This is a genomic window from Streptomyces sp. CA-181903 (assembly GCF_050937075.1).
Lineage (GTDB): Bacteria > Actinomycetota > Actinomycetes > Streptomycetales > Streptomycetaceae > Streptomyces.
Window position 1 is genome coordinate 2176927 of sequence record NZ_JBNJLY010000001.1, and the last position, 56636, is coordinate 2233562.

Here is a 56636-nt window from a genome sequence, read left to right on the forward strand (position 1 = left end):
ACGCCGAGATGTAGGAGAAGAGGGCGGCGAAGGCGAAGCCGCCGGAGAGCATGTAGCCGGTGAAGGCGCGGTCCGCGAGCAGGCCGCGCATCGCGCGCAGCGTCTCGCCCAGCCCGCCGGACTGCCGGCGGCCGGGCGGCAGGGTCTCGTCGAGGTAGCGGTACACGAGGAACGTCAGGGCGAGGCCGACCCCGGTGAGCACCACGAAGACGCCGCGCCAGTCCGTGAAGCGCAGCAGCTGGCCGCCGATGAGCGGCGCGACGACCGGGGCCACGCCCGAGATCAGCATCAGGGTGGAGAAGAAACGGGCCATGGCCACGCCGTCGTACAGGTCGCGCACCACGGCGCGCGCGATCACGATGCCCGCCGCGCCGGCCAGGCCCTGGACCAGGCGGAACGCGATGAGGAGGGGCGCGTTGGGGGCGACCGCGCAGAGGACGGTGGCGACGACGTAGAGCGCCATGCCGACGAGCAGCGGCCGGCGGCGGCCCCACTTGTCGCTCATCGGGCCGACGACGAGCTGCCCCAGCGCCATACCCATGAGGCAGCCGGTGAGGGTGAGCTGCACGGTGGCCGCGGGGCTGCTCAGGGAATCCGTCACCTCGGGGAGTGCCGGGAGGTACATGTCCATGGACAGCGGGGCCACGGCCGTGAGCCCGCCCAGAGCGAGGGTGACGAACAGCCGGTTCCGGCGGCCGGGCGGCGTTCCGGCCGGCGAGGATATGTGCTGGTCGGACGCGGTGTCCCCAGGCGCGTCGACCGCGGCGGGTGCGGGCTCCTTCATGCGTTACTCCATGGCTCGTACAGGTATCCGTCCATCGTGTCATGGACGCATCCCGTTCCCGTCCCTTACAAGGGCGCACGGCGGCGGGGAGCGCGCCTGCTCATGCGCCTCATACGCCTCCCTGAACGGCCGGTTCCGGGAGTAGCGTCCCGTCACGCTCGGCCCAAAGGCGGGCTTCGCGCGGCCTTCGTGCGGCCTTCATGCGGGCTTCGTGCGGGCTTCGTGCGGGCCTCACGCCGACTACGCGCCGGCCTCATGCCGGCGTCGCGTCGGCTTTATGCGGGCGCGCGGGCGCGCGCCGGGGGATGAAGCACGTAGGCACTCGCCGGGGGATGAAGCACGCAGGCACTCGCCGGGCCATACCGAGGGGGACGGACATGAGGGCCGGAGAGCCACCACACCTGCCCGATCCGCCGGGGACCCCGCTGTGGCGCCGGGTCTGGGCTTACTGGGTCACCGGCGGGCTGGCCGTCGTGCTCGGGTCACTCCTGCCCATCCTGCTCCAGGGGCACCTTCCGAATGACAAGGCGGACCCGCCGACGCCCCCGCCGGCGGCCGGCCCCGCGGGCGGCCCGAGGAGTGGTCCGACGAGTGACGCCCCCTGGACGCCCCCGGCTTCCGGCCCGCCGGCACCGGTCCCCGGGCCGGCGACCGCCCCTCCCCAGCCCGTCCCGCCCCAGCCCGTCCCGCCGCCGTACACGACGGCGCCGGCGACCCTGCGGGTCTCGGCCAGTGTCACCAGCGTCCTCTCCCAGGGGTCGGCCGGCGTCGGTCTCACCAAAGTGCAGGCGAACGTCACGTTCAACGGCCTGAAGGGCAGGATCGTCTCCATCAGGTGGCACACGTACAACGACCTGACCAAGCAGTCCCTGAGCCTCGACAGCGCCGTCCGGTCGCCGGTCCTCGACTGGGACGTCACCCACTGGCACCCGACCTTCGTCGTCGTCAACCCCGCCGTGCACTGGCAGCTCCAGGTGACGGCCTACGGGCCCGACGGCACCCAACTCGCCACGAACCACTCGAACTTCACGTTCTCCTCATGAGGCCATGGGCGGCCCGGGAGGCGCGGCGGGAGGCATGTGACGGGCCCGGGCCGAGTTTGGCGCGAATTGACCTCTGAGGGCACTTCCGTCGCACACTTCGGAAAAGAGTTCGATGCGCTGTGCAACCGACTTCGCTCTTTTCCCGTATTCCCCAGTGAAGCCCCGCCATCGGGTCATCGAGACCCAACGGGCCCATCAGGGAGGAATACGTCATGAACCGTGCCTACCGCTTCGCCATAGCCGGTGTCCTCGCCGCCGGTCTCGCCGCCGGAGGCGCTGCCACCGCCTTCGCCGCGCCCGCCCCCGCCCCCGCCCCGCGCCCGTCGCGTCCGTGGCCGCGCCCGCCCCGGCGGCCAAGCCCGCGCTCACCGCCCAGGCGAGCGTCAGCTCGATCGGCGCGTGGCAGGAGTTCCGTGTCAGCGGCAAGGCCACCGGCATCAAGGCGGGCACCACGGTCGTCCTCCAGCAGAAGCAGGGCGCCAAGTGGGTCTCCCTGCCCGCGAAGGTCACCGTCAACAAGAACTCCGCCTACTCCATGCGCGTCAAGCTCGGCATCAAGGGCAAGAACGCCCTGCGGGTGACGGGTGGCGGCGCGGTCTCCGAGCCGGTCTACGTCACCGTGCGCTGAGGCGGCACGCACACCGTTCCCCCCGAGGCCCTGTTCCGGCGGCCGGCCGGGCGGGGCCTCGGGGCGAGGGCGGTCCCGCGTATGTGACGGGAGTGTTAAGCGGCCCGGCGGGACCGGAATAACCGGCCGTCCCCGCCCGGTTGGGGTGGCCATGACGATCATCGACGGCACCGCCGCCTCCACCGGCTCCCCCGCCTCCGCCACCACCGAGGTCCTGCGCTACACCGCCTTCTCCGCCGACCCCGCGGGCGGCAACCCCGCCGGCGTCGTCCTGGACGCGTCCGGCCTCGACGACGCGGAGATGCTGCGGATCGCCGCCGAAGTCGGCTACAGCGAGACCGCGTTCCTCACCGCACCGCCCGAGGACGCCGCCGAGCCGGACCGGTCGTTCACCCTCCGCTTCTTCAGCCCGCTGGCCGAGGTCTCCTTCTGCGGTCACGCCACCGTCGCCACCTCCGTGGCCCTGGCCGAGCTGCGCGGCCCCGGGGACTTCGTCTTCACCACCCGGGCGGGAACCGTCCCGGTCTCCGTCGTGGAGCACGACGGCGCCCTGCGCGCCACCCTCACCTCCGTCGAGCCGCACACGGAGGAGGCCGCTCCGGAGGACGTCGCCGAGGCGCTGGCCGCCCTGGACTGGCCCGCCGCCGACCTCGACCCGGCCTTCCCGCCGCGCATCGCCTACGCCGGCGCCCGCCACCTCGTCCTCGGCGCGGCCACCCGGAAGCGGCTCGCCGAACTCGACTACGATTTCGACCGGTTGGCCGCGTTGATGCAGAAGATGGGCGTCACCACGGTGCCCCTGGTATGGCGCGAGAGCGAGTCCGTGTTCCACGTCCGCAACCCGTTCCCCGTCGGCGGCGTGGTGGAAGACCCCGCGACGGGCGCGGCGGCCGCCGCCCTGGGCGCGTACCTGCGCGACCGCGGCCTCGTCGGCGACGACGCGACGCTCGCCCTGCACCAGGGCGACGACCTCGGCCGCCCCGGCCGCCTGGAGGTCACCCTCCGGCCGGGCGACTCCCGCGTCCGGGTGTCGGGCACGGCGGCGCGGATCGCCTGACGCGGGCCGTTCGAGGCGGATCGGCCGGCGGGCCTACGAGGCCGAACCGGCCGACGGGTCTACGGACCTACGAGCCCGAACCGGCCGGCGGGCCTGCGGACCTACGGGCCCGGACCGGTCGGCGGGTCTACGGACCTACGAGCCCGAACCGGCCGGCCGGCGCCCGGCCTTGCTCGCCGGCGCCCTCGGCGCAGACCGGCCCCGGCCGCACCGCCGTACGCGGGCGAGACATACCACCGCCTGACCTGATCCGTTCCGGGTCCGGAAACCCGACGACGAGCAGGCGGGACGAGGGCCGGCCCACTCGACGGCCTCGGGCGTCCCACCGTTCACGAGGCAACGGCCGCCGTGGGCGCGGGGGGACGGCCCGGGCCGCCTGGCGGAGTCCGCCGGCGGCCTGGTCCGGTCGGCGCATCAGCCTCGCCCTTCGTCCGGGCGGCCGGTTCCGGCCCGCGTTCCCCGGCCGGTGGCCTGTCGGACGAGCGGCCGCCCGGCCGCGGGCGGCACGGAACGCGCAGGTCGGCCGCGATCAGGGCCGATCCGGGCCACCCGCCGGCCGGAGCCGCCCCGTCCGGGCCAGGAAGGCGACGAACGCGGCCATGACGATCCACCCGGGCCACCCGGTGAGCCCCATGTGCAGCGGATCGAGGGCGGCGTCCGGGTCGGCGAACTCCTTGACCATGCCCACGCTCAGGGAGCTGACGAAGGCGTGGGCGATGACGGCGGGCACCACCGAGCCGGAGCGCAGCCGCAGCCAGGTGAAGACCGGCAGGACCAGCGTGCAGCTCACCACCATCGCGGGCACGGACACGTACCAGGAGCGGCCGGGGTACTGGCCGCCCATGATCAACGTGGGCAGGTGCCACAGGGCGAAGGCGACGCCGGTCAGCAGGTACGCCCGGAGCGGGCGCGTCCGGTGGCCGTCCCGCAGCAGGCGCGGGAACAGGTAGCCCTGCCAGCCCAGTTCCTCGCCGAAGAACAGCGGCAAGGACACCACCATCCCCACCAGCCCGCCGGCCAGCCAGCCGGTCACGCTCCCGGCGTCCACGTCCCCTACGGGATAGCGTCCGGCGAGGGCCCCGAGGGCCAGGGCCGCCGCGGTGAGCCCTGCGGGCACGGCGGCGGCCGTCAGACACTCCCGCACCGCACGCCCCCACGGCCTCGGCCACCGCAGCGCCAGCGCCTCCCTCAGCCGCCCGCCCCCGCGCGCGTACCGTACGGCGACCACCGCGGCGAGCGCCGGCGCGAACATCGCGAAGGCGATGCACACTTCCGCCAGCGCGCCCGTACTCTCGCGCGCGTCACCCCGCCGGTACCCGGTCACCAGCAGCGGCAGCATGGCCAGCCACATGCCGGCGTACGCCACCCCGAGATACAGCCACAGGTCCCGCCGCCGCCTCACCGACGGCACCTTCCGCGCCCGCCCGAGCCCCACCGGCTCCGAACCCACCCGACCGAAAAGGGGCGTTCCCCCCGTCGAAATCCTCATGCCACCGACGCTACGAAGCGCCGCGCGCCCCCGTAATCCGGCCGACTACGCCTCGGAGGTGCAGTTTTCTGCACCTGCCCGGCAAGCCGGAAAGCGTTTCACCGGCGAACCGCTTCTCCGGCCCCCGTCCCGCCCGCCTCACCCGTCTCCCCGCCCCACCGTGACCACGATCTTGCCCACCTGCCCGTTGCCCTCCATGTGGCGGTGGGCGTCGGCGATGGCGTCCAGCGGGAAGGTGCGGTCGATCAGCGGGGAGAGGGCGCCGGAGCGGAGGCCCGACTCGATGAAGGCGGTCGCGCGCCGCTTGCGGTCGTCGTGGTCGAGGACGGCGGGCAGGGCGAAGCCGTAGACGGCGAGCGGCCAGTGCAGGGGCAGCGGGGTGGGGCGCCCGTCGAGCGAGCCGTAGACGATCAGCATGCCGTCCCGGGCCACCGCCCCGGCGAGGGCCGGGAGTTCGGGTCCGCCCACCGCGTCGAAGACCACACGCGCGCCCGCGCCGTCCGTCAGTTCGCCGGTGCGGGCGACGGGATCGTCCTCGTCCCGGCAGACCACCTGCGCGGCGCCCGCCTTGAGGAGCTGCTCCCTCTTGGCGGCGGTGCGGGTGACGGCGACCGGGACGGCGCCGACGAGGTTCGCCACCTGGATCGCCGCGATGCCGACGCTGCTGGAGGCGGCGGTGATCAGCGCCGTGTCACCCGGGCGCAGCCCTCCGATCTCCACCAGGGCCCCGTACGCGGTGAGGTACGACAGCCAGGTCGCGGCACCGGTGATCGCGTCCACCGACGGGTGCCGCCGGAACAGCGTGTCCGCCGGGACGTTGACGCGCTCCGCGTAGACGCCGTAGGCGGACATCGCGCCCGAGGCGGTGGCCAGTACGGTCACCAGGTCGCCGGCGGCGAACCCCTCGACCCCCGGGCCCACCTCCTCGACCACGCCCGCCGCCTCGGCACCGATCCGGGACGCGGGCAGGTCGGGCCCGTAGTAGTACGCCCCCGCCCGGAACAGGGCCTCCGACCGGTTGAGGCCCACCGCCTCCACCCGGACGCGGACCTCGCCCGGCCCCGGCGCGCCGAGTTCCACTTCCTCGATCCGCAGCACTTCAGGGCCGCCCACCTCGTCGAACAGCACCGTTCTGGCCTTCATCGCCCCACCCTTCGCCGCGCTCACAGCGCCTGGGAACTGACACCGCACGTTTTCCGTGCACCGTTCAGTTTTCACTCAGCGCACTGTAATGCAGCGCTGTAAAGTGTCAAGGGTGATCCCACAGACCCAGGGCAGACGGGCCCGGCTCCGCGCCCAGACCACGGCGGAGATCAAGGCCACGGCGCTCCGGCTGATGTCCGAGGGCGGCCCGGACGCCATCTCGCTGCGCGCCATCGCCCGCGAGATGGGCATGAGCGCCAGCGCCGTCTACAGCTACTTCGCCACCCGGGACGAACTGATCACCACGCTGATCAACGACGTCTACTCGGAGCTCGTCGACCGCGCGGAGGCCGCCCGCGACGCCTGCCCCGCCGACGACACCGCCGGCCGGATCCAGGCATGGTGGCGGGCGCTGCGCGACTGGGCGCTCGCCGAACCGGAGGGCTTCCGGCTCGTCTACGGCGATCCGGTGGCCGGGTACGTCGCGCCCACCGGCGGCCCCGCGCCCCGCCCCTCCGAGCGCGCCTGCCTGGGCCTCGTCGAACTCATCGCCGCCGCCTGGCCCCAGGCCGCCCCCCGACAGCCGCCCGGCGACCACACGTGGTCCGACTTCACACCGGAGCTCGCCGAGGAGATCCGCCGGCACCTGCCCGACGTGTCCCCCGGCGCGGTCGCGCTCGCCTTCCGTGTCTGGGGCCGGATGTACGGGCTGATCGGACTGGAGATCTACGGCCACCTTCGCCCGAGCGTGGCCGACCCCGGCGCGCTCTACGAGGCGGAACTGCACGACGTGATCGTGTCGCTGGGGCTCGTACCGCCGGGGGCTCGCTGAAACGGGACGGTGGCGGGGGAGGCCCGGCCGAGGACTCGTTCGACGAGACGGTGGCCTGGGGACCTTGGGGCCCTTCGGCCGGGGGCTCATTGAAGGAAACGGTGGTCGGGGACGTTCGGCCCGCCCCGTGACCGCCACGGCCGGCGCCGTCACGACCACCCCGCACCCCGCGACGACCGTCCAGGCCGGGCGCACGGCGGCGGTGAACGCGGGGGCGTCGTGCAGGGGTGCGCCGTGCAGGCCGCCGGCCAGGATCGCGCCGAGGACGGCCACGCCGAGGGCGAAGCCCGAGCGGCCGCAGGACGTGAAGAGGGCGGAGGCGAGGCCGGCGCGGTCCTCGGGCAGGCCCGAGACGGCCGTCGTGATGAGCAGCGGGGCGGCCAGGCCCAGGCCGAGCCCGAAGAGGACGTACTCCCCGAGGATCAGGGCGGTGGACGTGCTCCCGGCGAGGACCGCCGTCAGCGCCCCGGCGGCGGTGAGGGAGGCGCCCGCCGCGACGAGCAGCCGGGTCCGTTCGGCCTGGTCGGTGAACGTGTGGGAGATGATCGCCATCGAGACCGGCGTCAGCCCGGCGGCCCCGGCGCCCTGGAGCACGCGGAAGCCGACCAGCGCGCCCAGGGACGGCGCGACGGCGCACAGGGCCGAGGCGGCGGTGAACACCACGAGCCCCGCGCGGAGCACCCGCCGCCGGCCGGTCCGGTCGGCCGTCGAGCCCGCGGGCAGCATCAGGGCGGCCATGGCCAGGCTGTACGCGTCGACGGCCCACTGCATGCCCGCCACCGAGGAGCCGAGCTCCCGTTCCATCGCGGGGAGGGCGACGTTCAGGGCGGTCACATCGATGCCGATCATCAGCAGGGCGACGCAGCAGACCGTCAGGACGATGCTCCGACGGTCGCCGACCGGTGCCGAGAGGGGTGGCGCGGGCACGGCGGTGCCTCCTGGTCCGACGGGGACGGTGGTGCTGGTGCGGGGCCGGAGCCGTCCGGCGCGCTCCTTGGCCCTCCCTTCCCCAGCATCCGGCCGCGCGGCCCCGCCCGCCCCCGGGAGGGCGGGCGGGGCGCCGGGGGACGGCCCATCCTCCGAACGGGGGACGGCTCCCCCTCACCTCCCTCCCGTCCCTCCGGTTCCCCTCACGTCCCTCCCGTTCCCCTCACACCACTCCCCCTCCGCTCCTCACGCCGCTCCCGTCCCCCTACTCCCCTCCCCTCGCTCCCGGCACAGCGCGACGGCGACGGCCCCCGCCAGCGTCAGCCCACCCGCCGCGAGCGCGGCGCGGCTCAGGCCGAGCGCGGCCTCGTGGGCGGCCCCGCCGCCGTGCGGGACGGCCGCCATGACGGCGGCGATCAGGGCGACGCCCACCGACGAACCGAGGTACCGCGCCGCGTTGTTGGCGGCGGATCCGACGGCCACCCGGTCGGCCGGCACGCTCCGTACGGCAAGCCCGGCGAGCGCGGCGTTCACGACACCGCTGCCGACCCCGGCGACGACCAGACCGGGCAGGAACCGCCACCACGACGCGTGCTCGCCGATCCCCGCGAGGGCGAGTTCCCCCGCGCCGCAGACGGCCAGCCCGGCCGCGACCTGATGCCGGTCCGCCACCCGCCCCGCCAGCCGGCGGGCCTGCGGGGCGACGACGAACGACAGCCCGGACCAGACGCCCAGCAGGGCGGCGCTGCGCAACGGCCCCATGCCGAACAGGCTCTGGGCGGCCATCGGGACGTACGTCATGAGGCCGACCACACCGGCGCCGATCACCAGCGCGCCGACCGCCGAGGCGGCGAAGGCGGGCCGCCGCAGCAGGCCGAGGTCCAGCAGCGGTGCGGCGACGCGCCGTTCGACGACCGCGAACGCCGCCAGCAGCACCGCCGCGGCCACCAGGAGGACGACGACCCTCGGCCGGCCCCAGCCGCCGCGGCCCTCGACGAGCGCCCCGACGAGGAGCGCGACCCCGAGGCCGAGGGTCAGTACGCCGGCGGTGTCGAAGCCGCGGCGGTGTTCGTTCCGCGACTCCTCCAGGGAGACCGCGCCCCAGAGCGTGACCGCGGCCGAGAGGGCGGCGAGGGCGACGTAACCGGCGCGCCAGTCGAGGCACTTGACGAGCAGGGCGGCGAACACCGGTCCGACGGCGATGCCGCCACCCACCATGGCGCCCCACAGACCGGTGGCCCGCGCCCGCTCCGGGCCGGGCGGGAAGGCCCGGCCGACGAGGCCCAGCCCGGCGGCCAGCAGGGCGGCGCTGCCGGCGCCCTGGACGAGCCGGCCGCACACGAAGACGAGGGTGCCGGGCGCCGCCGCGCACACCGCGCTCGCCAGGACGAGCAGCAGGCCGCCGGCCGTGAACGTCCGTTTGCGGCCCCGGTCGTCGGCCAGGCCGCCCGCCGCCATCAGGCTGGCGGCGAGGCCGACGCCGATGGCGCCGAGGATCCACGTCCGCCCGGAGGGCCCCGAGCCGAGGTCGGCGGCGACGAGCCCGGCGGTGGGCAGGGTCGCGGTGAAGTTCATGAGGACGAGCAGGGTCGCCGCGCAGGAGACGGCGAGGGTCGAACGGGCCGAAGGCCGCGGGCGCGCGGCCGCTTCGGCGGGCTGGGCGGGTTCGGCCGGTCCTTCGGGTTCGACGGCCACCGTCATGACTACCCCCGGGGTCGGTCGGGCCGGCCGTGACAGGCCGGGCGCTGTGGTTCATTGATTGAACCACAAAGTTCAATGATTGAACTGCTAGCCTGAGGTGGTGGGATTGGGACGCGGGTACACGGATCAGGACTGCTCACTGGCGCGCGCCCTGGAGGTGGTCGGCGAGCGCTGGACGCTCCTCGTCCTCCGGGACTGCTTCTACGGGGTGCGGCGGTTCGCCGACTTCCACGCCCACCTCGGCGTACCGCGCGCCGTCCTCACCGACCGGCTCAAGACACTGACCTCGGTGGGCCTCCTCGAACGCCGCCCGCGCGCCACCGGCGTAGAGGTCGACTACGTCCTCACCGAACGCGGCGTCGACCTCTGGCCGACGGTCTACACCCTGGCGCAGTGGGGTGAGCGCTGGCTCACTCCGGACGGCGCGCGCCGCCTCTTCAGCCACGCCTCCTGCGGCACGGATGTCACTCCGGCCGGCCTCTGCCCCACCTGCGACACCGTCCCTCCCCCGGCCGACCTCGTCATCCGGCAGGGGCCGGGCGCCGATCCGACGCTGCGGGACGACCGGGTGAGCGAGGCGCTGCGGCGCAAGCCGCACCGGCTGCTGACGGACCTCTTCCCGGAGCAGCCGGAGGCGGCGGTCCGGGCGGGCGGGGCGGGCGGGGCGTCTTAGGTCACCGGCTCCGCTGTTTCTTCAGGCCCGCCAAAGCCCCCGCACAGGTCACAGACCCCGCGCTTCCCATGCTCCTCGCGCCTCTCAACTCCCGTCGAAACGGCGGACGAAACGCTTCTGCCAGGGCGTCTCGACGGCGCGCGGATCGTAGTGCCGCCGTACGTACGCCACCGCCTCCCCGGCCGGGACGCCGTCGAGTACGGCGAGGCAGGCCAGCGCCGTGCCCGTCCTTCCGCGCCCGCCGCCGCAGGCCAGCTCCACCCGTTCGGTCCCGGCCCGTTCCCATGCCGCCCGGAACACCGTCCGGGCCCGCTCAGGGTCGGCGGGCAGCCGGAAGTCGGGCCAGCGCAACCACTCCGCCTCCCAGGCCACTTCGGGCGGCCGCTCCCCCAGCAGATACACCGCGTACTCCGGAACCGGCCCGTCCGGCATGGGCCGTCGCAGCGCCCGTCCCCGCACCAGCCGCCCGGAGGGGAGGCGGAGGAGACCAGGGGTGCTCTCGGGCCAGGTGGGGTTCACGCGACCACCTTAAGCGGCGACACCCGCGCCGCCCGGCGGCCGACCGGCCCACCCTCCCGGACGACCGGCCCACCCTCCCTAACGACCGGTCCATCCTTCCGAACGACCTTCGGACCGACCGGAGTCGATCACAGGAAGGTCCGTTGTCAGTGGTGGGTGCCATGCTCTTCTCATGGACAACGACGTGCGGAGGGACGAGGGAACGGACGGCGCGGCAGCCCGCCGCCCGTCCCCCGCGTCCCAACGCGCGCCCGGCCAAGCAGCGTACGGAGAACGACCCGTGGACGATCTCGTGAACGACACCGTGAGCACCGCCCTCCCCGTCTTCCCCTACCACCCCGACCCCTGGCCACGGGCTCCGTCGCCCCCGACCCGCACACCGCCTGCGCGTGCTGCGGCCGCGTCCGCGGCCTTGTCTACGCGGGTCCGGTGTACACCGCGGCGGACGAGGACCTGCGCGGCCGGCTCTGCCCCTGGTGCATAGCGGACGGCAGCGCCGCCGAGCGGTACGACGCCTCCTTCTGCGGGGTCGTGGCGGGCGACGTGCCCGAGGCCGTCCTGACGGCCGTCGGGCGGCGCACCCCCGGCTTCTCGGCCTGGCAGGAATCGGTCTGGCTCTCGCACTGCGGGGACGCCGCCGCCTTCCTCGGCCCGGTGGGAAGCGCCGAGTTGGCCGCGTACCCGGAAGCGGTCGACGCCCTGCGCCGCGAGGCCGTCGCCTGGCAGTGGTCCGCCGACGAGATCGAGCGCTACCTCGGCTCGTTCGACCGGGAGGGCCAGCCGACCGCGTACCTCTTCCGCTGCCGGGTGTGCGACGCGCACCTGGCGTACTCCGACTTCACATAGACGGCGTGGGTGAAGGTGACCATGAACGGATCGACTGCCCGGCGCCCGCGCGCCCCCGGGCCCCTCCGGCTCCGCCCCTTCGGCCGGCTCGGCCTCGACGGCTCGCTCGGCTCACTCCGCCCGGTCGGCTCCATGCGCCCGGGTGGCCCACCGCGCCGACGCGGCCCGATCGGCCTCCTTCGCCGGATCGGCACCCTCCATCGGATCGGCCCGCTCGCCGCCCGTGTCCAGGGCTCGCGCCGTCCCCTCCGACCGCGCGAGCCCCGAAGTCCGCTGTCCCGCCTGTGCCGTGCGGCGGCCGGCCGGCTCCGCCACGCGGTCCGTTCCGCCCGGGACGCTGGGTGCGCCCGGTGCATCCGGTGCGGTGGGTCGACGGCACGACCGGCGATGGTTACGGCCGTCGCGAACGGACCGGTGACGCACGCGCCGCCGCACGGACCGATGACGCACGGACCGCCGCCGCATGGACCGATGACGCGTGTGCCGGCGACGCACGCGCCGGTGACACACCGGCCGCCGCGCCGGGAGCCGCCCCTGCCCCCGCGCCCGGCGCCGCTCCGGCAGGGGCCGGCCGGGCGCGCGTCGCTCGCGAGTCGCCCGCCGGCCCCTCCCCCGCCCGGCCGCCCGTGGTCACTCGCGGAGGACGATCCGGCCCAGCGGCGTCACGAGCAGCCCGAACCGGTCCGCGTGGATCAGCCGGCGGCCGACCGGCACCGCCGTGCCGCCGCCGGCGGGGGTCACCGTGCCCGTCGCCGTCGTGCTGTCCGTCGCGTAGACCTCGTGCTCCTCCACGACCAGCCGGTACTCCGAGAGCGGCAGCAGTTGCGGTGCCGGTGGCACCAGGTCGCCGGACCAGACGAACGTGGATCCCTTGGCGACGCAGGTGAGTTCGAGGACGGTGCCGGTGCCGGCCCAGTCGAGATCGCCGCTGCCGACGGCCCGCCGTTCCACGGAGGCGAGGACGCGGCGGCTCGCGGCCATCGCTGCCTGGCCGCTGCCGACCCGCTTGCCCAGGGCGTTCGGCGCGACCGGGCCGCTCAGCTCCAGCCGGACGGCGCCGGCGGACGTCATGGTGGCGGTGACCGTCCGGTCGGGCAGCAGTTGGAGGAAGTCCGCGGCCACGACCTTGGACAGATGCAGCGGGTCGACGGAGTAGGGCTGGTAGCGGGCCAGGGCCAGGCGCAGGTACGGGAAGTAGGCCGTGGCACCGGCGGCCGGTCCGAGGTCGACGTCGATGTCGCAGGTCCACAGCCGCAGTTCGGGGTCGTAGTCGGGGGTGAACGCGGCGACCGAGGCGGTGGCGGGCGCGCCGCCCACCGGTTCGGCGAGCACCCGCCCGTCGGCGGTGAGCGCGGCACCCGGGAAGTTCGCCGGGGCGAGCCGGGGCGGGGCCGTCGGGTCTTCCCAGACCGGGTCGGTGGCACAGCGGGTGGCGAGTTCGTCGGGAAGCGGGGTGCCGGTGCCCGGGCCGCCGGTGGCGGCGGGATCGAGGACGACGGCGAGGAGTTCGTCATCGCCCGACGAGAACCAGGGGCGGCGCAGGTGTACCCGGAAGCCGGCGTGCCGGCGGGTGCGGGTCACCCGGTGCCGTTCGTGGTCGACGGTCTGCTCCCAGCGGACGGTCGGGACGAGATGGCTGACGTCGGGCGGCTCGGGGCGGCGGCAGCTGGGGACGTGCCAGCCGCGGCCGTCGGGCCCCGCGCTCGCCGGGCCCTTGCGGGTGATCAGCGCGGGCTGGTCGGTGATGGCCGGGTGGAAGTACTCGCGGAACCGGGTGGTGGCGATGGGGGTGTAGGTGACGGCGCGGTGCAGGGTGTCGCGGAACTCGTGGCGGAGGCCGAAGAGGGAGCGGTCGTCCTCGATGCGTCCGAGGGTGAAGTGGCCGACTCGCGCGTGCCGTTCGGTGCGCTGGGGCGAGTCCTGGGCCACGTCGTCCGTCCACTCCTGCCAGCTCGCGTCGATGTCGACGCGCCCGGTGCTGCGGGCGTGGCTGTGGAGGCGCCCGGAGAACGGGGTGAAGGTCTGTCCCTCCTCGCGGGGGAAGGTGAGCGGGCCGAGCTCCGGTGCGGCGAGCGGCTTCTCCACGGCGTGGACGAGGGTGAGTTCGATCCAGGGGGTGATCATCCAGTTCTCGCCGTCGGCGGCCGCGGCGGTGAGCTCGTCCTTCTTCTCCTGCGGCAGCCCGGTGGCGGGGTCCGGGTCGTTCCACAGTCCGGAGGCGGTGAGCAGGTCCCAGGCGCGGAAGAGGGTGAGGTCGGCGGGGTCGAGGCGGCAGCTCATCCGGACGGTGGCGACGGTCGCCTTGGGCAGCCGGACGGTCAGTTCGCGCTCCAGGAGGCCGCTCCAGACGGGCGGCCCGTCCCCTTCGACGATCTTCAGGCGCAGCGGCCGGGCCTGCGGCCAGGGCCCGGGGAAGTCATAGGTGGCGTTGGGCGGCGCCCCCGGCAGGCCGCGCAGGGAGACGCCCCGGGCCGGGACGTCCGGCAGGTACGGCAGCAGGAGCTGCGCGCCGCGGTGGACGACGTACTCGCCGGGCCGGAGGCCCTGCCCTCTGGGGACGGGGAGTTCGGTCGGCGGTGCGGTGTCGTGGACGTCGTGTTTCGCAACCTTGATCTCGCCGAGGAGTTTGAGGTCGGTGGTGACGTCGGGGTTCTCGGGAAGGCTGACGACGGTGTCCAGGTAGCTGCCGGCCTCACGGGAGGCGGCGGCGAAGTAGCGGCGGCGGACCAGATCCGCCTTGTCGGGCCCGAACACGGTGTCGTACATGCCGTGCTGTTCGGCCGTCTGGAGCGGGGACTTGGGCGGGCTGACGTGCCGTTCGTCCCAGGCCCGGTAGCGGCGGTCGAGTCCGTCGACGGGCGACTGCGCGGGGTGGTCGGGGACCTGCGCGTTGCGCGCCGCCGCCCACGCGTCGGGCGGCACGGGCGTCCCGTCGTCCCGCACGGTGCTGCGGATGACCAGCCGCGGCTCCGACTCGCCCTCCAGGAAGGGCCACCGGGGCACGAGCACGGGCGGCGGCACGGGCTCCCAGCGCCGGTAGGTGACGGGCGCGGAGGCGGTGCCGTCGGGGGTGTCGGCGTCGGGGCCGGGGCCGTTGCCGGCGAGGTCGCAGAGCCGGGCGCGCAGCCGGTACGTCCGGCCGAACCGCAGGGCGGGCAGCGACCCCCGGACCGGGCGGAACGCGGTGTCCAGCGGGAAGACCGGCGACACCTCGGGCGCGGGCACCCGGGGCCGGTCGTCCGGTCCGAGGGTCCGGCCGGGCGGCGGCGCGGCCAGGCTCCAGCCGTGCCAGCCGCAGAGGGCCTGGTGCACGTAGAGCTGGTTGCCGTCCTTCTTGTCGTGGGTGACGGCGGTGGCCTTGACGTGCCCCTCGTCGGGGGCGACGGTCAGCGGCACGACGGGCTGCCCGGGGCGGCGGATCGCGTAGCGCCCGGTCCGCGCGCACAGCGGACGCCAGACGGTGACGGGCGCGGCGGCCCCTCCGTCGTCTCCCCCGGCCCCCGCCGGCTCCTCGACGACGCCCACGTCGACGCGGTAGCCGCGGACGAGGTCGGAGGCGTCGAGGACGGCGACGGCGGGCGTCTGGCCCGCCGGGCCGACGCCGGCCGTGTGCCGGGCGTCGGCCTCCATCCGGTCGGCGAGCTCCACGTCGCGGCCCTCCCGGATGACGGTGAGGCCGGCGCCGTGCAGGGCGGGCGGGGCCGTGCTGTCCGGGGCGACGGACGCCTTGGGGTCGGTCGCCGCGGCGAGCGTCTGGTCCACGATCCGGGAGAACTCCACGAACTTCATCGCGGCGCCGTCCACGTCCAGGTCGGTGACCAGGATCCCGTCCCCGCCCAGCCGCAGCATCCGCCGCCCGTACGGGCCGTCGTCCGGGGCGTACGGCTCGAAGCGGCTCCCGGCGACGTAGCGCAGCTCGGTCCAGGGCCGCAGGCCCTCGTCCTCGTTGAGCTGCTGCTGGTCCGCGGTGAACCGGACGCGCGCCTGCCAGCGGTCGGCGAGCCCCGGCGGCGGGGTGACCAGCAGGTCGACGGCGAGGCCGAAGCGGCGCAGGAGTTCGGGGTAGTCGGCGAGCAGGGCGCAAGCGGTGTGGAAGTCGACGTCGGGTGCCGTGGGCGGGGGCGGCGCGGGCACCTGGGGGCGGTCGTAGAAGCGGTACGCCTCCGCGAGGTTGTGGGCGGCGGCGTTGCCGCGGTAGGCGTCGCTGGTGCGGTCCATGTACCGGGGGCGAAACGGATTGGCGGCGACGGCCGCGGGCCCGCCCGTGCCGTGTTCGATCAGCTGGTCGAGGCCCGGATAGGAGGCGGCGACACCGCGGGCCAGCTCCATCAGCGGCGGCGGGAGCGGGGCGCGGAGGTCGCCGGTGGTGGGGTGGTCCCAGGTGGCGGGCGGCACGGCGGTGGCGCCCTCGCCGCTCGACGGGAAGGAGCTGTCGCCGGCGGGTGGGAGGGCTTCCGCACGGCCGGCCGGAACGGCTCCCCCGCCGCCGGGCGGGACGGCTTTCTCACGACCGGTGGGAAAGGCTCCCTCCCCGCCGGGCGGGACGGCTTCGTCACGGGTTTCCTCACGGCCGGACGGGATGGCCCCCTCACCCCCGGACGACGCGGCTCCCTGGCCGCCGGAGGACGGGAAGGCGCGGCGGAGGGCGGTGGCCGTGGCGACGGCCTCGTAGAGGGTGCCGATCCGGTCGTGGACGTCCCGGGCCGGATAGGAGCGCAGGGTGGGCGGCACGGCCGCGTCGGCGGCGAAGGCGCCGGCGGGCGGGTGTACGGGGGAGGTGGTCGGGAAGAGGGCCTTCCACAGGTCGCTGTCGGCGGGCGGGTAGCGGTCCTGGCGAGGGGCGGCGGGCACGGCGGTCCCGGGCCCGGTGGTGCCGGGCGCGCGGAACTCGATCCGCAGGCCGGTCGCGTACCGGCCGAGGGTGGCGGGCCAGTCGTGGAAGGCGGGGAAGGTGTCGAGCGTGGTCCCCCCGGTGAGGCGGGGGCTGACCAGGACGGTGAGGCGGAGCCGGCCGTCGGCGGCGGTTCCGTCGGGCAGTACGGTCCACCGGATCGTCTCGGGCATGGCGTCAGCTCACTTCCGCGAAGGCGGTGCAGTACTCGTCGACCGGATCGCGCGGCAGCCCGGTCACCGGGTCGGGGTAGGGCGCCATCATCCGGGCGAACGTAGGGGGCCGGACGGCGTCCTCTGCCGCGGTGAGCGGGCCCGGGGAGTGCCCGGCGCCCAGGAACCGCTTCTCGCATTCGATGGTGACCGACTGGGACCAGAACCCGATGTGGACGCTGATCGTGATCCGGGCCCGGCCGTAGACGGTTCCGCTGCCGCTCTCGTAGGTGAGTTCCAGGAGGAGTTCGACGGAGGCGGAGACGATGCCGAGGACGTCGACCTCGCCGCGGGCGCGGAAGTAGCCGGTGATCCGGCATTCGGAGGTGGCGGCTTCGAGCCGGAAGTAGATGCCGGCCATCACGGACAGGCTCCCGCTCGCCACCCCGAGGTTCATGGAGACGGCCGCCCCGAACTCCAGGGCGGCTTCCAGGACGGCGACGTGCTTGGGCGTGATGACGATGCCGAAGAAACCGCCGCCGCCGAGCAGGGACACGGTGAGCCGGAAGGGGGCCTGGCGGCTGCAGAAGGAGAAGCCGATCTCCAGCGGCCGGCCGATGAACGGGAGGTCCAGGTAGGCGTCCAGACGGATGTTCTCCAGGCTGAAGACGCCGACGGCGAGATTGGGGAGGGGGATGCCGTAGCGGGCGGTGATGCCGGACGAGGTGACCTGGATGCCGGGTGGGTCGCTGAAGCCGTCGATGGGGATGAGCTGCCGCAGCGTCTCGACGAACGACAGCGGGCCGATGAACTCGACCTTGCGGAAGCCGACGTCGATGTCCGGCTTCTCGCCCGCGCGCATCCGGAAGCGGACGCGGTCGAAGGTCAGCCGCATGGCGTGGAAGGAGGGGATGAGGACGAGGTCGAATTCCTCCAGCGAGCAGGTGATGTCCGCGCCGGAGGACACGTCCGGGCGCAGTGAGCCGCGGAGGTCGACGACGAGGGAGAGCCGTCCGACGGTCCGGGTGCCCTCGGTGTGCGGGACGAAGACCGGGTCGCCGGTGTCGGGCCAGGGCTTGATCTGCGGGCTCCACTCGATGCGGGTGCTGACCGTCTCGGGGAGCTTCAGACCGCGGGCGGCCTGCTGGAGCGCATCGCGGAGGGAGGGCAGTTGCCCGGCGGAGGTCGTCCAGGTGCCGGCCTGTTCCCGGACCCGGGTGAGCAGGGTGCGGAGGCCGGGGCCGGCGGTGGCGGGGAGGGAGGTGAGGAGGTTGTCGAGGGCGGTGGAGAAGGCGGCGAAGGCGTCGTCGATCTGCTGGAGGGTGACGGGCGGGTCGGTGGAAGGCGCGGCGCGCGGGGGTGAGTCGGTGGGGGGCACGGCACGCGGGGTGAGTCGGTGGGGGGCACGGGCGGCGGGTCGCCGGCGGTCGGTGGCGGGTCGGTGGTGGGCGAGGCAGGCGGTCGTGGCGGGTCGGGGATGGGCGCGGCACGCGGTGGTGGCGGGCCCCCGGGAGGCGCGGCCACCTCGGGCGGACCGGTGCCCGCCGACGAACTGCTGCCCGCCGACGGGCCGGTCACCGGCGAGGTGGCCACCGTGGGAGCCGCCACCGGCGGACCAGCCGCCGACGGACCGGCCACCTGCCAGGCGGCCACCTGTGATGTGTCCGCCGGCAATGCGTCCGCCATCAGACCGGCGATGGGAAGCGAGGGACTGGAGAGGTGTTCGGCGAGATAGGCGGCGACGAGTTCGGCGAGCCGCCGGGCGGTGTCGGCGACCTGCCGTGCGGCGGGCGGCAGGCCGGGCGCGGCGTTGTCGGCCAGGTCGCGGACGCGGCGCAGGTCGGTGAGGAACCCGGTGACCGAACTGACGGTCTGCGTGATGAAGTTGGGCACGTGGAGGGCCGGCAGCGGATCGCCGGGCAGGATGTGCCGGATGACGTCGGCGAGCGAGAGGACGCCGAGGAAGTCGACGTCGAGGGTGCCGAAGAAGTCGGCGGGGTCGAACTCCCCGCCGGCGATGCGGTCCAGGGCCGTGGCCACGGGCCCGGTGCCGGAGACCGGGCCGGTGGCGCGGGAGAGTCCCGCCACGTCGAAGCTGGGCGCGACGAGCGCGCCGGAGCGGTCGCGTCGGCTGTCGAAGTCCATGGCGAGCGCGGGTCCCCCGGTGGGCAGCAGGCTGAGGAAGACCTCGCCCGGGTTGCCCGTCCTGGCTCCCTGGGTCGCCGCCGCGAAGCCGGACAGGGCGTACCGCCGCGCGTACGTCACGGGCACGGCGGCGGCATCGCCGCCGGTCAGCGCGCCGACGGCGGGTACGGCGGCGGTGGCCCAGCTCAGCTGCGGGATGAAGTGCGCCTCGCCGGGCGCCGGATGGGCCGGGTCCGGGGCGGCCAGCGCGGGCGGCGCGGCGGCGGCCCAGACGAGGTGGGCCACGTCGACGCTGGTGTCGTCCGGTCTGACGGGCGGCGCCAGGGCCACGGACTGGCCGAGCAGTGCGGCGCTGGTGAAGGGGGGCGGATCGACGGAGGCGGCGGCCCGGGAACCGTCGGGAGCCGGCGCCGGAGGCCGGGACCGGCTGTTGTACTCGTCGAGGACGGCAGCGAGTTGGGCCCCTCGGCTCAGATGCTCGGGAACGAAGAGCAGCGGGGTGCGGAACTCGACGATCCGCCCCTGGTGGTCCACCGCCGTGGCCTTGAACAGGAACGGGTCCTCGGTGGCCGTCGCCGGGAAGAACCAGGTGGAGTCGGGCGGATCGGGGACGTGGACGAGGTTGGGGGTGACGAGGGTGTCCAGCCGGACGCTGGTGAACGGGAAGAGGAGGTTGGTGAGGTCGGCGGCCGGGTCGCCGTCCTTGGCGGGCAGCGGCCGCGCCGGGTCGTAGGTGCGCAGGGGCTGCCGGACGAGGACGAGGAAGCGCTGGAAGAGGAAGGCGGTCCGCGGGTCCTTGAACTTCCGTTCGGTGACCGTCACGACGGCGGCGCGATGCCCGAACGGACACAGGTACCCCTCGTGCATCACCCGTACGTAGTGGTCCCGGCCGAGGGTGGTGTGCTGCCGCCAGTCCGACAGGTCGGTTCCCGCGGGCCGTTCGGGCCACTGCCCGACGCTCTCCAGCCAGCCGCCCAGCGCCGACAGCATCAGCGTGCGGGCTCTCACCGGCAACGGCGTGAACGGCTTGCCCTCCACCGTGGACAGCCCGTCGTGCGCGGTGAGGTCGACGAGACCGGTACGGTCCCGAGGGGTGAGCGGCAGCCGCGTCACCTCGGGGGCGGGCGTCCCCGGTTCGCGGTCGCGGTTCCACACGGCGCGGACCGTGCCACCGGACAGTCGGGTGTGCCACATCTCGACCCGCTCGGCCGGCCCTGGCTCGTCCACCGCCGCGTCCCGGTGGATCCAGCGGGCCTGCCGCGGGGGCGACAGCAGCAGTCTGTAGGGCAGTTCGATGCCGGTGCGGGGGCGGGCGGGGTCGGCGAGCGGGTTCTCGGGGGTGCGGGGATTCCCCGCGGTGGGGGTGGCGGCGAGGGTGGCATCCACCACGTACCCCGCGGTGGGGATGGCGGCGAGGGTGGCGTCCACCCCGTACCGCGCGGTGAGCCGGGCGGTGGTGCGCAACAGCCGTACGAGCGCGAGGGCCCGGTCCGTGGCGTCGCCATCCGCCCCCGCCCCGGGCGGCGGCCGGACCGCGACCACCGCCGCGTCGGCCTCCCGCGCCGCGTCGACGACGCGCAACGGCAACCCGCGCATGGCCGCCAGCAGCCCCGCCTCGGAATACCCGACCGCGTCCTGCGGCCCCACCTCGAAGACCAGCACGCTCCGCCCGCTGACGAGCGAACCGACCGGTACGTCCCGGGGATCCGGATCGGCTCCCTCCTCCAACAGCGCGTGCTCCGCGACGTGCTGCGGCCCGAACGTGACGACGAGCAGCCCGTCCTGCTGCGGATCGGCCCGGACCAGCCGCCGACCCCCCGGCCTGTCGTCGTCGAACTTCAGCCCGACGAACGCGAAGCCGAGGTCCAGGAGATCGGTGCCGCGCAGTACCCGGATCGGTGCGGGAGTGTTCGGAGTGCCCATGCCGCCCCCTTATCGCGGTGCCCACTCCCTGGATACTCCGGTTGGGGGCAGGCGGTGTATGACCCGAACGGGTGACGACGGAATCTGGCGCTCCGTTCGGGTGGTCCAGCCCGTCCGGCGTTTGAGGACGGGTGGTGAAACCGCGATAAAGCGCGATAAGGGGGCGCTGGGGGCTCAGCCCCCAGGAATCGGCGAAGTGGGGGTGCCCCTCTGGAGGGGGCGGGCCGGGGCACAGCCCCGCCGCAGGCGCCCCCTAAAGCTCGGTCACCACCACATCCACCGCCCACGGCCGCCCCGCCTTCTCCGGAGCCCCGCCCTCCACCACGTACCCCAGGTCCCGCAACGCCTCGGTCAACTCACCGGGACCACCCGGCTCCGCACCGGAAACCAGTAGATCCCGCACCATCCGCCCCTTGGTCGCCTTGTTGAAGTGACTGACCACGGACCGCTTCTCGACCCCGTCCACCACCCGGGACTGCAGCACCCGCACCGTGACCGTGCGCCCCGCCACCTCCCCCTTGGGCTTCCAGGCCGTCGCATAGGCGGCCGAGCGCAGGTCGAGGACGGGACCGTCCCCCGCGGCGGCGGGCAGCACCTCCGCCATCAGTCCCCGCCAGAACGCGCCGAGCGCCCCCGCCCCCGGCAGCTTCACCCCCATCGAACACCGGTAGGAGGGGATGGCGTCCCCGACGCCCACCGCGCCCCACAGCCCGGAGAAGACCAGCAGCGACCGCTCGGCGGCGCGCCGGGCGGCGTCCGGGAGCGTGGTCAGGCCGAGCGCGTCGTAGAGGACGCCGGTGTAGATCTCGGCGGCGGGCCGGGTGCCGGCCGTCCGCAGCCCGGCGTTCTTGGCGACCTCCCCGCGCAGCCCGGGGCTCAGCCCCAGCACCTCGGCCGCCTTCTCCTCGTCGCCCGAGCACAGCTCCACCAGCTCGGCGAGCACGGCGTCCCGCGCGGCGGCGAGCCCCGGGAGGGAGAGGACGCCGGTGTCCACCGGGGCCCCGGTCCCGCCGGTGGCCTTCCCCTCGGACGGCGGCAACAGCACGAGCACGATCGGTTCTCCTTGCATCCCTGTTCTTGTGGCGGCCCCGGCGAGCCTAACGCCGTACGCCACACTCACCGCGCCGCCCGCCCGGCCCGCCCCTACGCTCGGATCATGCCCCGCCGCACGATGCGGGTGACGGACGAGGACCGCGCCCCGCTGCAGAGAGCGCTGCGCGAGCTGCGCGAGCGGACGCACGCCCCCACCGGGTTCCCCGCGGACGTCCGGGCGGAGGCGGACCGTGCCGCGCGGCGGCGGCCCCGCGTCCCGGTGTACGACGCGACGGCGCTGCCCCTGTTCACGATCGACCCGCCCGGGTCGAAGGACCTCGACCAGGCCATGCACCTGGCCCGCCGCGCGAAGGGCGGCTACCGCCTCCACTACGCCATCGCCGACATCGCGTCCTTCGTCACCCCCGGCGGCCCGCTGGACGCGGAGACACACCGCCGCGCGGTGACCGTCTACTACCCGGACACCCGCGTCCCCCTCCACCCCGCCGCCCTCTCCGAGGACGCGGTGAGCCTGCTGCCGGACCGCGACCGGCCGGCGCTGCTCTGGGAGTTCGACCTGGACGAGGACGGGACCGTGGTCCGTACGGACCTGCGCCGGGCCCTCGTCCGCAGCCGCGCCCGCCTGGACTACCCGGGCGTCCAACGGGCCCTCGACACCGGCACCGCCGACGAGCCGCTGGTCCTGCTCCGCGAGACGGGCCAGCTCCGGCAGGAGAGGGAACGCGAACGCGGCGGCGTCTCGCTGGACGCCCCCGAGCAGGAGATCGTCCGGCAGGACGGCCGGTACGTCCTGGAATACCGGACACCACCGCCCGTGGAGGGCTGGAACGCACAGCTCTCCCTGCTGACCGGCATGGCCGCCGCCGACCTGATGCTGGCGGCGGGCACCGGCGTCCTCCGCACCCTGCCGCCCGCGCCGGAGTCCGCCGTCGCGGCCCTGCGCCGGACGGCCCGCGCGCTGGGCGTGAACTGGCCGGACGACATGCCGTACGCCGTCGTCCTGCGGGCCCTGGATCCGGCGCACCCGCAGCACGCGGCGTTCCTCCAGGAGTGCACGGCCCTGCTGCGCGGTGCGGGCTACGCCGTCTTCGACCGCGAACGCCCCGCCGAGCGCCCCCCGCCCGCCGACCCCGTCCACGCGGCCGTCGCCGCCCCCTACGCCCACTGCACGGCCCCGCTGCGCCGCCTGGCCGACCGCTACACCCTGGAGTGCTGCGTGGCGGCGGTGACCGGCGCCTCCGCGCCCGAGTGGGTACGGACCGCGCTGGACGCCCTCCCCGCCGAGATGGCCGCCGGCTCCCGCCGGGCGGCCGAGGCGGAGCGCGAGTGCGTCGACCTGGTGGAGGCGGCGCTGCTCCGCGACCGCATCGGCGAGGTCTTCGACGCGTACGTGGTCGACGTGATCGACCGCCGGCCGACCGCGGGCACGGTCCACCTCTACGAGCCCGCCGTCGTGGGCCACGTCGAGGGCGACCCCGACGGCCCGCCGCTCCACCTCGGCCACCGGACGCGCGTCCGCCTGATCGAGGCGAACCCGGGCCGCGACAAGGTCTGGTTCGCCCCGGCGTGACGCCGCTATGTGCCGCCCGGCGTGACCGCCTCCCCCGACCGCCCGGTACCATGGTCGACACGGCGGACGAGCCGGCCGGGCGGCCGCGTGGGATCTTCGGATCCCCCGAGGAACGTCCGGGCTCCACACGGCAGGGTGGTGGGTAACGCCCACCCGGGGTGACCCGCGGGACAGTGCCACAGAAAACAGACCGCCGGGGATCTTCGGATTCCCGGTAAGGGTGAAACGGTGGTGTAAGAGACCACCAGCGCCTGGGGTGACCCAGGCGGCTAGGTAAACCCCACCCGGAGCAAGGTCAAGAGGGGCCGCCTTCACCGGCGACCCTGCGCGGACGATCGAGGGCTGCCCGCCCGAGTCCGCGGGTAGACCGCACGAGCCTGCCGGCAACGGCAGGCCTAGATGGATGGCCGCCTCCCCAGGGCCCGCAAGGACCCCGGGAGACAGAACCCGGCGTATAGGTCGACTCGTCCGCCACCTAGGGCCTCTGACCAGCGAAAGCGCAGGTCAGGGGCCTTTTTTCATGCTCCAGGGAGCTCAGCCAAACCCCGATTCAAACGGGTACAAACGGGACCGCCCGGGTACGTACGTAGCCATGAAAGTAGCCATGGAAGTAGCCGCGGCGGATCCGCTCCAAAGGGACCCGACCAGCGAAGACGGCCCGTGAGCTGGGGGCATCCGAGTGGCGCACTTCGCCGTCGCTACAGCGGCGAAAGCACCGTTTGGTTTGTACCTCTCCAATAGCCCGGATCGAGAGAACGACGAAGGCGGCGACTGGGAGGCGTGCGGCGGCCAGGTTCGGGTGCCGAGGGACACGGCAGCGGGGCCGAGACCTGTGTTCGGTCTCGGCCCCGCTGGACATCGTGTTGCTGAGGGTGGCGCCAGAGGCGTCAGGCGGCGATACCTATGCGAGAGGGTGAGGCGGCCGGCCGGGCTGTCAGCCGGGCGGCTACGGCCCCGTGCGTGTCAGCGTGGTCCTTCAGGAGGTGGCTGTAGGTGCGCCGCAGTTCCTCGACGGTGTCACCGACCCAGGCAGCCACGGTGTGCTCGGGGATCCCGTTCTGGAGACACGTGGAGATGAAGGTGTGCCGAAGGTCGTGGAAGGTCGGCAGCTCCCCCTTCTCATCCTTGATCCCCAACCTTCGAAGGACCGGCTTCCACAGGTCGTCGTTGAAGTGGCTCCGGCTCAGCAGCCCGCCGCGCGGCGTCCAGAACAGCGCACGGGCCGGCCCGCGCTTACAGGTGTCGACCGTCTTCTTGTGCTCCCACAGGACGGTCTCGGTGACCATTGGGGGGTAGCGCTCTGCGTGCCCCGCGAGTTCCTCTTGAAGGTACGAGGGCGCTGGTACGTCCTTCGTGGTGAGGCGCGGGCTGGTCTTGAGGCGGTCGATGAGCATGGGCTTGTGGCCCGTCTCCTGCGTCTTGAGCACCTGCCGGCGCAGGGTGAGCAGGCCCGTGTCGAAGGACATGACGTCTTGGCAGACGGCGAATGCCTCGGCCTGTCGGGCGCCGCACGCGAAGCCGAGCATGGGGATGGGGCGGTAGCGCTCAGGGAACTCGTCGTAGATCGCCCAACACTCTTCCGGGGTGAAGACGTACCAGTCTGTCGGGCCGACGTAGGGCCCCTCGACCTCGTAGGTGGGGTTGCGGGTGATCTTCCCGTTCTGCAGCGCGTCCTTCATGATCATCTGGAAGACCTTCCAATGGCCTTCCGCAGTGCTGTTGGCGATGCGCGGGTCGGCCTCGACCTCTTTTACCCAAGCTTCCACCTGGGCCTTCTCGATGTTCTGGAGGCGCTTCCTGCCCCACCGCGGGTTGAGGTGCTTGCGGATTGCTATCTCGTAGCTTGCGAGGCTCGTCTCCTTGACGCGGCGCCTGTCGAGCCAGTCGGCGGCCCACTGGCGGAAGGTCAGGTTGGTCACGACGGGTTCGGGGACCGTGCCGGCGGGCGTTTCGTCGAGGATGGTCTGAGCCTTGGCTCGGGTCATACCGACGGAGTTCGGGATTATGCCGCGCGTGCGAGATCCGTCGAGGGTGATGTTGTGTGACCAACTGTGATTGCATCCGCCCTTTTTGGGCGCCTCCCGATCAGGGCAGTTGCACCGTTTGTAGACAGTGGGTTTGCGTGACACGGGACGCCTCTCGCGCTCTCGGTCGGTTCTGGGTTAGGGCCCTGGCCAGGGGAGTTGGACTGTAAGTGGGACGGGGTGCAGCCGGTCAAGCCGGTTGGCCGCGGCGAGGACGCTCGACAAACGGGCCGCTGATAGCGGTCGTGGTTGCGTTGCCCGCTTTATGGAGTTCACTCCCGGCGGGCGTCGACCCATGCTTCGAAGTCGCGCTCTCGCACGCGCAGAATTCGGTCACTGATGCGTATGACGGGGATGTCCCAGCTCCTGTAGTTGTCGAGGACCGTGCGCTTTGGGATTTCCATGCGCTCGGCAATCGTCTCGAAACTCAGCAATGCGTTGGAGCCACCACGAGGCATGGTCGTCCTTTTCTTTCCGTACGTTTCTCCGGTCGGCCCGAACCGGCCGGGTGGAGCCGGTTTCGTTCGGTCCGGCACTGGTACGTACGTGCGTCGCCGGATTCTGTTACACCCGACGGAAGGGCGAGGCATTCGTCGGCGGCTGGTCGCTATCGCTGGGGGTGTGGGGGCGGCGCGGGGCGGGGTAGATCCGCCTGACTTGTTGGGTCGGGCCGTTACCGCGGGTGCGCAGGATGCCTCGGCGGCGGCCTAGGCGTACGACGCTGGCGGCGGCTTCCTCGTCGATGCCGGCGGAGTACGCGGCTTCGCCGAGGGAGATCCATTCCTCGTACGGCAGGAGCATCAGCGCGCGGTCGGCGCTGGTGAACTCGGGCATGGCTGCTGCGGGTCCCTTTCGGTTTGGGTCTGTGGGTGCCGGGTTGCTCTCCTGGCACGTTCCGCACGTATATCACAGTGGGCTTTGCGGGGGGTGGGTGGCCTGTTCGGCTCGTTGGGGCTTGTGTCCGGTTATGCTGCCTCCGCATCGCTACGGAATGTGATCTTCCGGTTTGAAGGGCGGCGCAGCACCAGACCAGCGCAGACATGCCCAGGGGGACAACAGGCCGTGACCGACATCTTGGAAGGCTTGGTCGCGCGCGCCGCGGCAGGTGGGCCGGATGGGGCCGACGCCATCGCGGCGTTGTACGAGGAGTTGCAGGAGACCGTCTACCACTGGGTGCGGTTCAACATCCGAGACGGGCACGTCGCAGAGGATCTGTGCCAAGAGGTCTGGCTGAAGGTTGCCCAGAACGTCGGTAAGTACCGGCCGGGCAGCAGCTTCCTGGCCTGGCTGCGCACGATCGCGCGGAACACCGCGCTCGACTACTTGCGGGCCGTGCAGCGGCGCCCTGCGGAGGTGCTGTACGCCGACCACCTGGAGCTGGACCGGCCTCGGGTCGGCCAGGGTCCGGAGGAGTACGCGGAGAGTCGCGCTCTGGCCCAGGCCGTGGCAGCGCAACTGCATAAACTGAGACCTCAGCAGCAGCAGGTCCTGATCTTGCGGTTTTTCGACGGGGAAAGCCCCGGACGTACCGCGGAGATCATGGGGAAGACGGACGGTGCTGTTCGTACGCTGACGGTGCGGTCGTTGCGCCGGCTCGCCGAGGTCATGCCGACTGGGGAGTCGTCTGCCCAGTTGATCGAGGAGCTGCTGACGGCGGCAGTGAGCAGAAGCAGGTACGTCGGTACACGGGTTGAGACACGAGAGGCCAGGGCGCATGTCGCGACGAGCTGACCAGAGCGAGCGCCTGGAGCGGGCGCTGGAGGGCGGGCCCGCCCCTCACGACGAGGAGACCCGCCGGATGCTGGCGGCTGCGGGTGCCTTGCGCTCCGGCTACCGACGCAGTCCGGCCCGCGTGCGGGCTACCCGGGAAGCGATGCTGCGCGAGTACGAACGTGCGCAGAATCCGCAGGAGTCCCGGGATGACGCGGGTACGGGCGATGGCTTGGACGAGCCGGAGATTCATCGCAAGGAGATGGATCTTCCCGGAGGCGGGCACCTGGTCCTCACCGACATCGAGGCCATCACTCCCGAGCGGGCCGAGAAGACGGCCGCCCGTATCGCGCGGATCTTGCAGAGCTGTGAAGAAAGAGATCGGCTGAGTTGAGCAGAGCCATACTCGGCTGCCCGAGGGCGGGTGCTCGGCCGTGAGTTCCTCCGAGCCGCGCATCAAGATCCACGTTTTGCCTCCGGACGCGCACGATGACGATGTCGCGCTCACGGACGTGGGTGTGGTCAACGTGGACGGTGAGCGCCACCTGTTCCTGAGGCCGCAGTCGTTCTACTCGGCTGTGCGGCAGGTCAGCTCCGCTATGCCGGATCTTCCCCTGGAACAGGTCGAGCGCCTCGTACGTGATCACTGCGAGTTCAAGGACTTCGACGAGTTGCTGGGGCCTCCTGCGGAGCCTGCCCCGCCCGTCGACCTTCCCCCGCACTCGGAGGAACCGCCTGCGCCCCGGGGTGCGAGGGGTCGTGCGAAGAAGTGGGCTGCTGCTGCCGCTGTGGTGCCGGCACTCGTGGGGGCGTGGGCAGTCGGGCACTTCACGGGCGCAGCCCCGGCTTCGACTGCCGTGAGTGCTCCGGACAAGGAGAGAAACGCGGCGCGCGACGAAGCGATGAAGGACAACCACAACCTGGGGCCGGAGCCGTTCACGGCTCGCGATTTCAAGGATTTCTCCGTTGCGGGGAAGATCAGTTGCAGTCCCTCCGACGACCTGGAAGCGGAGTGCACCGACTCCGACGGGATGGTGATGGCGACCAAGGCCGCAACGGGGCCGGATTCCACCATCTTCACGTTCTCGTACGGGAAGGACCGCCTCGGTCTGAGGATCTTCGCGACCGCGGAGTATGCGAGGACGTGGGCCATGCAGGACGCGTCCCGGCAGCTATACCCGAACATGGTTCTTTCGGGTCGGTACGTGTTGTGGGGCACGGACAAGGAGCGGTTGAAGGGGTACGAGGCGGAACTGGCTGCGGCTGCGAAGAAGCCTGCCGCTTCCGGTCATCAGGCGAGCGTGAAGGGGGGCGCGCAGCCTCTGCCGCCCCGCCTGGCCGCTCTCACTCTGGGCACTTTGGGGCTCGACGCGCAGGACGTGCGCACGGTCTTGTACTCCGCGCAGGATCCTCAGGCCGACTCGCCGGTTTTACTGGCGGCGCAGGCCGTCCTTGGCGTGGGTGACATGGCGCCCCCCTCGGTAAGGCCGGGCGAGGCGGACATCGTGGCGCTCGCCGCGGGGCTTGAGCCGTCGCCAGAGACAGGTCCACGCCCGACTCCGTCGGGCGCTGGTTCGGCATCTGGGGCGAGTCCGAGCGGTGACTCGTCGGGGACGGCAACGGGGACTGCGCCCGCCACCGACGTTGTTGCGCAGCCGGACCCGCGGCCGGCGGAGAAGGAGCGCAAGCAGCAGCCCGAGCAGCCGACAGCACCGGAGCGGAAGCCGGAGCCGGTTCCCGGCCCCGAGCCGGAGAAGCCGCCGACGACGCCCGTCGACCCTGCCCCGGTCGACCCGGCCCCGCCGGTCACTCAAACGCCGGCGCCGCAGCCGCAGCAGGTGCCGGCCCCGGCGACGGCGCAGCCGCCCACCGACGGCACTGCCCAGGAGGTTCCCATCTCCGACGGACAGACGCGCTCGGAGGGTGACGAGGGAACCCTGCTGGCGCTTCCGCAAGCGTGGATCGCGCCGGTCGTGTAACACAACGCGCCGCGCGGGTGATCACCTGCGCGGCGCGTTGTCGATCGGGGAAGGGTCAGAAGGGCGGCTCGGTCGCCCACTGATCGTCGGATACCGGGCGGCTTGCCGTGGTGACGGCCTGGCGCTGTCCCCCGTCTTGGTCACCTTCGCGGTTGCGTTCTTCAAGCTGACGCCGACCTCTTCGACGTCGAGGTCGTACACCGTGCGCTTGACGCCTTCGCGGTCCTCGTAGGAGCGCTGCTTGAGGCGTCCCTGGACGATGACGCGGGCGCCGCGCGTCAGGGACTCGGCGACGTTCTCCGCTGCCTGGCGCCATACCGAGCAGGTCAGGAACAGGCTCTCGCCGTCCTTCCATTCATTGGTCTGCCGGTCGTAGGTGCGGGGGGTGGAGGCGACGCGGAACTTCGCGACCGCGGCACCGGAGGGTGTGAAGCGGAGTTCGGGGTCGTCGACCACGTTGCCGATCAAGGTGATGACGGTCTCGCCTGCCACGCGGGGCCTTTCAAGTGGGCTGGGCCGCCCCACCGTTAGGCGGGGCGGCTTGGCTGATCAGGAGAAGAGGATCTTCCAGGTGAGTGGGCCGGGGATGCCGTCCGCGTCACCCTTCAGCTCGGCGTGCGCGAGCTGGAAGTCGCGGGTGTTCTGTCGGTCGGCGTCGGACCACTTGGGGCCGGGGCCGGAGGTGTAGTGCTTGCCGTAGCCCTTCTTGACGAGCTGCTCGCCGAGGAGCGCGATGTGGGCGTTGTTCTTGCCGGGGCCGAAGTAGCCGGCGCCGGGGAACGGCGGCGCGGCCTTCGGCGTGGCCTTGCCGGGGAGGGCGCCGAGCAGCTTTTCGAGGGAGTCCTCGCCGGGGACGCCGTCGGCGGCCTTGCCGCTGTAGCCCATCGACTGCTGGAAGAGGGCGTAGTTCTCGGTATCGGCGTCCGTCCACTTCGGGCCGGGGCCGGAGGAGTAGTGCTTGCCGAAGCCCTTCTTCACCAGGGCCTCGCCGACCTTGGTGACGTGGTCGCCCGTGGCGCCGTAGCCGTAGGTCAGGCCGTTGATGGTCACCTGGTAGCGGGCGATGGCGTTGCCGCTGTCCGGGGTCGGCTTGTAGTCACCGGCCGGCATGCCTGCCTGCACCCAGGCGTAGAGCTTCTTGCCGGGGCACTCGGTCGCGAATCCGTCGCGGTGTCCCTTCTTGGCCAGGGTCCGACCGGTCTTTCGGCACGCCTCCTCGTACAGGGCGCGGCAGGCGGCGAGCGCCTTGGCGCTGGGCTCCTGGTCGCCGCCGATGGCGATCTGGACGCCGATGCCGGAGATGTTGTGGTTGGGGCAGTGGGCGCCCTGGAGGTTCCAGCCGCGGCCCTCGAAGACGGCGCCGTTCTGGTCGACGACGAAGTGGTAGCCGACGCCGGACCATCCGTTGGCGAGGTGTTCGGCCTCGATGGCGTGCATGACGGCGTTGCCGGTGCGGGTGACGTGGTCGCCGCCGTCGTAGTGGACGAAGAACTCGGTGCGGCTTCCGAGGTCGATGGTGGCGGGGGTGCCGTTCCAGGGCTTCGCGCCCCACTCGTCGCGGGAGATGATTCGCATGGTGGTCCTTCGGTGCTCGTGAGTCAGGAGGGAGCACCGTGCAGGGTCGGCGGGGTTTGTGTCGCGCGCTGCCTGCCTGGCCATCGTCACTTCCGCGCGGTCCGAGTGATCACGTCGCCTGGGGTGGGGCGGTGAATCGTCAGCCGTCGACTACTTCTGCGTCCACGACGCTGGTGCCTTCCAACTCCGGTGGGTCGGGGTACTGCACCGCGAAGAGCGTCTGATTCAGGCGTTCGGCGAGCGCGCCCAGGTCGACCTGGTCCTCCTGCGCTGCTTCACCGCTGTCCAAGCCGGTGATCTCGACGGCGAGGGCGGCGTCCTTGCCGTAGTGGTGGCGGTGTTGCCGCTCTAGGTACCAGGCGTCGGCGCGCCAGTCGGGGGCGGTGCGGTCCTCGGTGACCTCTTCGACGATCTGGCCGGTCTCGACGTCGCGGTACCTCCTCGTGGTGATCTTGGTGATGATGCCGCCGTCGGCGACCCGGCGGATGTTGGCCATGGCGCGGGCGCCGGCCATGGCGCGGGCGGTGCGGACCTTTTCGAACAGCTCGACGTAGGCGTCCTCGGTCCGGTCGGGGGTCTGTCCGTTCTCGCGTGCGGTGACTTCTGCGCGCCCGCGGGCCATCCACCGGTGGTAGGTGGCGCTGGAGATGCCGGCCGCCTCGGCGGCGAGTTCGACGGCGATGCCGGTGCGGGAGGCGGCGATGATGCGGGCCTCGACCTCTTCCGAGAGCAGGGTGGGGCGCCCGGCGCGGGGGCGGCGGGGCTTGCGGTGCGTGGGCATGCGGCGGTTCCTCAGCGTCCGGGGGTGAACGCGTGGCCGCAGGCTGGGCAGGTGGTCAGGCGTGTGCGTCCTTCGTCGTCCGCGCTGAAGCCGCTGTCCCCCGGGCCGTCGCCGCCCGCGTCCGGGAGGTGCGGGGCGGCCTGGTCCTCGTTGACGGCGCCGGGCAGTGTCTCGGGGTCGACCTGGCGCAGCAGCTTGTCCAGCTCGTCCTCGGAGATGGCGAGCGAGTCGTACAGCTCGGCGTCTTCGGTGACGATGTCTTCGAGGTACGCGGCGAGGGAGCGCGGTCGCCAACCGCCGTCGGTGGCGATCTTGTTGAGCTTGATGTTCAGTGCCTTGGCCTCGGCGTCGGAGCGGGAGGACCAGCCGCGCTGCACGGGGACGAGCCATCCGCCGTCGTTGTCGACGAGGAGTCCGCCGGGGAGCCGTTCGCCGCGGGCCTGCATCTCGATCAGGGCTTCGCGGCGGCCGTGGCCGCCGAGGATGGTGTGGGTGCGCTCGTCGGTGATGGGCTGGTCGACGAAGCCATGGGTGCGGATGCTCTCGATGATCCGCTCGACCTCGTGCTTCTTCGGGTTGCCGGGTGCGGGGGCGAGGTCGGTGAGGGGCACGTAGGTGGTGTAGCGGGGCGCGGGGACGGTCTCGGTCACGGTGTTCCTTCCGGTTCGTGGTGCCGGCGGTGGGCGCGGTCTGCGAGCCCGCGGACTTCAACCGCGGCGCCCCGCCTCGCAAGCGGGGCATGCCGTCATGGCCGGGCCGCGCCCGCCGCCGGGCCGGTGTCGCCCTCGTTCCGGATGGGGCGGCACCGGAGCCCGCCCGCCCCTGGCGACGTCACCGGGGATGGGAGAGCCGCGGTGAACGTAGGAGGTGGGAGGTGCTTACGTCGCGGCGTCGCGGTCGTCGGGCCGGTGCGGTACGGGCGGCCCGGGAGTTTCCGGATGGCACAGAGCACAGCGTGCCGCGTGCTGTACTATTTGCTGTGGCTGGGAGAGCAACTCAGCCACCTGGGTCTTGGTGTCACAGATTTCGCCGGTTGACGTACCTCTTGGCGGAACCCTCTGCACCGGCCCGGGACAGACCCGAAAAGCCCTGGCCCGCATGTGCCTTGGGTGAGAAAGGACCCCCATGTCGTACGACGACGCCACCACGCCGGAGCCTGCCCTGTCCTTGGGCGATGCCGCGCTTTTGTCGGTCTTCGCCAAGCTGTTCAAGGACCGCGTCGTGCCCGTGATCGACGAGAAGATCGCTGCCGTGAAGGGCCCGCTGCTCGCCGCTTACGACGACCCCGACAGCAGCACCAAGAGCATCGACGCCAAGGTCGGCGGTGTGGCCGTCGCCACGTACACAGTGGCCGTCTCCAAGGACAAGTACGTCGTCGGTGACGAGGAGGCGTTCACTGAGTTCGCTGAGGAGAAGGGCGAAGCGGAGGTCATCATCCGGGCGCGTCCCGCCTTCCGCGACGCGATGATCAAGCGCGCGAAGTACGACACAGCAACGGGTGCGATTGTCGACAAGGCGACGGGTGAAGTGATCCCTGGCCTGACACGTATCCCCGGCGGCAAGCCCACCGGTTCGGTGACCTGCTCCTGGAAGGACGACGGCCAGGAAGCCGTGCTGGAAGCGTTCCACAACGGCCAGCTTGACGGCCTGTTGCGCGGGGTGCCAATGCTCCCCGCCGCGCCTCGCCGCGACGCCCAGCAGTAACACGCGCCCTCGTCGAACACACCCCGGCCGCCTCGCTGCGGCGGCCGGGCCCTTCCCCCTCAAAGGACTCCCCCTTGTCCACCCGCACCCACCTTGCCCCGGCACTTGCCGAAGGCATATCCGACCGCGCGTTTCGCCTGTACTGCTACCTCGTTCTGGAGAGCGACGGTGAGTGGGTCACCGTGCAGGACGCAGCCGACGCGTGCAACCTGACCAACCACCAGTCGCGTGGCCCGCTGTCCGAGCTACGCAAGCAGGGCATGGCCGAATCGCGGCGCGTGTACGAAATGGGCCGCCTCGGCCGCCGGACGTGGCACACCCACTTCCGGCTGCCGCAGGAGACGGTGAACGGGGCAGCAGCGTGAACACCCGCAGCGCGGTGCGCCACAACCGCCGCCCCCTGTTTGTCACGGTCGAGTCGGCGACGGCCCGTGACACGCGCATCAGCTTCCGTGCCCTGGGCGTGCTCACCTACTGCCTCGACCAGGCCGATAGCTGGAACGTCCGCTCCGAACAACTCGCGCGCGGCGAGGGGCGCGAAGGACGCGATGCCGTCCGCAAGGCGCTCCACGAGCTGGCCGCGCACGGCTATTACCGCCTGGAGCGGCGCCGGTTCCTTGACGGCAAGACGGCCATGGGCGCTGCGGTCAGCGTGTACGCCGTCGAGCAGTGGGCCAAGGACTACATCACCTTCGGCAAGAAGCTGGACGTCCCGGTCGTCGAGCAGCCCGACGGTTCGTTCCGCGTGCGCTATCCCGACAACACCCTCGGTCCGGACGGCTTCGCTGTCGACCCGGACGCCCGGCCGGACGACGTCCCCCTTGAGGACGAGCCCGAGTTCGACTTGGAGTTCGAGCCCGAGCCTGCACCTGCGCCGGAACCGAAGCCGAAGAAGAAGTCGCGCCGCGTTCCACCGGCCGCCGCACGCGCCGCCGCGAAGAAGGCCCAACCGACCAGTCCCGGCGAGCAGGAGAACGAGACGGCCGAGGAGACGAAGGCGAAGACACCGGCCCAGCAAGTCGCCACCTGGTACTACGACCATGCCGTTCAGCATCTCGGCCCGTACGCAGGCAAGCAGCGGTCCGGCTGGTACTTCGGTCTCGTCAAACTCAGCCAGCAGGCGTTGGACGCCGAGTACACGCAGAAGCAGGTGGCCAAGGCGTTCCAGCGCACCGGGGTGCACTTCCCCACGGCACACCAGTTCCAGCGTGCGCTGAGCGACGAGCTGAACAACAAGCCGATGCCCGCTCAGTACGGCGGCCGCCCCGCCCCCTACAACGATGCCGCGACCTGGGGCACGGACACCGTCGGGCCGCCCGCCCCTTCCGCCCCCGACGACGGCGTCATGTTCGGCGTCGTCCCCGCCTGATGCGAGAGGAGAACCAGCGGTGAGCGCCATGACCGCCGAGCGTTTCAACCCCGAATACGAGCCGAAGCAGTTGTTCGAGATTTCGGATCGCACGCTTGCGGCGCTCCGGCGCGGCGGGGCGGACCTCTCGCAGCTCGGCGTCCCCGCGCCGCCCGAGGGGAGCGAGAGCGAGCTGTGGGATGACATCTCGGTCCCCAAGGCTCGTGCCCGGACGCTCGCGTGGAGGAACAGCATGGCAGCGGCGGATCACGACGACTACTTGAAGTGGCAGTTGTGCGACCTGGACGACAACCAGTGTCCCAAGGCGCTCGGTGGCTGGCTGGACTCGGTCGTCGAAGCGAAGCGGGCGAAGGGGCGGCCGAGCACGCTGCACTTCATCGTGGCGGGGAACATCGGCTCGGGGAAGACCACCGCGCTGGCGGCGCTGGGCAACGAGGCCAGCGGCCGGGGTCTGCTCGTGCGATTCGTGCAGCACGCCACGTACCTCGCCTGGCGCCGTCCGGACGGTGGCCCCGACGGCATGAGCGCCTTCGCGATTCGGCGGCGTCATGTCGAGGAGCCGGACCTGCTCATCCTGGATGAGCTGTGCGGCGAGATGGACGGCGTGCAGACGGAGTTTGTGCGCCGGGAGACCACCGACCTGGTCGGCTCCCGCCTCGCGTCCGGCAGGCCGACGGTGTTCTCGACCAACCTGCGGCGCGACGCCATCCGGGCGGTACTCGGCGAACGGCTGCTTTCGCGGATCGAGGACCGGGCGTACCTGGCGAAGGTCGTCGGGCCGGATCGCCGCACGCCGCACAAGCCGCTGGACTGGTGAACCGCGTGCCCGCGACGACTGGTGGGGGCGTAAGCCGATCACGGGCAGCGCGCCGGCGGGCGGAGGGGATATCGTTTGGGCAACCCGAGGGCCGATGAGCATAGGTCTTCGGGCAAGACCCGAACGAAAGGGGCTGTCGTGCCCAAGTTGTCGACCGTACGCGCCATCACCCAGGGCGAGCGGGACCTGAGGGATTGGCACCGCAACCTCCGCATCGGGGCCGCGGTCGCCGGCTTCGGGATGATGCTCGCCTCCCTCTACCAACTCCACTGGGCCGGCACGCTCATCGGCTTCCCCACCTTCGCGGCCGGCGCGATGGCCGGGTCCCTCGAACTCCTCCTCGCCTTCAACGCCGGAGCCGTCACCTCCATACGCAAACGCACCGAGCGCGGCGCAGAGGGCGGCTACTACTGGTCGCTGTGGTTGATCTTTGCGTTCCTGCTGTGCATCTCGATCGCCGCGAACGTCGGCCACGCCATGGTCGCGCTCTCCGAGTGGTTCAGTGACGGCGGCGCCCCCACCGTGATGGCGGAGCACCGCGTGTACGTGTACGCGATCGGCAGCGCGGTCGCCGCGATGGTGCCGCTCGGCGGCAGCTTCGGGCTGCACATCTCCGGGTTCGTCCGTGCACGCGGCGCGGGCTCCGACTGGGTCGACGAGAACGGCACCGGCGCACTGCTCGACACCACGGCCCCCGTGCCCGCCCCGGTACGCAAGGCCCCGGCCGTACCGCGTCCGGCGGTGAAGGTGCCTGCCGACCAGCCCCAGGACCGCACGCCCGAGCCGCCGGACGAGCCGTTGATGCCGGCCCCGCAGGACACGACGTCGGCGGAGGCCGAGGAGGAGCAGCAGACTGCCCTGGAGATCGAGCCGGTGGAGGTGCTGTCCGAGGAGGAGTTGTACGCCATCTACAAGCGGGCCAGGGACGCGGAGGAGCATCACCGGTTCACCGCGCGCGGTGACCTGAACCCGACCCAGCTCGGCCGGCGCCTGGGGCAGAGTCCGCAGAACGGCCGCAAGCGTGTGGGCCCGCGGTTCGACTCCCGCTACCGGGCGGAGAAGCAGGAGGAGCGCGGCGACGGCGTGGACCTGGACGGTCTGGAAGCCGGTAGCGGGACCTCTCAGGCATCCTGATCTACCGCACCTGCACGACTTCGCGGCGAGGCACCCGGTCTCGGGGGTTTCGCCGCTGGCACGATCGGATCGGTCCTTCATGACGCCCGAGACCCTGGCCCGTCTCGCAGCCGCCCGCGCGCACCGTGACCTGTCCGATCTGGCCCGCCAGGGCGTGGGCGGCATCGGTTGCGCCGCAGGTGCCCGGGAGCGGATCGAGGCGGCGCGGCGGCTGCGGGTGACGGTCACCGGCCTCCTCGACCTGGTCGTGCTCGGTGGCGAGCCGTGGGAGGGCATCGCGCGTGCCCTGTGCCGCCGGGATGTCGAGACCGTGCGGGCCGAGTACGCCGAGGCGGTGCCCTACTGGCAGGTCGCGCCGGCCACGGTGCTGCGGGAGGCCGCGGGCGAGGCGCGGGACTTGGACGCCTGGTACCGGCGCCACCGTGAGGACATCGATCCTCCTGTGGAGAATCCGGTCTTTGATCTGCTGGTGAGGGGTTGATCAACCCCACCGACGCGCTAAAATAGTACAGCGCGCGTCACAACGAGAGGCTAAGGCCCTCCGCGCCGCACCATCCGGGAGAGCAACCCGGAAAGACCCGAAGCGAAAGGCCCGTTCCGTGGCTGGACCCACCACGCCCCAGCGCACCCGCACCAGCCGGAAGCCCACCGGCAAGCCGAACCCCCCGATGATCCTTCTGACGGGCCCGGAGAAGACCGGCAAGAGCTTCGAAGCCGCACGCGGCTCCGGCTCCGACCTGATCGGCATGACCTACTGGATCGAGATCGGCGGTACCGAGGGGACGGCCGACTACTACGGCCGTGTCCCAGGCGCCAACTATGAGATCGTCCCGCACGACGGCTCGTACCAGGACATCCTCGACGCGATCCGCTGGGTGAACCACCAGCCGCGCGTCGACGGCAAACCGAACATGCTGGTCATCGACTCCATGACCTCTCTATGGGACATGCTCAGCGACGAGATCGCCCTGTATGCACGCCACCGTGCCATCCGTAAGGCGCAGCGCAACCGCACCCGCGTGCCCACCCTCGACGACCCGGTCGTCGTCGACTCCGATCTGTGGAACCGGGCCAAGGACAGGTGGGGCGAGGTGCTGTGGCTGCTGCGCCGCCACCAGGGCCCGTGTCTGCTGCTGGCCCGCACAGAGATCGTCGTCGCGTTCGAGAACGACAAGCCGACGCGCGAGAGGACCCGGAAGGTGAAGGCGGAGAAGAACCTCCCCGCGGCCGTCGACGCGATCGTGGACCTGCACGCCGTCGGTGAAGCCTGGCTCACCGGTGTACGGACCCTCCACATGGAGATCGCGCCCGGCGAGACCCGACGTCTTCACGACTTCACCATCGACAAGCTGCTGCGCGACCTTGGCCTGCCGGACGCCGCCGCGTCCCGCTCCACCTCCGAGCTGCGGCCCGACGCCGGTTTGCACGATCACGGGGCCCAGCAGGTTCAGCAACTCGACCCCCATCCCGAGCACGCCCGGCCGGACACGGCCCTGACCGGCGAGCAAGCCGCCGCCCTGATCCGCGACGCCCTGATGCACCCCGCCGACCCCGAGAACGCCCTGCGCGGGCTGCGGGAACATCACGGCCGCCGCACGCTCACGGCCGTGCAGACGGACACCGCGTGGGGGACGATGAGCGCCGACGAACTGATCACCAAGTCGCTGGAGCATCTCAAGGCGAAGGTCGAACAGGCACAGGCAGCGAAGGACGGCGAGCCGCACAGTAGCCCGTGCTCTTCGCCGGATCGCGTGGCCGACGGAGAGAACGAGCCGACGGACGCGGAGGAGCCTGAGCCGATCGACGACGGGGTGCCGCCGCCCCCGGACGAGGAGCCGCCCGCTGCCGAGCGGCCCGAGGAGATCAGCGAAGCCGAGGAGCCGCAGGACCTCCCCCGGCCCCGCCCTGCCCAGGCCAACAAGATCAACAAGGTCATGGGGGTGCTGCTCGCCGAGGCGGAGATCCAAGCCCGCATCATGGGCCTGACGATGCAGGAACACCTGGCGCCGATCTCCCCCCGCGATGAGGGCGCGCCGCCGCCGATGACCAAGTTGCGCACGTACGTCATCGAACACCGCCCCACGGTGATCGGTCTCCTGGAGGAGCGCGGCGAGCGGGATATCGCCAACACCTACCGGCGTGCAGGCACACCGGAGCTGAAGATCCGCGACATGTTCGCGCCCCTCTACACCGACCTCGTCACCGCCGGGTGAGGCAAGGGGCGCGCTCGAAGCCGGGCGCGCCCCAGGGCGCGCCTCGTCCCGCCCCCCGGACCGGGCTGAGACGCGCGCCCCCTCGTATCGCTCCGCGCCGCCGTCGAAGGCGTGCCACGCGCCCTACGCCACCCGGTGGCGCGCTTCCCCCTTTCTCGGGGCGCGCGCCTTCGGGCGTCTCGGCGCGCCGCGGTGTTCGAGGCGGGCGCGCCCCGTCACAGCCGGGAGCGCGCCGGCGCGACGATGCGTGATCGGCGGCGCGGCGCGCCCGGCTCGGCGCGCTGCCGCAGGCGCGCCGGCTCCTCGGGAGCCCGCCGGCGCCAGGCGCGCGCCACCGCCGGAACGCGCGCGCTACGGGTGGCGCGCCCCGCCCTGGCCTGCGGTTTCACCGCGCGCGCCGCATACAGGCGCGCCTGGAGGAGTTGCGGCCGGGTTCAGGTGGCGGCTGCTCGGCTCGCCGACCGTGGCGTACCGCGGCCCGGACGGCGGCGCGCCACGGTGGCGCCAGGGCGCGCGGCCATGAAGAAGGGCGCGCCCGGATCGGGCGCGCCCCAGAACACAGGTGCGTCGTCAGTTCGCGGAGCGCGTCTGCGACCGGCGCTCGGCGCGCCGCTCACGCCGTACTTCCTCGCGCGCCTGGCGCGCGTCGTCGCGCACCGCGTTGCGCAACCGGGAGAACTCCTCCGGGTACTTCTCGGCGAGAAGGCGCATCGCCTGGAGACGGTAGTTCGGCGCGGCCGGCATCCGGCCCCACCGCGCCGTCATGAAATTGAGGGTGTACTGGAGGAAACGCAGCTCGGCCTCCAGCCGCGAGCGAAACTGCTCAACGCGTGCCTGACGCGCCGTGCGGGACTCGCCCTCCAGCTCGGGCAGGAAGCCCTGCGGGTTGCGCAGCATGCGCACCGCCAGAGCCTGCGTCCGAGATGCCACCTCGGGTGAGCGGAACGCCAGGCCCTGAACGTAGTCGCGGCCGGAGCGGGAGCTGCCGGCGGCTTCTCGGACGAACGCCGACCACTCCTCGGCGAACGCCTCGTCGTCGAGCTGCGCCAGATACTCGGCCTCATCTGCGGCAAGATCCTCCACGGCAGCCAGGATCGGCTGCCGAGCCTCTTGGAGCTGTTGCCGGAAGTCGCTGATGCGGGCCTGGTAGTCCCGCTTGGACTCGCCTTCCTTGCGGACGACGACCGACTTGAATTCCCGAGCAGCTCGGTCGGCGGCAGCCAGCGTGCGGCTGGCCACCTCCGGTGAGCGGAAGGCTGTCGCCTGCACTTCCCGCGGGGCCTGCGGGTCGGTGCCGCCTTGTACGTACGTGATCCACGCCTCGAAGAACGCCTGGTGCGACATCCCTTTCAGGCGCTTGGCCTCTGCCGTGACCTTCTCGGCAGGCGGCTGCGCGTCGGCCATCCCCGCGGTTCCTCCTGGTCGCTGCTCTCAAGCCGCTCGGGGCGGCCGGCGTGTAGTAGGCGATGGCCGCCTCACGACCGAACCCACTGCGTGTGCCGGGTCATCGCAGGAGCAACCACTCTCCGGCCCTGGACGCTCTACACGCGTGCAGTGGTCTTGGGCTGTGTGTCTGCCGGCCAGACCCAGGAGGAAAGGGGTTTCCCCGAAACTCCCTGGAACCAGCAGCAGCCCTCGACGCAGTGGGTTCGGCGGCGAAGCGGCCACCTTGGTTTCGGATGATACCCGCCGGCGCCCCGGCGGGTGACCGGAGGCGGTGCTACTCAGGCTGTCCGGCGGGCTTCGGGCTGGTGACCGACTCGATCACCGGGGCGATGTTGATCGGCTTCCACAGCAGGTCGTAGGTGGCCTGCGAGGCGGCCAGGACCGCGGCGAGCGTGGCGAAGGTGAGGGTGCCGTGCTGGAACTGCTCCCAGCCGCCGGAGGCCGCCACGGTGACGAGGCCCGCGAGCAGGGCGAGGACGGCGGCCACCACCTTCTTCACCTCCGTCGACCAAGCCGGGCGCTGCACGATCGCGGTCAGCAGCGGAAGGAGGGCGCCAACCTGGGCGCCGGTGGTGATGGAGTCGAGCGTGGACATCGGTCCTGCCTTTCGTCGGGTTGAGGACGAGGCGGACTGTGCACGCCGTGGGGAACTTGCGTCGCGCGGTGCATCAGGTGGAGGTGCTGTCGTCGATGTCGGCGGCGATCTCGCGGGGAGGGGCCGGCACCGGGCCGACGGGGGCGAGCAGTGCGCGGAGCTGCCGAACGTAGTCGACGGCGGCGGCCTTCCACCGGCGCCATCGTCGCTGTTCTTCCTGCAGGACCTCGACCTTGCGCTCCAGGTCGATCTGCCGCGCCTCCAGCGTGGTCACGCGATCAAGGGTCTGGGCGTTCATCGCCCGCTGCTGCTCCAGCAGGCCGGTGAATCCCTCCGTGACCGTGGAGATGGCGGCCGTGCTGGCCTCGGCGTCGTTCTTGCGTTTGGCCTGCCGGTGCATGAGCCAGGCGCCGCCCAGAGCGCCGGCCATGCCGCACACGGGGGTGAGAACGGGCGCCAGAGAGACAAGCCACTCCACGGGCCCCTCCTCGTACGAAGTCGACTGTTTGGCGGGCCGCCTTCTGGCAGAACGGCGGCTGCCGGTACACCTTCGCGGGATGGGGGCCCTTACGTCGCGTTGTCGTGTCGCGAACCAGCAGTCGTCTTCGCGGTGAGGTTGGAGCAGCGCGGCCTGCGAGGCGGACTCGGTGCTGCCGCGGGTCAGGGGGCAAGGGCGGTGACGTCGGCGGTGACGATCAGGAGGATCACGGCGAGGCCCGTGGAGAAGACGGAGGCCCGGATGCGTTGGTACTTCGTCATGGTGAGCTTCGACAGCACGCTGATCTCGTGGTGGCGCCGGTCTTCGCGGACAGCCGCGCGGATCTGTTCGGGAGTCATCCTGGCCCAGTGCGGGAAGTTCGAGCCGTCGCGGTCGTCGATCGCCGGCAGCACGGCTGCCAGGAGGAAGACGATCCCCGCGAGGAGGAAGACCGAGGCGACGACGGACAGGATCCGCGCGGGACGGGGCCCGTCGGAGGAGACGGTGCTGAGCCACACGGCCAAGCCGGTGTGAAGGCTCAGCAGTAACGCCACTTTGACGTCGGTACGACCGAGGGTCTCGCCGACTGCCTTCAGGGCGCGGTCGAGGCCGGTGTCGGTACGTTGGTCGGTCGGGTCGGTGGTCATGATGCTCCTTGGAAACGGTGAAGGCCCGGTCACCGTTGATGGTGGCCGGGCCGGTGCTGGGCTTCCGTTCCGCGAGTGCGGATGGAAGGTGATGTTGAGAGCCCGCGGCGCCCACGGGGGCTGTGCCTACCGCAGGGAGCCGCTGCGTCGGAAGGGCTGAGCGATCACGGGCCTTCGGCCTGCCCGTTGCTGCCGGGCACCCAGCCGCATAGGACGTTCCACACCTGACGGACGGCCTGCACGATCAGCTCGTCGCTGACTCCGCTGTCTGTGCTGTCGGGCGTGCCGTCGTACGCCGTCTGGGCGGCCGCGGCGACTGCCGGGTTGGTGGCGATGGCTGAGGCGTAGCCGGGGCTGGTGAGGTCGCTGGGGTTTACGGCGGTGCGCGCCAGGGCGTAGCGCAGGTCGTGTCCTGCGGTGGTGGGGTCCTCGGCGCAGACGTCCCGGGCGACGTGGGAGAAGGCCATGCGGACTCGGGCTTGGAAGGTGGGGTGGGTGGCCAGTACGTGCTGGGTGAGGAGGGGGCTCGTCATCAAAGTTCCCTTTGTTCTATTTGACATACTTCAGTCGCAGGCGCGGGGAGTTGGTCTCCCCCACGCCGCGGGCCCGCCCGTAGTAGGTGGACGAGGTGTTGTTGGGGTCGAGGGAGATTCCCCGGAACCAGCTCGGGTCGAAGATCGACGTGATGTTGACCCAGCGGCCTTCGTTCTTCGCGAAGCCGACGGTTACGGCCTTGGGGTCGGTGGAGAAGCCGCCGGGGCGCGCCTTGTGGCTGTGGGACTTGATCACGGCCTTGCCGCCGGAGTTGGAGTACCACGTCTCGAAGTACAGGTAGACCTCGGCGGAGAGCAGCTTCGCGCCGGCGAGGTCGGAGGCGACGTTGGCGCCGAAACCGGCGAGTGCGGCCTGCGTCCCGGTGCCGGACGAGTAGTACCCCTGCACCATCTTGTTGCCGTAGTAGGAGTTGTAGGAGCTGCGGTTGGCGTAAGTGCCGGACCAGGTCGCGTCGTACACCTTGGTGTAGGTCTTCGAGGGGGGCTTGGTGCTGGCCCCGCCTCGGTTGTAGACACCGGTGGACTCCAAGGTCGGGCCGAGGTCTTCGACGTACATGTGCCCGGGGTAAATCTCGTTGCCGAAGAGGGACATCGATTGCCCGCTTGGCCCGTTGGCGTTGTTGAACGTCGTCAGCAACCGGTGCACGCCGTCGCCGAGTTCGTAGCCCTGCTTGACCAGCTCCATCCTCACCCTCGCCCAGTTGGGACCGGCGATGGGGTGGATGGCCGACTGGAGCTGGGCGGAGCGGATGGTGGGCGCGCCCTCCCCGCCGTCGCGCAACCTCAGTTGCAGCTCACCGCCGACCGCTGACGGGTTGGAGTAGCAGTCCAGCACTATGCGATAGGTCCGGGAGCTGTCGCAGTCGAAAGCGAGCTCCATCAACCCCATCTCAGTACCGCTGGTGGAGACGCTGGTGGTGATGGGGCTCTGGGCGACGATGCCACGCGGGAGCCGGTCGAGGATCGTCTGGAGATCGTCGCCGCCCACAGACAGTCGTCCGGCTGCTGCGAGATCCTGGAAGCCCGCGTTGCCGTGTTGGTCGATGGTGGCGACCGGTGATCCGTCGGCCGCCAAGCTCAGGTAGTTGGGACGGCCGCCGACCAGGCATACGGCTTCCTCGCCCTCGGCGTCGTAGATGCGCAACCCCTCGGGGCTGATCTCGGCTCGCTCTCCGCCGGTGGCGGAGGACAGCACGGCGCGCAGCTCGACGTTGTCGAACCAGACGACACCCCGCCCCGGCGGGACCTGGAGTACCGGCCGGCACGCCGCGGCCTCGGGCGGTGCGATGAGCACGGCGGATTCGCGCCGCCAGGCGTCGTCGGCCGCCAGGTGCTCGGCAGTAGCCGCTGCCGTTGCCAGCAGCTTGCCGCCGGCGCCGAGCCACTGCAGCGCCATCTGGACCGGCGGGCCGGTGGTGGTGAAGTCCGAGCCGGCCTTGGCGTCGTAGGCCGTCCAGTACCGTTCGCCGGCGGTGACCGGATAGGACTCGTACTCCAACGTCCGGCCCTCGGTCGCGTCGAGCGTGAAGGCCAGCGCGCGGGCTGAGCGGTTGCCGGTCGGCATGACGGCGGCGTCGGTGCGCCCGGTGAGGCGGTCGGCGATGTACCCGGACTCGAACGAGGAGTCGGGCAGCAGGTTGCCGTTGACTCCCAGGGACAGCTTGTCGGCGGTGATGGCCCCCGCCTTGAGGTGGGTGGCTTCGATGGCCCCGGCCTGGATGCAGCCCGCGCTCACCGCGTTGGCGGCGATCTTGTCGGTGGTGATGGCCAGGGCCCGGATCTCCCGGCCAGTGACCGAGTCGGCTGCGATCTTCCCGGCCGCGACCGCGTCCGCGGCAAGCTGCTCGGCCTGGATCGTGCCGGCGACGAGGTGGGAGCCGGTGATCGTTGCGGCGGCGATGTGCTGAGCGGTCACGGCCGCGGCGGCGATCTTCTCCGTCGTCACCGCGGCGTTGGCCAGGGCCTCTGGGCCGACGGCGCCGGCGGCGACCTTTGCTCCGGTCACGGCCTGCTCGGCGATCTTCAGATCGGTGACGATCCCGTCGAGCAGGTCCTGGCCGGCGGCCTTACGCGCCGCGGCCTGCACAGCAGCCGACGGCTTCCCCGGTACCTCGGCGGTGTTGACGGCCACCAGCCGCACCCACGTCGGCTCGTAGCCGTCGACCGCGACGGTGAGGCCGCCTCCGCTGGTGTTGGTGATAGAGCCGGTCAGGGTCTGCGGACCGGGGGTGAAGTCTTGGCTTGGGCCAAGGTGGATCTGAACCCGGGAGAAGTCCAACGGTGTGGTGTCGGCGTCGTCCCATTGCCCGTCCCACACCACGGTCAAGCCCGCCAAGGCCGGCTGCACCACGGGCGCGGTCGGAACCGGCGGCGGCTCCGCGGTGTGCACGACGACCCCGACGGTACCGTCGCTCTGCACCCCGACCGTGCCGCGCAGTACCCCCTCGTCGTCGTAGACCTCTAGCGCCCCGCCCTCGATGCTGGAGTAGGCCGCCTGTGAAGTGCGCTCCAGTCCGCGCAGCCGCCGGTCGAGATCGGCGAGCAGCCGAGCCATCTGCCGTGCCTGGACCTGCGCGTCCAACGATGTGCCCATGAAGGAGCACCTCACAGGGTCCGGCGGGTTAGTGTCGCGCAATGTCCGGGCTCTGGAGACGTCGCGCAGGTGCTCGCCGGGTGTGGCTGGTCAGTAGTGGAAGCTGTCGCTGCGTTTGAGCTCCAAGGTGCACGTGCCGTCGGCCGATATCTCATCGCCGACGATGCGGTGCCAAACGTCGACGTCCCCGATCCACGGGACATGGAGTTGCACGCGGATGTCATCTCCGAGGGACCACGACCCGAACCTCGCGTTGGGGTGATCCAGAATCTGGATCATGGGGACCTGTACGCCCATCGTGCGGCCCGCGAGTTCCTGTTCGCCGCGGGTACGCAGCGCCCGGTCGGACTTGAGGGTCTTGTCGGTCACGGTGGCCACGCGGCGCAGCCGCCCGTCGAAGGCGTGGACCTGGGCGCGCTTCATCCGCCTGCCCTCGCCCGCACCGAGGATGACGACCTCGTTGGCGAACTCGTCGGCCATGTTCTTGGGGGTGGCTGGCTCGATGATGTTTTCTCCGTCCGCGAAGCGCAGGTCCTCACGCTTACGGCCCAGACGGGGCTTGCCTAGTCGGATGCGGTGCTCGATCTCCGTGCCCTCGGGATCGGCCCAGCGGTGGGTCTCCAGCCAGTCGAAGGGCAGTTCCTTGGCAAGGTTGTCGATCGCTTGTCCGCAGTCCGGGTTGTCCCACCACTCCAATCGCCAGGGATCTTTGCCGTCGGGGCTGCCGAGCTTTTCGCCGAGCTGGTGGCCATCGATCTGCACGCCGATGTTGCCGTAGGGGCGGGACTGGACGTGGTCCCAGATCGCACGGAACGCGTCGTAGGCGTCGATGCGCGGGCCCGTGTACGGCTTCCCGGCCGGTGGGATCTTCCGTCGGGGCTGGCTGCCGTCGATGTAGCCGTCGTGGTTTTTGTCCTTTCCTGCCCACTTGTCCTTCGGGTCGATCAGCTCTCCCGAGACCAGGCGGTCCTCGAACGGGGTGCCGTGCAGGTAGCTCGACAGGCCCTCGCAGGTCACCGTCATCTTGGGGCCTTCGTAGCCGATGTCTGTGACGATGCCGCCCCATCGGATCCAGCCGTCGATCTCCAAGTAGAGTTTCGTGCCCCACTCTTGGAGGATCGGACGGCCGTCGGTGCCGATCATCCGGGCGTATTCCGGGTCGATGGTCCCCGCCATCTGGCCCGGTCCCGATAGCGCTCTCTTGGGATTCGTGGACAGCGCGAGCGGGACTTCCCAGTCCAGGATCTGCCGCTCACCCAGGGCTCGTTGAGCGATGAAGCGCCAGCCCTTCATCAGATCTGGTCCTCGTGCGGGCTTTCGACGAACTCCACGTCCAAGAACACCGCGGACCCGCCGTCCGCCTCCAGCAGGCCCTTGTAGTCCTTCGCGCCGGAGCCCTGCATGATGAACGGCCACACCCCGCCGCGCATGAACCGCGGGATGCTCAGCGTGCCGCCCGAGACCAGCGTGTATCGCTGGCCTCCCCTGTACTGGCACAGGTACCGGGTGGCGGGCGTCGCCAGCAGCACGGCTCCACCGTCGAGCTGTCCCTCGACACCGCCGATGCCGACCTTGAGGAAGCCGTAGCTGTCGGCCGCGTTGCGCTGATCAAGCTGCGCCCACGTCGCCATGATCGTCATCGACGACGCCCAGTCTGGGATCTCCAACATCCACTTCGCCCCGTCGGGGAACATCTCGTACGCCGGCTGCCGGATGTTTCCGACCTCGTCCGGCTGGTCCCACACCCCTTGCAGCGAGCGCAGTACCCGTCGACGCCTCGGGTTGGCCATCTCCCGCAGGCTCTTGATCATCGAGCCGGTGATCGCGCTGGTGTTCGCCGGGATGTCGATGCGTGCCAAGGTGATCGCGGAGTCGTTCGGGCGGACCTCACGCACGTCGGTCGTCGTCTTCGGCACGCCGCTGATGACCCGGGTGAACACGTACGGGCCCGTCGCCGCGTCCTTTGGCTGCGGCCACGTCTCGCCGTAGCTGTACGGATTCTCCACCCGGGCGATGATCAGGTCGGAGCGCGCACTGGCGCCGGTCCCCGCGATCGGCACCGTGTCGGCTGCCGGCAAACGGGCCGCGTACGCCTCGTAGGTCGAGCCGCGGGAGCGGTTGAGGATCGCGGCCGCGCCAGGCATCACCTGTACCGCGGCCGCCGGGGTGCCCAGGGCCTGCACCCGCAGGTCACCGCCGCCGATGATGCCCTGCGCCCCAGAAAAAGCTGCGAACGCCAGCACGCGGGCGATCTCGGAGCTGTGCTCGGCGCCGCCCTCGGTGAACCACGGAACGCTGTCCCACGCCATCGTCGTCATGTCCTTCGCACTCGGCAATTACCGAGCGAACTGTGCTGGCTTGACCAGCTTGCGTCTCCTGGTGCGTGGCCGGCTCATAGGTAGGCGTAGGCGTCGCGCCAGGAGACGGTCATGTACGACGTCCCGGTGTCGTCCCGGCCGCGCAGGATCAGGTCGTGCCGCCCGAGGGGCAGACGCATGTCCGCCAGCAGAGGCGAGTGACGGTCCAGCGTGTCGGCGACGGAGGAGTTGCCGTTGCGCATCACGGTACGTACCAGGGGGCGGGGGTCGATGCGCACCCACTGGCCGCGGTCGAGGTTCAGGTTGAGGGTCACCATCCACTGGCCCAGGACTTCACACTGGGGGGTGGCTATCGGCCCGTAGATGGTCAGCACGGGCCAGGTGGGCACGTCGCCCGCGACGACGATCTCGCCCGGCACTTTCGTGGCGCCGGGCCCGGTCATCGACAAGGGGGTGCGCAGCGGGCCGACGAGCCCGCGGTGGGGTGCCGGCGCCATGTCGACGCGGGTCGTCTGCTGCCGGTCGTCGTAAGCGACGTCCTCCGCCGCCAGGAACGTCGCCTCCACGATGGTGTGCCCAAGGCGCGTGAGGCGGCTGGCCGCGGGGGCGAACTTCCGCGGCCTGCCGTAGAAGCGCCTGACTCGACCCCCCTGGCGGGTGCGCAGTACCGCCCGCTCGCCGAAGCGGCGGCGTACCGCATCCGCCCGCCATGCCCGGCCCAGCAGGGAGACCGCGCCCAGGTTCGCCCCGTGGCGGCCGACCACGTTCGGGGCGTCGTCGACGGTGTCCACACCGATGGAGAAGGCGATGCTCGCGGTCGACCGGTAGTCCTGGCCGAGGCGAACACCGTCCTCCCGAGGAAGAGCGACGTCCCCGACTTCAGGGTCGCCGTAAGTGATCTCGTACGGAGCGACCAGGTCGAAGCCGGTCTCCCGGGTGCCGAAGAGGAAGTCGACGCCCGGGTGGACGCCGTTGCCGTCATAGAGCAGGTTCCACTGCCCTTCTCGAAGAACGCGGTCAGACATGGGCACCTCCGTGCTGGATACGGCGCAGCTCGAACATGGCGTCGTTGATCGCGGCACTCGGGGACATCGGTGCCCCCGTCATGACCAATTTCAGGTCCCCGCCGACGAGCGAGGTACTCGCCCGGGGGACGGTGGGCCGCATGGAGACGGAGGAACGTGCGCTGCGGTACAGCGCCGAAGGATCCTGGCCGTTCGCATCGCGCGGGTAAATGACCTGGCCGCCGAATTCTTGGGCCACTGCGTCGAGAATTGCCTCTGATCGGGCGCGCTTTGCCCGCCCAAGTGGAATGTAGGCTTCTCCCCCTGTTTCGGGCTCCGCCCAGAGCCGCCAGGTTCCGGCCCGCGCGATCTGGGCGACGTGCCGTTCCGTGCCTTGGGCGAATGCCTTCAGCTTCCCGGCTGCCCTACTGATGCCGCCGTTGGCGTATTTACTGAAGCGGACGATTCCGCCGTCCTTCTTCTGCGTCTCGTTCACGTACGGCTTGCCGACGTTGTTGTAGCGGATCGTCACGTCGACGGTTTTGCCGGTCAGTGAATTGATCTGGGACTGGATGGCCTGGACTTGCGAAATCGCTGTGCCTGTCGGGGCCGTGATGGCGACTTGCTTGGAGCCCGGGATGTCGGTGATCTTGTAGCCGAGTGCTTCCAGTTCTGCACGAGCGAGCCCCGTGGGTGCGTCGACCTTCACGGTGCGGTCCGCCGGCAGGGAGACGACTTGGTCGCGGACGCTCGTCAGGCCCGATACCGCGTCGCCGATCAGCGTCTTCACCGACACGTTCTTGTCCGACGGGGTTGCCGCGATGGCGCTCACCAGCATGGCGAGCTGAGAGCGGGCCTCGCCGGTGGACGCTGTCACCCGCACCCGTCCGCCAGGCAGGGATGTGACCTCGTAGCCGACCGCCCGCAGGGCCGCAATCGCCTCGCCGGTGGGCGCCTTGATCGTGATCGTCTGGCCCTGCTTGAGCGTGCTGAGGCGTGCCTGGAGCTGGAGCATCTCCGCGTTGATCGTGGACATGCCCTGCGCCTGGAAAAGCATCGACACTGTCTTGGGCATCAGCCCGAGGCGGTTGGCCAGTTCCTCGGCCTGCTGCTTGGGCAGCCCCAGCGACTGGGCGTAGGAGACGGCAGCCTGGCGGGCCTTGGACATCTCGGCCTCGGCGGTCTTCATCGCCTGGCCGATGGGGACTCCGTTCTCCTTCGCCATCTGCTGTGCGGCCACAGCCGCGCTCATCGCCGACTCCCTGATCTCCTTCATCCGGGAGTTGAACTCCTGGCCGGCGCGACTGGCGGTGTTGATCGACCCGTCGTACTGCAGCAGCTTCTGCGCCGCGTCGGGGATTTTCCCGTTGCCCTGCTCGATCGCCTCGTTGACGGAGAGCACGGCGGCGTTGAGCCTTGTCTGGGCATCGTGGAAGCTTTCCGTGTTGCCGGTGATAGCGTCGAGGGCTCTTTTGAGAGATGTCACCTTCTCGTCGGCAGCCGATGTCTCTGAGGAGAGTCCGTTCACTGCCGCCTTCAGCCGGTTGAAAGCGTCCGTTCCCCCGCCGACGCCCTTGGTGGCGGCCTCCAGCTCGCGATTCTTTCCGATCGCCCCTTCCAGCTCGCCGCGTACGCTCTTCAGGGCATCCGCGGCGGCTTTGGCCCGCTTTCCCGTCTCGTCCGTTACCGACTTCATGCCGCGGGTCTCGCGGTTACCGGCGATCTGCTCCAGGTGCGTGTGCGCCCTCGCGGTGTCTTCCAGTTGCTTCTGGAGTTTCTCCAGCGCGTCCTTCGGCCCGAGATACGCATCGGTGAGTTTTCCGAGGCCGATTCCTGCGCGGTCCATGACGGCGGTGAGCTTGGCGTGCCCGTCGGCGACCTTCGTCTCCTGCAGGAGCTGAGCTGCCTGAGACCTGACGTTGGCGTCGATCGCGCCCCCGGAATCCTTCAAGGCCCTCGACAGGGCGTTGACTCGGTCTTCGTGGGCCGCCGTGGCGCGCGCGGCCTTCTCCTGGCTGCTGGCCCACAGCCCCACACCGATGGTCGCGACGGTCAACGCCGCGCCCAGTGGGCCCCCGAGGGCGTTCACCAGCCCGCCTACGCCGAATCCCGCCGCGCGGACGGCCGCGCCGGCGTTGCGCATCGCGCCGCCGAGCGTCCCGGCGCCCGCGGCTGCGGACCGGTAGGCGGCCTGCATCCGTTGCCAGGTGCTGATCTGCGGTCCCATCGCCGTGGTGACCGCCGAACCGGAGGTGACCACGTTGCGCATCGCGGCGCCGAACGTTCCGGCCGCGGCGCCTGCGCCGCGCATCGCTCCGGGGATCGCGCGCCCCGCCTGCGAGGCGGCCAGGCTCAGCCGTTGCCACGCGCCGATCTGCGGGCCGATCACCGCAGTCGTTCCCGACGATGCCGTCGCCAAGCCCCGCAGCGTGGTGCCGAACCGGCCCAAGGTGCCGGTGATGCCGGTGACGATCTTCAACGCCATCAGGGCGCCGATCAGCGTCCCCAAGGCGGTGCCAAGTCCTGGCACCACGCGCATCAACCCGTTGAAGAGGCTCAGCAGCCCGTTGAAGGCGAGCAGCAGTGTGCCCAGGCCGGTGCCGGCCGCGGAAAGGGTGGCGAAGGCGCGCGCGAGATTGGAGATGAGGCTGATGACAGACGGTCCGACCGACTTGCCGATGGAATCGAAGAAAGCCCCGACGCCGGGCATGAGCTCCGTGCGGATCTGCCGGACAAGGTCCGTGATGCCGTTGCTGCGTGCCATCCGACCCAAGCCGCGGAAGAAGTCGCCGACCAGACCGTTGAGCTCATGAAACGTCGGTCCCGCGTCGGCGAAAAATGTCTTCATCGACATCTGGCCCTTATCGGAGCGGGCCCAGCGGTTGAACCGCAACAACGTGCCCTCGAAACCGTCCAAGAGCGCGTTGCCGCTCTCCATGCCGGCCCGGCCGACCGCCGCCAGGCCCTTCCCCAACCACTTGGTGCTGCGTCCGAGCTGATTGGCCTTATCCCCGGCGTGGTCGAGAAACTTCGCCAGACTGCCGGTCTCGCGGCCGGCTGCCGTGGATGCGCGTATGTACCGCGAGAGCCGCTCGGTGCCGTTCCCCAGCCGCCGGGCAAAGGGGCCCGAGGCGACGAGGAAATCAAGGGTGGCGTGGCCGAGGTTTCGCAGGGTGCCGCTGAAGTTACCTATGAGCGCCGCGTTCGTTTTCGCGACCGTTCGGAAGTCGCGGGCGAAGACCCCGGTTTGCATGAAGCGCGCGCCGCGTTGCGCCAGGGTGCCCATTTGTCCGGCAGCGTCCCCGAGCGAGGATTTCAGCAGGGGCAGGGTCTTCTTCGACAGCGGATCAATCTCGTTCTTGATCTTCGAAAAGAAGCGCTCCTGAACCGACATGCGGAGCGACTTCCACTCGCCGCGTACTCCTGCGACGGCCAGGATCGTCTTCTTCGCCGACGCCGATACGTCGCCCATCGCCTGCGCGAGCGCCTGTTGCTGCGCCGCGGTGACCTTGGTGCCGGCGGCAAGCTGCTGCTCATTCTTGAAGGTCTGCTTGAGCGCTTCGCCGAAACCGCTGAACGCGACCTTCGTGCCGATAGCCGCAGTGCCGGCGGCAGCGATCAGCCCGGGGATGCCTCCCAGGACGCCGACGGCCGGGGAGGCGGCGGAGACCAAGGCGGTCAGAGCGGCACCGTACTGGGTGAGGGCTCCCAGGGCGGGGCCGATCACGGACACGATCGAGCCCATGGCCAGGGTGCGCATGAGGCGTCTGCCGCCGCGCATCCGGCCGCCGGTGGGCGCCTCGATCTGGACGGGGACGCGTACGGGGTTGCGGTCGGCTTCCCCTTGCGCTCCCGTCACGAGGCTGTGGAGTCGGCCGAGGAAGCCTGCGCCGCGGTGTCCCGCGTCGTCCGGGCGGACCGGGACGGTGATGCCATGACCTCTCGCGGAGGCCCGTTGGACGGCTTCGTCGAGTTGCTGGCGTAGCCCCTTGTCCTTGAGCTTGACTTTGATCTTGGCGGAGACCCCGGTGGATGCCTCCTTGACGGCCGTCTCCAGCCGCTCGCGGAGCCCCTTGTCGGCGATCTTCACCGGGATCTTGATTTTCAGACCCTCGGTGACGGCCTCGATCTTCGCCCGCAGCTCCTCGGCGAAGCCGTGCAGGTCGGCAACGACCGGCACCTCCAGCCGTCCGGCCTGCATCCCCTCACCCAAGGCGCACTGCTCCTCGTCGTGCTGCGGCCGCCAGCAACTGCTGGTGCCCGCTGGTACTTGTGGTCGTGGTCTGCTCGCCGGCGTGGGCCGGTCCCGCGTCGCCGTAGGGGCGGGGGATCGTGCGCGGCTGTTTGCGGCGTAGGTCTGCAGCGAGCAGGGAGACTTCTTCGATCAGTTGGGCGAGGAGTTCGGTGGTGACGGTCCACCCGCTGACGCGGGCGGACCGTGTACGGGACTCCTCTGGCAGCCGGTCAAGGAGGACCGTCAGTCGGCGGATTCCGATGAAGCTTGGCTGCCCGGGTTGGAGCCAGATGCCTCGGGCGTCGATCCCGTGGAATCGGAGGAGATCGGATTCGACGTCTCCCCACTGGTCGAAGACGAGCCGGAGAGTCCAAACAGTTTTCCCAGCGACACCCCATATTCGCGGGCCAGGGCCTTGGTGAGCCTGACGTAGTCGCCGAACGACGGGCGGCAGCCTATGAATTCCTTGTACTGCTCTTCGCCCAGGAGAGCTTCGTAGAGGTCCTGGAAGCCCTTCCAGAGCTGCGCGGGGAACCGCGGGCGCTTGGTGAGCAGTTCGATCGCTTCCCCGGCGATGCTGCTGCTCGTGGTGATCGCTATGTCGCCGAGGAAGCCGGCGAGGTCCAGTTCCTCGGACAGCAGCGTGTCGAGGGCGGTCGCCGGCAGCTCGGCGGGGAAGACGAAGCGGCGCTTGCGGAAGAGGACGGCGATGCCGTCGGGGTGCTGCACTTCGCGGCGCGCGGCGTCGAGGTCGATGAGCGTGGTCAAGGCGGGCTCTCTTCCTAAAGGGTCCTGATCGAGCCGCGAAGGTAGAAGGGGGAGAAGGTTTGCGTCGCGTCCTGTTGGTGGAGCGATCCGGCCCCGGGGCGGTTACGCCTCGGGGCCGGGGTGCGGTGCGCCGTTACGTGGCCGGGGCGAATGCAGGGTCGTTGGTGAGCATGTACCAGGCGTCGGCGTTGTCACCGCCCTGCACTGCCAACCGCAGAGGCAGCACGCTCTCCTTCGACTTTTGCAGTTCGTTCTCGACGCCTTCCATCTGCATCACCCTGGGGAAGCAATAGCGGTAGCACTTGCCGCCGTCGATGACCTCGATGACGGCGGCTATCTCGCTGCGGCCGCCGACCGGGGGCGGCGTGAACTTGTAGTGCTTCGCGCCCTTGCCCTCAGCTCCGGTGCTGATTTCCGTGATGCTGCCGCCGCCGAACACGGCGATGAAGTTGGATCCGTTCCACTGCTGCAGGTCCACTTCCAGTGTGGCCGCCTCGGAGGTCTGGAAGGTGCGGCTGGGGAAATCCGTCTGGGCGCTCTTCACAGTCTCAAAGTCCGGCTCCTCCTTGAATTTCAGGGAGTCCTCGGTGGTCAAGCCGACCGACTTCCAGCCGGCGGGCATTTCCACGGTGGCGTCCGCTGGCGCCGGCGTCCCGACCTTGGCGAGCCAGACATGAGTCCGTGCGGGTACGACGATCTCTCGCGAGTTGGTGATCTCGGCGGCCATGACTTCTCCTCGTGCCGATGGGTGGATGGCCGTCGGACCGTGGATGGGGAAGCCGGTTAACGTCGCGTGCTGCCCTCCGGTGGGCGCAGGGTGATGAGAAGCCCGAGGATGTACCGGGGTTGGCCGGTGACCAGCGGGGAGTCGATCAACATGCCGGAGGGACGCACTCGGCTGACGACAGGGCGGCGGGCGTCCTGCGGGGCTCGGGGAAGTTCCGCCGCGGCCACTGCGCACACCAGCAGGGCGCGGCGGAGGGCCGCCGGTCCGGGCCATCCGCCGGGATCGCCGTAGATTTCCAGGGCGACCTCGGGTTCGGTGGCCCAGGACAGGTCACGCAGGTCGCCTCCGGCGCCGGCGGTGACCCGTAGGTGTGGCCAGGGGCCCTCGACGATTCCCGAGACGCGGCCGGGGCCGCCGAGGGCCTTGGTCGCCTCGGGGTGCTCGGTGAGCCAGGACAGGACGGTGGCAACGGGGTCTGCGTCGGCGACTGCGTAGGAGTCGGTCATGGTCAGGCGCGCTCTCGGGCGAGGTAGCCGCTGTTGCGCAGTTGCCGGGCGTAGTCCGGGGCGAGGTGTGCGGTGTCGCCGGGGAGGAAGTCGCGGCCGCCGATGCGCAGGTGGTGGGAGAAAATCACGCGCTCGGGCCGCTGGCCTTCGCGGAGCGGTCGGCCGACCACCTGGGGGGTCGGGGTGCCGTCGGTGGAGGTGGTCTTCTTCGTGCTGGTCATGGGCGGCAAGGGTGCGGGCGCGGTGTGCTTGTGTCGCGGCGTCCCCCGCGTGCGTGAAGCGGCACGTGCTCCTCTGCCCGCGATCAGCGTCGTGCGGCGACGGCTGCGGCAGCGCGGGCCATGAAGTGGGTGCCCTCGGCGACCAGGTTGCCGGGATAGACGGTACCCACCTCGGCCTCGACGACCATCGGTCCACGTGCCGTGACGGTCACGGTGATCGTCTTGCCGGCGATGACCGGCTGGCCGGTGGTGACGTTGCGGGCGATGCCGTCCGGGTCGATGACCGTTGTGCAGCGGCAGTTCTTCAGGTTCGCCACGGCGCGTGAGCTCTGGTCGCGGGGCTGGAGCATGTACGTGCTGGAGCCGACGCCGCGGTGTTTGCGGTCCCAGTCCATGCTGTTGACCGTGAAACGAAGGTTGTCCGGGACGACTTGGCCCTGCGCTCCCATGTGGGTGGGGCGTACCTTGTCGTCCGCCACCGTCACCCACCGTTTGGTCGGTGGGGCCAAGCGCTTGGCCTCGACCTCGACGCGGCGGGCGATGCGCTGGACGTACGGGGCGATCATCCGTGCGAGCTGAGCCTCCAGGCCCGGGGTCGCTCTGAACTTCGCCATCAGGGCGCCTTCGGCGGGTTCCGGCTGGCGGTCGCCTGGACGTAGTCGGCGGCCGACCAGCCCGCTACGCGGTGCTCGCGCGCGGTGGTGACGGTCCACGTCAGCCCGTGGTCATCGCTGACGATGTCGCCGGGCTCCACGGGCCAGGCGCCCGGGTCCAGGCGCAGGGACCAGGTGCCGTCCTGCTGCTCCAACGCCGAGCCCGGCCAGGTGCCGCGCGGCGCGGGACGCTGGTTCGGGTCCGGCGGCACCGGGACTCCGTTGGTGTCTCGGACCCATGGATGCTCCAGTGCGTGCAGCGTCAGAAGACGGTTCGGGAGGACGACAGCCACCAGGTCACCTCTCCTCCTGCGTGATGCGTGGAGACCCCTCGGCCGTCGGCCGTGGCCGGGTGGCCGAGCTCGGCTCTCTTGGTCAGCGCCATCGCGGGGTACGGCCGGAGGAGTAGGGCCACGGGGCGCGCGGCGGGCGGATCAGGGGCTGGTACGTCAGGCGGCGGAGCCGGTTGAGGCTGTCGATGGCGGGTAGCGCGCCCGCCTGGCCGGCGGTGGGCGCGGACTCGTAGGAGATCGACTGTCCCTCGGCGCTCACCGACGAGACCCGGCGGCCCGGCCCCGTGTTTCCGTCGGAGCGCTGCCGCACGGACTCCGCGGCGTGCGCGACGACGTAGCGCACCACCGTCTCCTCCTTGGCGCCGTTCAGGCCGACGAGGAGGTCCACGTCGTACGTGCCGTCCGGGTTGCCGCGGTAGGAGACGACCTCGGCAGTGTCATCGATGTGGACCGGCCAGGTCTCGATGTCTTCGAGAGCGTCCGTCCAGCGGGGGCTGATGCCGGGCAGTGTGGTGGCAGTCGGAACCAACGGGCGGTTCAGGTAGGCGGCGACGTCGGCCTGTGCGTTGCGGATCTCCTCCTCGTAGGCGGCGCGCTGGGGGCCGTGAGGGGAAGAGGGACGCCGAGCATGTCGGCGACCGCTTCGGGCGATCCGACCAGGCCCTGTCCGGTCGGGAGGTCGAGGCGCACTGATGTGTCCGTGGTGGGCTGGCCAACGCGGTTGGGGGTGAAGGTGACCGAACCCCAGTACCGGCCGGGCGCCACGGTGGGCAGGTCGAACCGGTACACCCCGCTCCGAAGGCGGACGGCGGATGCGGCTGACGCGACCACCGAACCGTCGCGCTGGGGTGTGGCGTACAAGTCGAGGCGCATCACCTGCCCGCCGGCCGGAGCCGGGTCGTAGTGCGCCCCCGCCC

General features: G+C 71.4%; 49 protein-coding genes, 1 other RNA gene and 2 pseudogenes (2 of these 52 only partly in view). 18 read left to right on the forward strand and 34 right to left on the reverse strand.

The window, feature by feature from the left end; all coding sequences use genetic code 11:
* Nucleotides 1-784, reverse strand: a pseudogene (locus tag ACQEVS_RS09565) (multidrug effflux MFS transporter); its annotated part reaches 479 nt to the left of the window's first position; the annotation flags it as partial.
* A gap of 377 nt (nucleotides 785-1161) precedes the next feature.
* Here ACQEVS_RS09565 and ACQEVS_RS09570 point away from each other — a divergent pair.
* The 3 genes from ACQEVS_RS09570 to ACQEVS_RS09580 all read left to right on the forward strand — a co-directional run bounded on the left by ACQEVS_RS09570 (nucleotide 1162) and on the right by ACQEVS_RS09580 (nucleotide 3512).
* A complete protein-coding gene (locus tag ACQEVS_RS09570; RefSeq protein WP_433017943.1) occupies nucleotides 1162-1827 on the forward strand; it encodes a hypothetical protein in 666 nt (221 codons plus the stop codon).
* A gap of 331 nt (nucleotides 1828-2158) precedes the next feature.
* Nucleotides 2159-2455 (forward strand): hypothetical protein, encoded by a 297-nt coding sequence (locus ACQEVS_RS09575; protein ID WP_433017946.1) that lies wholly within the window; start codon nucleotides 2159-2161, stop codon nucleotides 2453-2455.
* Nucleotides 2456-2606: 151 nt separating this feature from the next.
* On the forward strand, nucleotides 2607-3512 hold the full coding sequence (locus ACQEVS_RS09580; protein WP_433017949.1) for a PhzF family phenazine biosynthesis protein: 906 nt from the start codon (nucleotides 2607-2609) through the stop codon (nucleotides 3510-3512).
* Nucleotides 3513-4041: 529 nt separating this feature from the next.
* Here the strand turns inward: ACQEVS_RS09580 and ACQEVS_RS09585 are convergent.
* Complete coding sequence (locus ACQEVS_RS09585; protein ID WP_433017952.1) at nucleotides 4042-4914, reverse strand: CPBP family intramembrane glutamic endopeptidase; 873 nt, start codon at nucleotides 4912-4914, stop codon at nucleotides 4042-4044.
* Between the two features lie 225 nt (nucleotides 4915-5139).
* Entirely contained in the window at nucleotides 5140-6144 is a 1005-nt protein-coding gene (locus ACQEVS_RS09590) for a zinc-dependent alcohol dehydrogenase family protein (RefSeq protein WP_433017955.1), read from the reverse strand.
* 112 nt (nucleotides 6145-6256) lie between these two features.
* On the opposite strand from ACQEVS_RS09590, the gene ACQEVS_RS09595 reads away from it, so the two are divergent.
* Entirely contained in the window at nucleotides 6257-6976 is a 720-nt protein-coding gene (locus ACQEVS_RS09595; RefSeq protein WP_433017958.1) for a TetR/AcrR family transcriptional regulator, read from the forward strand.
* 492 nt (nucleotides 6977-7468) lie between these two features.
* Here the strand turns inward: ACQEVS_RS09595 and ACQEVS_RS09600 are convergent.
* Nucleotides 7469-7825: pseudogene (locus ACQEVS_RS09600) on the reverse strand (MFS transporter); the annotation flags it as partial.
* 324 nt (nucleotides 7826-8149) lie between these two features.
* A complete protein-coding gene (locus ACQEVS_RS09605; RefSeq protein ID WP_433017961.1) occupies nucleotides 8150-9604 on the reverse strand; it encodes an MFS transporter in 1455 nt (484 codons plus the stop codon).
* Between the two features lie 100 nt (nucleotides 9605-9704).
* On the opposite strand from ACQEVS_RS09605, the gene ACQEVS_RS09610 reads away from it, so the two are divergent.
* Nucleotides 9705-10277, forward strand: a complete 573-nt coding sequence (locus ACQEVS_RS09610) for a winged helix-turn-helix transcriptional regulator (RefSeq protein WP_433017964.1) — start codon at nucleotides 9705-9707, stop codon at nucleotides 10275-10277.
* 84 nt (nucleotides 10278-10361) lie between these two features.
* Here ACQEVS_RS09610 and ACQEVS_RS09615 read toward each other — a convergent pair whose 3' ends face one another.
* The gene (locus ACQEVS_RS09615; protein WP_433017967.1) at nucleotides 10362-10796 is read right to left on the reverse strand and encodes a protein-tyrosine phosphatase family protein; all 435 of its coding nucleotides are present in this window, start codon (nucleotides 10794-10796) and stop codon (nucleotides 10362-10364) included.
* A gap of 156 nt (nucleotides 10797-10952) precedes the next feature.
* On the opposite strand from ACQEVS_RS09615, the gene ACQEVS_RS09620 reads away from it, so the two are divergent.
* Nucleotides 10953-11642, forward strand: coding sequence for a CbrC family protein (locus ACQEVS_RS09620; RefSeq protein ID WP_433017970.1), 690 nt, complete (start codon nucleotides 10953-10955; stop codon nucleotides 11640-11642).
* Nucleotides 11643-12272: 630 nt separating this feature from the next.
* Here ACQEVS_RS09620 and ACQEVS_RS09625 read toward each other — a convergent pair.
* The 3 genes from ACQEVS_RS09625 to yaaA form a co-directional block, all read right to left on the reverse strand.
* Complete coding sequence (locus ACQEVS_RS09625; protein WP_433017973.1) at nucleotides 12273-16706, reverse strand: hypothetical protein; 4434 nt, start codon at nucleotides 16704-16706, stop codon at nucleotides 12273-12275.
* Nucleotides 16707-17810: 1104 nt separating this feature from the next.
* Nucleotides 17811-20753, reverse strand: a complete 2943-nt coding sequence (locus ACQEVS_RS09630) for a hypothetical protein (RefSeq protein WP_433017976.1) — start codon at nucleotides 20751-20753, stop codon at nucleotides 17811-17813.
* Between the two features lie 253 nt (nucleotides 20754-21006).
* Entirely contained in the window at nucleotides 21007-21804 is a 798-nt protein-coding gene (gene yaaA, locus ACQEVS_RS09635; protein WP_433017979.1) for a peroxide stress protein YaaA, read from the reverse strand.
* A 105-nt stretch (nucleotides 21805-21909) separates the two neighbouring features.
* Here yaaA and ACQEVS_RS09640 point away from each other — a divergent pair, with 105 nt between their 5' ends.
* Nucleotides 21910-23376 carry an RNB domain-containing ribonuclease gene (locus tag ACQEVS_RS09640; protein ID WP_433017982.1) on the forward strand — a complete coding sequence of 489 codons (1467 nt, stop codon included), beginning with the start codon at nucleotides 21910-21912 and terminating at the stop codon, nucleotides 23374-23376.
* Between the two features lie 67 nt (nucleotides 23377-23443).
* An RNA gene (rnpB, locus tag ACQEVS_RS09645) (RNase P RNA component class A) lies at nucleotides 23444-23847 on the forward strand.
* 416 nt (nucleotides 23848-24263) lie between these two features.
* On the opposite strand, the gene ACQEVS_RS09650 is transcribed toward rnpB, so the two are convergent.
* The 3 genes from ACQEVS_RS09650 to ACQEVS_RS09660 all read right to left on the reverse strand — a co-directional run bounded on the left by ACQEVS_RS09650 (nucleotide 24264) and on the right by ACQEVS_RS09660 (nucleotide 26234).
* Nucleotides 24264-25361, reverse strand: coding sequence for a tyrosine-type recombinase/integrase (locus ACQEVS_RS09650; RefSeq protein ID WP_433017985.1), 1098 nt, complete (start codon nucleotides 25359-25361; stop codon nucleotides 24264-24266).
* A 311-nt stretch (nucleotides 25362-25672) separates the two neighbouring features.
* A complete protein-coding gene (locus ACQEVS_RS09655) occupies nucleotides 25673-25858 on the reverse strand; it encodes a helix-turn-helix domain-containing protein (RefSeq protein WP_433017988.1) in 186 nt (61 codons plus the stop codon).
* Between the two features lie 106 nt (nucleotides 25859-25964).
* The gene (locus ACQEVS_RS09660) at nucleotides 25965-26234 is read right to left on the reverse strand and encodes a hypothetical protein (RefSeq protein WP_433017990.1); all 270 of its coding nucleotides are present in this window, start codon (nucleotides 26232-26234) and stop codon (nucleotides 25965-25967) included.
* A gap of 228 nt (nucleotides 26235-26462) precedes the next feature.
* Here ACQEVS_RS09660 and ACQEVS_RS09665 point away from each other — a divergent pair, with 228 nt between their 5' ends.
* The 3 genes from ACQEVS_RS09665 (at nucleotide 26463) to ACQEVS_RS09675 (ending at nucleotide 29089) form a co-directional block, all read left to right on the forward strand.
* A complete protein-coding gene (locus ACQEVS_RS09665; RefSeq protein ID WP_433017993.1) occupies nucleotides 26463-27131 on the forward strand; it encodes an RNA polymerase sigma factor in 669 nt (222 codons plus the stop codon).
* 67 nt (nucleotides 27132-27198) lie between these two features.
* Nucleotides 27199-27504, forward strand: coding sequence for a hypothetical protein (locus ACQEVS_RS09670; RefSeq protein ID WP_433017996.1), 306 nt, complete (start codon nucleotides 27199-27201; stop codon nucleotides 27502-27504).
* Nucleotides 27505-27544: 40 nt separating this feature from the next.
* Complete coding sequence (locus ACQEVS_RS09675; protein WP_433017999.1) at nucleotides 27545-29089, forward strand: hypothetical protein; 1545 nt, start codon at nucleotides 27545-27547, stop codon at nucleotides 29087-29089.
* Between the two features lie 21 nt (nucleotides 29090-29110).
* Here ACQEVS_RS09675 and ACQEVS_RS09680 read toward each other — a convergent pair whose 3' ends face one another.
* From ACQEVS_RS09680 to ACQEVS_RS09695, 4 genes are all read right to left on the reverse strand, one after another.
* Nucleotides 29111-29581, reverse strand: coding sequence for a single-stranded DNA-binding protein (locus tag ACQEVS_RS09680; RefSeq protein WP_433018002.1), 471 nt, complete (start codon nucleotides 29579-29581; stop codon nucleotides 29111-29113).
* 57 nt (nucleotides 29582-29638) lie between these two features.
* A complete protein-coding gene (locus tag ACQEVS_RS09685) occupies nucleotides 29639-30664 on the reverse strand; it encodes a peptidoglycan-binding protein (RefSeq protein ID WP_433018005.1) in 1026 nt (341 codons plus the stop codon).
* A gap of 139 nt (nucleotides 30665-30803) precedes the next feature.
* Nucleotides 30804-31445, reverse strand: a complete 642-nt coding sequence (locus ACQEVS_RS09690) for a hypothetical protein (RefSeq protein WP_433018008.1) — start codon at nucleotides 31443-31445, stop codon at nucleotides 30804-30806.
* An 11-nt stretch (nucleotides 31446-31456) separates the two neighbouring features.
* Complete coding sequence (locus ACQEVS_RS09695) at nucleotides 31457-32095, reverse strand: ParB N-terminal domain-containing protein (RefSeq protein WP_433018010.1); 639 nt, start codon at nucleotides 32093-32095, stop codon at nucleotides 31457-31459.
* Nucleotides 32096-32570: 475 nt separating this feature from the next.
* Here ACQEVS_RS09695 and ACQEVS_RS09700 point away from each other — a divergent pair, with 475 nt between their 5' ends.
* The 7 genes from ACQEVS_RS09700 to ACQEVS_RS09730 all read left to right on the forward strand — a co-directional run bounded on the left by ACQEVS_RS09700 (nucleotide 32571) and on the right by ACQEVS_RS09730 (nucleotide 38682).
* A complete protein-coding gene (locus tag ACQEVS_RS09700; protein WP_433018013.1) occupies nucleotides 32571-33149 on the forward strand; it encodes a hypothetical protein in 579 nt (192 codons plus the stop codon).
* Nucleotides 33150-33223: 74 nt separating this feature from the next.
* Nucleotides 33224-33514, forward strand: coding sequence for a hypothetical protein (locus tag ACQEVS_RS09705; RefSeq protein WP_433018016.1), 291 nt, complete (start codon nucleotides 33224-33226; stop codon nucleotides 33512-33514).
* Nucleotides 33511-34518: a hypothetical protein gene (locus ACQEVS_RS09710; protein ID WP_433018019.1), complete on the forward strand. Its 1008-nt coding sequence runs from the start codon at nucleotides 33511-33513 to the stop codon at nucleotides 34516-34518. Before ACQEVS_RS09705 ends, ACQEVS_RS09710 begins: the two co-directional genes overlap by 4 nt.
* 19 nt (nucleotides 34519-34537) lie before the next feature.
* Nucleotides 34538-35335: a hypothetical protein gene (locus ACQEVS_RS09715; RefSeq protein WP_433018022.1), complete on the forward strand. Its 798-nt coding sequence runs from the start codon at nucleotides 34538-34540 to the stop codon at nucleotides 35333-35335.
* A 138-nt stretch (nucleotides 35336-35473) separates the two neighbouring features.
* The gene (locus ACQEVS_RS09720) at nucleotides 35474-36469 is read left to right on the forward strand and encodes a type IV pilus assembly protein FimV (protein ID WP_433018024.1); all 996 of its coding nucleotides are present in this window, start codon (nucleotides 35474-35476) and stop codon (nucleotides 36467-36469) included.
* 79 nt (nucleotides 36470-36548) lie between these two features.
* Nucleotides 36549-36950 (forward strand): hypothetical protein, encoded by a 402-nt coding sequence (locus ACQEVS_RS09725; protein ID WP_433018027.1) that lies wholly within the window; start codon nucleotides 36549-36551, stop codon nucleotides 36948-36950.
* A gap of 118 nt (nucleotides 36951-37068) precedes the next feature.
* The gene (locus tag ACQEVS_RS09730; protein WP_433018030.1) at nucleotides 37069-38682 is read left to right on the forward strand and encodes a hypothetical protein; all 1614 of its coding nucleotides are present in this window, start codon (nucleotides 37069-37071) and stop codon (nucleotides 38680-38682) included.
* Nucleotides 38683-39252: 570 nt separating this feature from the next.
* Here ACQEVS_RS09730 and ACQEVS_RS09735 read toward each other — a convergent pair.
* From ACQEVS_RS09735 to ACQEVS_RS09820, 18 genes are all read right to left on the reverse strand, one after another.
* Complete coding sequence (locus ACQEVS_RS09735; protein WP_433018032.1) at nucleotides 39253-40086, reverse strand: hypothetical protein; 834 nt, start codon at nucleotides 40084-40086, stop codon at nucleotides 39253-39255.
* A gap of 316 nt (nucleotides 40087-40402) precedes the next feature.
* The gene (locus ACQEVS_RS09740) at nucleotides 40403-40723 is read right to left on the reverse strand and encodes a hypothetical protein (protein WP_433018035.1); all 321 of its coding nucleotides are present in this window, start codon (nucleotides 40721-40723) and stop codon (nucleotides 40403-40405) included.
* A 73-nt stretch (nucleotides 40724-40796) separates the two neighbouring features.
* A complete protein-coding gene (locus ACQEVS_RS09745; protein ID WP_433018038.1) occupies nucleotides 40797-41201 on the reverse strand; it encodes a hypothetical protein in 405 nt (134 codons plus the stop codon).
* 182 nt (nucleotides 41202-41383) lie between these two features.
* The gene (locus ACQEVS_RS09750; protein WP_433018041.1) at nucleotides 41384-41848 is read right to left on the reverse strand and encodes a Pycsar system effector family protein; all 465 of its coding nucleotides are present in this window, start codon (nucleotides 41846-41848) and stop codon (nucleotides 41384-41386) included.
* Nucleotides 41849-42012: 164 nt separating this feature from the next.
* Nucleotides 42013-42381: a hypothetical protein gene (locus tag ACQEVS_RS09755; protein ID WP_433018044.1), complete on the reverse strand. Its 369-nt coding sequence runs from the start codon at nucleotides 42379-42381 to the stop codon at nucleotides 42013-42015.
* Nucleotides 42382-42397: 16 nt separating this feature from the next.
* On the reverse strand, nucleotides 42398-44995 hold the full coding sequence (locus ACQEVS_RS09760; RefSeq protein WP_433018047.1) for a hypothetical protein: 2598 nt from the start codon (nucleotides 44993-44995) through the stop codon (nucleotides 42398-42400).
* A gap of 90 nt (nucleotides 44996-45085) precedes the next feature.
* A complete protein-coding gene (locus tag ACQEVS_RS09765; RefSeq protein WP_433018050.1) occupies nucleotides 45086-46288 on the reverse strand; it encodes a hypothetical protein in 1203 nt (400 codons plus the stop codon).
* A complete protein-coding gene (locus tag ACQEVS_RS09770; protein ID WP_433018053.1) occupies nucleotides 46288-47313 on the reverse strand; it encodes a hypothetical protein in 1026 nt (341 codons plus the stop codon). Before ACQEVS_RS09770 ends, ACQEVS_RS09765 begins: the two co-directional genes overlap by 1 nt.
* 74 nt (nucleotides 47314-47387) lie before the next feature.
* Nucleotides 47388-48338: a hypothetical protein gene (locus ACQEVS_RS09775; protein ID WP_433018056.1), complete on the reverse strand. Its 951-nt coding sequence runs from the start codon at nucleotides 48336-48338 to the stop codon at nucleotides 47388-47390.
* Complete coding sequence (locus tag ACQEVS_RS09780; RefSeq protein ID WP_433018059.1) at nucleotides 48331-52530, reverse strand: hypothetical protein; 4200 nt, start codon at nucleotides 52528-52530, stop codon at nucleotides 48331-48333. The genes ACQEVS_RS09775 and ACQEVS_RS09780 overlap by 8 nt, the downstream gene beginning before the upstream one ends.
* A 264-nt stretch (nucleotides 52531-52794) precedes the next feature.
* Nucleotides 52795-53319 carry a hypothetical protein gene (locus tag ACQEVS_RS09785; protein WP_433018062.1) on the reverse strand — a complete coding sequence of 175 codons (525 nt, stop codon included), beginning with the start codon at nucleotides 53317-53319 and terminating at the stop codon, nucleotides 52795-52797.
* A 133-nt stretch (nucleotides 53320-53452) separates the two neighbouring features.
* Nucleotides 53453-54046: a hypothetical protein gene (locus ACQEVS_RS09790; RefSeq protein ID WP_433018065.1), complete on the reverse strand. Its 594-nt coding sequence runs from the start codon at nucleotides 54044-54046 to the stop codon at nucleotides 53453-53455.
* A gap of 56 nt (nucleotides 54047-54102) precedes the next feature.
* Nucleotides 54103-54552, reverse strand: coding sequence for a hypothetical protein (locus ACQEVS_RS09795; RefSeq protein ID WP_433018068.1), 450 nt, complete (start codon nucleotides 54550-54552; stop codon nucleotides 54103-54105).
* 2 nt (nucleotides 54553-54554) lie between these two features.
* Nucleotides 54555-54773, reverse strand: coding sequence for a hypothetical protein (locus ACQEVS_RS09800; protein ID WP_433018071.1), 219 nt, complete (start codon nucleotides 54771-54773; stop codon nucleotides 54555-54557).
* A gap of 83 nt (nucleotides 54774-54856) precedes the next feature.
* Nucleotides 54857-55387: a hypothetical protein gene (locus ACQEVS_RS09805; protein WP_433018074.1), complete on the reverse strand. Its 531-nt coding sequence runs from the start codon at nucleotides 55385-55387 to the stop codon at nucleotides 54857-54859.
* The gene (locus ACQEVS_RS09810) at nucleotides 55387-55719 is read right to left on the reverse strand and encodes a hypothetical protein (RefSeq protein ID WP_433018077.1); all 333 of its coding nucleotides are present in this window, start codon (nucleotides 55717-55719) and stop codon (nucleotides 55387-55389) included. Before ACQEVS_RS09810 ends, ACQEVS_RS09805 begins: the two co-directional genes overlap by 1 nt.
* 82 nt (nucleotides 55720-55801) lie before the next feature.
* The gene (locus ACQEVS_RS09815) at nucleotides 55802-56248 is read right to left on the reverse strand and encodes a hypothetical protein (RefSeq protein ID WP_433018080.1); all 447 of its coding nucleotides are present in this window, start codon (nucleotides 56246-56248) and stop codon (nucleotides 55802-55804) included.
* Nucleotides 56249-56256: 8 nt separating this feature from the next.
* Nucleotides 56257-56636, reverse strand: the 3' portion of a protein-coding gene (locus ACQEVS_RS09820) for a hypothetical protein (protein WP_433018083.1). The gene runs 28 nt beyond the window's last position; only the last 380 of its 408 coding nucleotides appear in the window; its start codon lies off the right edge, out of view — the gene reads right to left on this strand; it ends in the stop codon at nucleotides 56257-56259.

What these genes read in the sequence shown, in the direction of transcription:
- ACQEVS_RS09630 (WP_433017976.1), bottom strand. Translation starts at nt 20,753, where the DNA reads ATGGGCACTCCGAACACTCCCGCACCGATCCGGGTACTGCGCGGCACC.
- ACQEVS_RS09580 (WP_433017949.1), top strand. Translation starts at nt 2,607, where the DNA reads ATGACGATCATCGACGGCACCGCCGCCTCCACCGGCTCCCCCGCCTCC.
- ACQEVS_RS09685 (WP_433018005.1), bottom strand. Translation starts at nt 30,664, where the DNA reads ATGCGAATCATCTCCCGCGACGAGTGGGGCGCGAAGCCCTGGAACGGC.
- ACQEVS_RS09795 (WP_433018068.1), bottom strand. Translation starts at nt 54,552, where the DNA reads ATGACCGACTCCTACGCAGTCGCCGACGCAGACCCCGTTGCCACCGTC.
- ACQEVS_RS09590 (WP_433017955.1), bottom strand. Translation starts at nt 6,144, where the DNA reads ATGAAGGCCAGAACGGTGCTGTTCGACGAGGTGGGCGGCCCTGAAGTG.
- ACQEVS_RS09640 (WP_433017982.1), top strand. Translation starts at nt 21,910, where the DNA reads ATGCCCCGCCGCACGATGCGGGTGACGGACGAGGACCGCGCCCCGCTG.
- ACQEVS_RS09765 (WP_433018050.1), bottom strand. Translation starts at nt 46,288, where the DNA reads ATGAAGGGCTGGCGCTTCATCGCTCAACGAGCCCTGGGTGAGCGGCAG.
- ACQEVS_RS09690 (WP_433018008.1), bottom strand. Translation starts at nt 31,445, where the DNA reads ATGCCCACGCACCGCAAGCCCCGCCGCCCCCGCGCCGGGCGCCCCACC.
- ACQEVS_RS09650 (WP_433017985.1), bottom strand. Translation starts at nt 25,361, where the DNA reads ATGACCCGAGCCAAGGCTCAGACCATCCTCGACGAAACGCCCGCCGGC.
- ACQEVS_RS09760 (WP_433018047.1), bottom strand. Translation starts at nt 44,995, where the DNA reads ATGGGCACATCGTTGGACGCGCAGGTCCAGGCACGGCAGATGGCTCGG.
- ACQEVS_RS09660 (WP_433017990.1), bottom strand. Translation starts at nt 26,234, where the DNA reads ATGCCCGAGTTCACCAGCGCCGACCGCGCGCTGATGCTCCTGCCGTAC.
- ACQEVS_RS09805 (WP_433018074.1), bottom strand. Translation starts at nt 55,387, where the DNA reads ATGGCGAAGTTCAGAGCGACCCCGGGCCTGGAGGCTCAGCTCGCACGG.
- ACQEVS_RS09605 (WP_433017961.1), bottom strand. Translation starts at nt 9,604, where the DNA reads ATGACGGTGGCCGTCGAACCCGAAGGACCGGCCGAACCCGCCCAGCCC.
- ACQEVS_RS09655 (WP_433017988.1), bottom strand. Translation starts at nt 25,858, where the DNA reads ATGCCTCGTGGTGGCTCCAACGCATTGCTGAGTTTCGAGACGATTGCC.
- ACQEVS_RS09700 (WP_433018013.1), top strand. Translation starts at nt 32,571, where the DNA reads ATGTCGTACGACGACGCCACCACGCCGGAGCCTGCCCTGTCCTTGGGC.
- ACQEVS_RS09800 (WP_433018071.1), bottom strand. Translation starts at nt 54,773, where the DNA reads ATGACCAGCACGAAGAAGACCACCTCCACCGACGGCACCCCGACCCCC.
- ACQEVS_RS09735 (WP_433018032.1), bottom strand. Translation starts at nt 40,086, where the DNA reads ATGGCCGACGCGCAGCCGCCTGCCGAGAAGGTCACGGCAGAGGCCAAG.
- ACQEVS_RS09570 (WP_433017943.1), top strand. Translation starts at nt 1,162, where the DNA reads ATGAGGGCCGGAGAGCCACCACACCTGCCCGATCCGCCGGGGACCCCG.
- ACQEVS_RS09790 (WP_433018065.1), bottom strand. Translation starts at nt 54,046, where the DNA reads ATGGCCGCCGAGATCACCAACTCGCGAGAGATCGTCGTACCCGCACGG.
- ACQEVS_RS09775 (WP_433018056.1), bottom strand. Translation starts at nt 48,338, where the DNA reads ATGTCTGACCGCGTTCTTCGAGAAGGGCAGTGGAACCTGCTCTATGAC.
- ACQEVS_RS09625 (WP_433017973.1), bottom strand. Translation starts at nt 16,706, where the DNA reads ATGCCCGAGACGATCCGGTGGACCGTACTGCCCGACGGAACCGCCGCC.
- ACQEVS_RS09750 (WP_433018041.1), bottom strand. Translation starts at nt 41,848, where the DNA reads ATGACCACCGACCCGACCGACCAACGTACCGACACCGGCCTCGACCGC.
- ACQEVS_RS09725 (WP_433018027.1), top strand. Translation starts at nt 36,549, where the DNA reads ATGACGCCCGAGACCCTGGCCCGTCTCGCAGCCGCCCGCGCGCACCGT.
- ACQEVS_RS09670 (WP_433017996.1), top strand. Translation starts at nt 27,199, where the DNA reads ATGCTGGCGGCTGCGGGTGCCTTGCGCTCCGGCTACCGACGCAGTCCG.
- ACQEVS_RS09740 (WP_433018035.1), bottom strand. Translation starts at nt 40,723, where the DNA reads ATGTCCACGCTCGACTCCATCACCACCGGCGCCCAGGTTGGCGCCCTC.
- ACQEVS_RS09770 (WP_433018053.1), bottom strand. Translation starts at nt 47,313, where the DNA reads ATGACGACGATGGCGTGGGACAGCGTTCCGTGGTTCACCGAGGGCGGC.
- ACQEVS_RS09755 (WP_433018044.1), bottom strand. Translation starts at nt 42,381, where the DNA reads ATGACGAGCCCCCTCCTCACCCAGCACGTACTGGCCACCCACCCCACC.